The 57,671-nt window shown below is 41.1% G+C and carries 55 protein-coding genes and 1 riboswitch; of the genes, 39 read left to right on the forward strand and 16 right to left on the reverse strand.

What is annotated here, in order from left to right; translation table 11 throughout:
* Positions 1-57: 57 nt before the first annotated feature.
* Complete coding sequence (locus JOD18_RS09935) at positions 58-363, reverse strand: helix-turn-helix domain-containing protein (protein WP_204668876.1); 306 nt, start codon at positions 361-363, stop codon at positions 58-60.
* A gap of 237 nt (positions 364-600) precedes the next feature.
* On the opposite strand from JOD18_RS09935, the gene JOD18_RS09940 reads away from it, so the two are divergent.
* The 15 genes from JOD18_RS09940 (at position 601) to JOD18_RS10010 (ending at position 18,628) form a co-directional block, all read left to right on the forward strand.
* A complete protein-coding gene (locus JOD18_RS09940) occupies positions 601-756 on the forward strand; it encodes a hypothetical protein (protein ID WP_204668877.1) in 156 nt (51 codons plus the stop codon).
* A gap of 278 nt (positions 757-1,034) precedes the next feature.
* On the forward strand, positions 1,035-2,603 hold the full coding sequence (gene nagZ, locus JOD18_RS09945) for a beta-N-acetylhexosaminidase (RefSeq protein WP_204668878.1): 1,569 nt from the start codon (positions 1,035-1,037) through the stop codon (positions 2,601-2,603).
* Between the two features lie 77 nt (positions 2,604-2,680).
* Positions 2,681-4,288 (forward strand): extracellular solute-binding protein, encoded by a 1,608-nt coding sequence (locus JOD18_RS09950; RefSeq protein ID WP_204668879.1) that lies wholly within the window; start codon positions 2,681-2,683, stop codon positions 4,286-4,288.
* A 17-nt stretch (positions 4,289-4,305) separates the two neighbouring features.
* On the forward strand, positions 4,306-5,928 hold the full coding sequence (locus JOD18_RS09955) for an extracellular solute-binding protein (protein WP_204668880.1): 1,623 nt from the start codon (positions 4,306-4,308) through the stop codon (positions 5,926-5,928).
* 115 nt (positions 5,929-6,043) lie between these two features.
* Positions 6,044-6,991, forward strand: coding sequence for an ABC transporter permease (locus tag JOD18_RS09960; RefSeq protein ID WP_204668881.1), 948 nt, complete (start codon positions 6,044-6,046; stop codon positions 6,989-6,991).
* A 14-nt stretch (positions 6,992-7,005) separates the two neighbouring features.
* A complete protein-coding gene (locus JOD18_RS09965) occupies positions 7,006-7,899 on the forward strand; it encodes a carbohydrate ABC transporter permease (protein WP_204668882.1) in 894 nt (297 codons plus the stop codon).
* Positions 7,900-7,918: 19 nt separating this feature from the next.
* A complete protein-coding gene (locus tag JOD18_RS09970; protein ID WP_204668883.1) occupies positions 7,919-8,536 on the forward strand; it encodes a YesL family protein in 618 nt (205 codons plus the stop codon).
* Between the two features lie 4 nt (positions 8,537-8,540).
* Positions 8,541-9,710 carry an exo-beta-N-acetylmuramidase NamZ family protein gene (locus JOD18_RS09975; RefSeq protein WP_239588046.1) on the forward strand — a complete coding sequence of 390 codons (1,170 nt, stop codon included), beginning with the start codon at positions 8,541-8,543 and terminating at the stop codon, positions 9,708-9,710.
* Between the two features lie 11 nt (positions 9,711-9,721).
* Positions 9,722-10,630 (forward strand): N-acetylmuramic acid 6-phosphate etherase, encoded by a 909-nt coding sequence (murQ, locus tag JOD18_RS09980; protein WP_204668884.1) that lies wholly within the window; start codon positions 9,722-9,724, stop codon positions 10,628-10,630.
* Entirely contained in the window at positions 10,587-12,764 is a 2,178-nt protein-coding gene (locus JOD18_RS09985; RefSeq protein WP_204668885.1) for a metallophosphoesterase, read from the forward strand. Before murQ ends, JOD18_RS09985 begins: the two co-directional genes overlap by 44 nt.
* 74 nt (positions 12,765-12,838) lie before the next feature.
* A complete protein-coding gene (locus JOD18_RS09990; RefSeq protein WP_204668886.1) occupies positions 12,839-13,735 on the forward strand; it encodes a MurR/RpiR family transcriptional regulator in 897 nt (298 codons plus the stop codon).
* A gap of 9 nt (positions 13,736-13,744) precedes the next feature.
* Positions 13,745-14,683, forward strand: a complete 939-nt coding sequence (locus JOD18_RS09995) for a BadF/BadG/BcrA/BcrD ATPase family protein (protein WP_204668887.1) — start codon at positions 13,745-13,747, stop codon at positions 14,681-14,683.
* 12 nt (positions 14,684-14,695) lie between these two features.
* Positions 14,696-15,655: a GNAT family N-acetyltransferase gene (locus tag JOD18_RS10000; RefSeq protein ID WP_204668888.1), complete on the forward strand. Its 960-nt coding sequence runs from the start codon at positions 14,696-14,698 to the stop codon at positions 15,653-15,655.
* Positions 15,656-15,683: 28 nt separating this feature from the next.
* Positions 15,684-16,844, forward strand: a complete 1,161-nt coding sequence (locus tag JOD18_RS10005; RefSeq protein ID WP_204668889.1) for an anhydro-N-acetylmuramic acid kinase — start codon at positions 15,684-15,686, stop codon at positions 16,842-16,844.
* 254 nt (positions 16,845-17,098) lie between these two features.
* Positions 17,099-18,628: an alkaline phosphatase gene (locus tag JOD18_RS10010; RefSeq protein WP_204668890.1), complete on the forward strand. Its 1,530-nt coding sequence runs from the start codon at positions 17,099-17,101 to the stop codon at positions 18,626-18,628.
* A 104-nt stretch (positions 18,629-18,732) separates the two neighbouring features.
* Here JOD18_RS10010 and mnhG read toward each other — a convergent pair whose 3' ends face one another.
* The 9 genes from mnhG to JOD18_RS10055 form a co-directional block, all read right to left on the reverse strand.
* The gene (mnhG, locus tag JOD18_RS10015; protein WP_204668984.1) at positions 18,733-19,071 is read right to left on the reverse strand and encodes a monovalent cation/H(+) antiporter subunit G; all 339 of its coding nucleotides are present in this window, start codon (positions 19,069-19,071) and stop codon (positions 18,733-18,735) included.
* Complete coding sequence (locus tag JOD18_RS10020) at positions 19,064-19,342, reverse strand: Na(+)/H(+) antiporter subunit F1 (protein WP_204668891.1); 279 nt, start codon at positions 19,340-19,342, stop codon at positions 19,064-19,066. Before JOD18_RS10020 ends, mnhG begins: the two co-directional genes overlap by 8 nt.
* A complete protein-coding gene (locus JOD18_RS10025; RefSeq protein WP_204668892.1) occupies positions 19,342-19,818 on the reverse strand; it encodes a Na+/H+ antiporter subunit E in 477 nt (158 codons plus the stop codon). Before JOD18_RS10025 ends, JOD18_RS10020 begins: the two co-directional genes overlap by 1 nt.
* A gap of 5 nt (positions 19,819-19,823) precedes the next feature.
* The gene (locus tag JOD18_RS10030; protein WP_204668893.1) at positions 19,824-21,308 is read right to left on the reverse strand and encodes a Na+/H+ antiporter subunit D; all 1,485 of its coding nucleotides are present in this window, start codon (positions 21,306-21,308) and stop codon (positions 19,824-19,826) included.
* A complete protein-coding gene (locus JOD18_RS10035) occupies positions 21,301-21,639 on the reverse strand; it encodes a Na(+)/H(+) antiporter subunit C (protein WP_204668894.1) in 339 nt (112 codons plus the stop codon). The genes JOD18_RS10030 and JOD18_RS10035 overlap by 8 nt, the downstream gene beginning before the upstream one ends.
* Positions 21,639-22,073: a Na(+)/H(+) antiporter subunit B gene (locus JOD18_RS10040; protein WP_204668895.1), complete on the reverse strand. Its 435-nt coding sequence runs from the start codon at positions 22,071-22,073 to the stop codon at positions 21,639-21,641. The genes JOD18_RS10035 and JOD18_RS10040 overlap by 1 nt, the downstream gene beginning before the upstream one ends.
* Positions 22,070-24,487, reverse strand: a complete 2,418-nt coding sequence (locus tag JOD18_RS10045; RefSeq protein WP_204668896.1) for a Na+/H+ antiporter subunit A — start codon at positions 24,485-24,487, stop codon at positions 22,070-22,072. The genes JOD18_RS10040 and JOD18_RS10045 overlap by 4 nt, the downstream gene beginning before the upstream one ends.
* A gap of 740 nt (positions 24,488-25,227) precedes the next feature.
* The gene (locus JOD18_RS10050) at positions 25,228-26,394 is read right to left on the reverse strand and encodes a DUF4317 domain-containing protein (protein ID WP_204668897.1); all 1,167 of its coding nucleotides are present in this window, start codon (positions 26,392-26,394) and stop codon (positions 25,228-25,230) included.
* Positions 26,395-27,176: 782 nt separating this feature from the next.
* A complete protein-coding gene (locus tag JOD18_RS10055) occupies positions 27,177-27,920 on the reverse strand; it encodes a DUF421 domain-containing protein (RefSeq protein ID WP_239588047.1) in 744 nt (247 codons plus the stop codon).
* A gap of 212 nt (positions 27,921-28,132) precedes the next feature.
* Here JOD18_RS10055 and JOD18_RS10060 point away from each other — a divergent pair, with 212 nt between their 5' ends.
* The 3 genes from JOD18_RS10060 (at position 28,133) to JOD18_RS10070 (ending at position 31,968) form a co-directional block, all read left to right on the forward strand.
* The gene (locus JOD18_RS10060; protein ID WP_204668898.1) at positions 28,133-28,849 is read left to right on the forward strand and encodes an EcsC family protein; all 717 of its coding nucleotides are present in this window, start codon (positions 28,133-28,135) and stop codon (positions 28,847-28,849) included.
* 269 nt (positions 28,850-29,118) lie between these two features.
* Positions 29,119-31,185 carry a cation:proton antiporter gene (locus JOD18_RS10065; protein WP_204668899.1) on the forward strand — a complete coding sequence of 689 codons (2,067 nt, stop codon included), beginning with the start codon at positions 29,119-29,121 and terminating at the stop codon, positions 31,183-31,185.
* Between the two features lie 537 nt (positions 31,186-31,722).
* Positions 31,723-31,968 carry a hypothetical protein gene (locus JOD18_RS10070; RefSeq protein WP_204668900.1) on the forward strand — a complete coding sequence of 82 codons (246 nt, stop codon included), beginning with the start codon at positions 31,723-31,725 and terminating at the stop codon, positions 31,966-31,968.
* A gap of 4 nt (positions 31,969-31,972) precedes the next feature.
* Here the strand turns inward: JOD18_RS10070 and JOD18_RS10075 are convergent, their stop codons facing one another.
* Together JOD18_RS10075 and JOD18_RS10080 are read right to left on the reverse strand one after the other, a co-directional pair.
* Positions 31,973-32,371: a helix-turn-helix domain-containing protein gene (locus JOD18_RS10075; RefSeq protein ID WP_204668901.1), complete on the reverse strand. Its 399-nt coding sequence runs from the start codon at positions 32,369-32,371 to the stop codon at positions 31,973-31,975.
* A gap of 380 nt (positions 32,372-32,751) precedes the next feature.
* On the reverse strand, positions 32,752-33,492 hold the full coding sequence (locus tag JOD18_RS10080; RefSeq protein WP_204668902.1) for an SIS domain-containing protein: 741 nt from the start codon (positions 33,490-33,492) through the stop codon (positions 32,752-32,754).
* Between the two features lie 289 nt (positions 33,493-33,781).
* Here JOD18_RS10080 and JOD18_RS10085 point away from each other — a divergent pair, with 289 nt between their 5' ends.
* The 18 genes from JOD18_RS10085 (at position 33,782) to JOD18_RS10170 (ending at position 49,235) form a co-directional block, all read left to right on the forward strand.
* Entirely contained in the window at positions 33,782-35,155 is a 1,374-nt protein-coding gene (locus JOD18_RS10085; RefSeq protein ID WP_204668903.1) for a PLP-dependent transferase, read from the forward strand.
* A 61-nt stretch (positions 35,156-35,216) separates the two neighbouring features.
* Positions 35,217-36,338 carry a sugar ABC transporter substrate-binding protein gene (locus tag JOD18_RS10090; protein WP_338029518.1) on the forward strand — a complete coding sequence of 374 codons (1,122 nt, stop codon included), beginning with the start codon at positions 35,217-35,219 and terminating at the stop codon, positions 36,336-36,338.
* A gap of 106 nt (positions 36,339-36,444) precedes the next feature.
* A complete protein-coding gene (locus tag JOD18_RS10095) occupies positions 36,445-37,962 on the forward strand; it encodes a sugar ABC transporter ATP-binding protein (RefSeq protein ID WP_239588048.1) in 1,518 nt (505 codons plus the stop codon).
* On the forward strand, positions 37,959-38,972 hold the full coding sequence (locus JOD18_RS10100; protein ID WP_204668904.1) for an ABC transporter permease: 1,014 nt from the start codon (positions 37,959-37,961) through the stop codon (positions 38,970-38,972). Before JOD18_RS10095 ends, JOD18_RS10100 begins: the two co-directional genes overlap by 4 nt.
* A gap of 79 nt (positions 38,973-39,051) precedes the next feature.
* Positions 39,052-40,269, forward strand: a complete 1,218-nt coding sequence (gene mtnK / locus JOD18_RS10105; protein WP_204668905.1) for an S-methyl-5-thioribose kinase — start codon at positions 39,052-39,054, stop codon at positions 40,267-40,269.
* Positions 40,270-40,283: 14 nt separating this feature from the next.
* The gene (mtnA, locus tag JOD18_RS10110) at positions 40,284-41,348 is read left to right on the forward strand and encodes an S-methyl-5-thioribose-1-phosphate isomerase (RefSeq protein ID WP_204668906.1); all 1,065 of its coding nucleotides are present in this window, start codon (positions 40,284-40,286) and stop codon (positions 41,346-41,348) included.
* 26 nt (positions 41,349-41,374) lie between these two features.
* The gene (locus JOD18_RS10115) at positions 41,375-42,172 is read left to right on the forward strand and encodes a class II aldolase/adducin family protein (RefSeq protein ID WP_204668907.1); all 798 of its coding nucleotides are present in this window, start codon (positions 41,375-41,377) and stop codon (positions 42,170-42,172) included.
* On the forward strand, positions 42,173-43,705 hold the full coding sequence (locus JOD18_RS10120) for an aldehyde dehydrogenase family protein (RefSeq protein WP_204668908.1): 1,533 nt from the start codon (positions 42,173-42,175) through the stop codon (positions 43,703-43,705).
* 9 nt (positions 43,706-43,714) lie between these two features.
* Positions 43,715-44,038: a BMC domain-containing protein gene (locus tag JOD18_RS10125; protein ID WP_204668909.1), complete on the forward strand. Its 324-nt coding sequence runs from the start codon at positions 43,715-43,717 to the stop codon at positions 44,036-44,038.
* Positions 44,039-44,056: 18 nt separating this feature from the next.
* Positions 44,057-44,344: a BMC domain-containing protein gene (locus JOD18_RS10130; RefSeq protein ID WP_204668910.1), complete on the forward strand. Its 288-nt coding sequence runs from the start codon at positions 44,057-44,059 to the stop codon at positions 44,342-44,344.
* Entirely contained in the window at positions 44,341-44,715 is a 375-nt protein-coding gene (locus JOD18_RS10135; protein ID WP_204668911.1) for a BMC domain-containing protein, read from the forward strand. The genes JOD18_RS10130 and JOD18_RS10135 overlap by 4 nt, the downstream gene beginning before the upstream one ends.
* On the forward strand, positions 44,708-44,977 hold the full coding sequence (locus JOD18_RS10140; protein WP_204668912.1) for a BMC domain-containing protein: 270 nt from the start codon (positions 44,708-44,710) through the stop codon (positions 44,975-44,977). The genes JOD18_RS10135 and JOD18_RS10140 overlap by 8 nt, the downstream gene beginning before the upstream one ends.
* Before the next feature lie 27 nt (positions 44,978-45,004).
* Positions 45,005-45,280, forward strand: coding sequence for a BMC domain-containing protein (locus JOD18_RS10145; protein ID WP_204668913.1), 276 nt, complete (start codon positions 45,005-45,007; stop codon positions 45,278-45,280).
* 15 nt (positions 45,281-45,295) lie between these two features.
* Positions 45,296-45,958, forward strand: a complete 663-nt coding sequence (gene pduL, locus JOD18_RS10150) for a phosphate propanoyltransferase (protein WP_420827795.1) — start codon at positions 45,296-45,298, stop codon at positions 45,956-45,958.
* Positions 45,959-45,982: 24 nt separating this feature from the next.
* Positions 45,983-46,246 carry a EutN/CcmL family microcompartment protein gene (locus JOD18_RS10155; RefSeq protein WP_204668914.1) on the forward strand — a complete coding sequence of 88 codons (264 nt, stop codon included), beginning with the start codon at positions 45,983-45,985 and terminating at the stop codon, positions 46,244-46,246.
* A 30-nt stretch (positions 46,247-46,276) separates the two neighbouring features.
* Positions 46,277-47,608: a CoA-disulfide reductase gene (locus JOD18_RS10160; RefSeq protein WP_204668915.1), complete on the forward strand. Its 1,332-nt coding sequence runs from the start codon at positions 46,277-46,279 to the stop codon at positions 47,606-47,608.
* Positions 47,609-47,682: 74 nt separating this feature from the next.
* Positions 47,683-48,516, forward strand: coding sequence for a CoA transferase subunit A (locus JOD18_RS10165; RefSeq protein ID WP_204668916.1), 834 nt, complete (start codon positions 47,683-47,685; stop codon positions 48,514-48,516).
* The gene (locus JOD18_RS10170; protein ID WP_204668917.1) at positions 48,510-49,235 is read left to right on the forward strand and encodes a CoA-transferase subunit beta; all 726 of its coding nucleotides are present in this window, start codon (positions 48,510-48,512) and stop codon (positions 49,233-49,235) included. Before JOD18_RS10165 ends, JOD18_RS10170 begins: the two co-directional genes overlap by 7 nt.
* A 105-nt stretch (positions 49,236-49,340) precedes the next feature.
* Here JOD18_RS10170 and JOD18_RS10175 read toward each other — a convergent pair whose 3' ends face one another.
* Both JOD18_RS10175 and JOD18_RS10180 read right to left on the reverse strand, forming a co-directional pair.
* Positions 49,341-50,498, reverse strand: a complete 1,158-nt coding sequence (locus tag JOD18_RS10175; RefSeq protein WP_204668918.1) for an MFS transporter — start codon at positions 50,496-50,498, stop codon at positions 49,341-49,343.
* A 200-nt stretch (positions 50,499-50,698) separates the two neighbouring features.
* Positions 50,699-51,409 (reverse strand): HAD family hydrolase, encoded by a 711-nt coding sequence (locus JOD18_RS10180; protein ID WP_204668919.1) that lies wholly within the window; start codon positions 51,407-51,409, stop codon positions 50,699-50,701.
* 202 nt (positions 51,410-51,611) lie between these two features.
* Positions 51,612-51,692, forward strand: a riboswitch (ZMP/ZTP riboswitch).
* 54 nt (positions 51,693-51,746) lie between these two features.
* Between JOD18_RS10180 and serC the strand changes: the two genes are divergently transcribed.
* Both serC and queF read left to right on the forward strand, forming a co-directional pair.
* Positions 51,747-52,826, forward strand: coding sequence for a 3-phosphoserine/phosphohydroxythreonine transaminase (serC, locus tag JOD18_RS10185; RefSeq protein WP_204668920.1), 1,080 nt, complete (start codon positions 51,747-51,749; stop codon positions 52,824-52,826).
* 149 nt (positions 52,827-52,975) lie between these two features.
* On the forward strand, positions 52,976-53,383 hold the full coding sequence (gene queF, locus JOD18_RS10190; protein WP_204668921.1) for a preQ(1) synthase: 408 nt from the start codon (positions 52,976-52,978) through the stop codon (positions 53,381-53,383).
* A 363-nt stretch (positions 53,384-53,746) separates the two neighbouring features.
* On the opposite strand, the gene JOD18_RS10195 is transcribed toward queF, so the two are convergent.
* The gene (locus tag JOD18_RS10195) at positions 53,747-54,217 is read right to left on the reverse strand and encodes a DinB family protein (protein ID WP_204668922.1); all 471 of its coding nucleotides are present in this window, start codon (positions 54,215-54,217) and stop codon (positions 53,747-53,749) included.
* Between the two features lie 274 nt (positions 54,218-54,491).
* Between JOD18_RS10195 and JOD18_RS10200 the strand changes: the two genes are divergently transcribed.
* Positions 54,492-55,688, forward strand: coding sequence for an IS110 family RNA-guided transposase (locus JOD18_RS10200; protein ID WP_204668989.1), 1,197 nt, complete (start codon positions 54,492-54,494; stop codon positions 55,686-55,688).
* A 261-nt stretch (positions 55,689-55,949) separates the two neighbouring features.
* On the opposite strand, the gene JOD18_RS10205 is transcribed toward JOD18_RS10200, so the two are convergent.
* Positions 55,950-57,299, reverse strand: a complete 1,350-nt coding sequence (locus JOD18_RS10205; RefSeq protein WP_204668923.1) for a hypothetical protein — start codon at positions 57,297-57,299, stop codon at positions 55,950-55,952.
* Positions 57,300-57,671 lie beyond the last annotated feature (372 nt).

A 57,671-nucleotide genomic window follows, 5' to 3' on the forward strand; every position in this document is an offset into this window, starting at 1 on the left:
CTGGATAATCCTTGGCATTCGCTTCAATAAAAGCAAATTGTATCTCCTTCTGTGCTCTCACTTCCTTTCCAGCTCCAAAAGCTTTTTTAATAATTCAATCTGAAGGGCTTGGTGTTCGATGATTTCGTCTTTGGTTAGCTCCTTCTTTTTTGCCTTTTTTTCCAGGTTCTCCTTTCGTCTTTTGCGGGCGGTCTGCCCTTTGCGCATCAACGCTTCATATCCGCCTTCTCGTACTTTTTGTACCCAACGCCTTGCCACTCTTTCATCACTGATAGGATAGGCTTGTACCAAGTCTCGAATGGCATGCCCTTCAAAGTATTTCTCCACTACTTGTTTCTTCATCTCATAACTGTAAGTTTTCATATGCTCCTCCTGTTGATTAATTTTTCTATTATAACGGACAGTTTCGAGGAGTGTCTACTTTACTAATACAATATCAAGGATCTAACGGACAGAAAAAATCCAAAAAGTCTTCTCCAGTCCATAAGAATCCGAAGGACAGCAGAAAAGGAATTTTAATGTGAAAAATGGAAGAGTTAGATAAGAGGGAAAAGGGAATAAGATGTAAGAGTTATCCTTTGTCTGAAAGGGGGAAAAGAAATGGAAACGAGAGATTCTGTTGTGAAGACTGGACTCGGATTTGGGGCTGTATTAGCCATAACCATTTCTTGGAGTGTCAATCAATCTATCTTATGGGCGATTATTCATGGTGTTTTCGGCTGGCTGTATGTCGCCTATTATGCTTTAACAAGATAAGATATCAGCTATTTTAGATTTTGCAGTTCATATTGACTCCTCATTTTTTATGGGGAGTTTTTTTGTGCTGCAGAGAACTGAATCCAAAATATTATTTCGAAAAAATTCAGATAGAGGATCTAGTTAAATCCATTATCACTAACTTCTTATTAACTCTTTTTAAAATAATAATTCAAAATAAAATAATATTTTTTGAATTATTATTTTATTTTGTAATAGAATATGTTAACATGTCATTACAAGAAAGCGTTACCAGTAAAGTGGAAGGAGGTAATGATGTGAGTGGTATCGATAAAAAAATAGGCAGACTAATGGTTATCGGTTTTCATGGGACAGAGGTTACTGATGAGGTGAAGCACCTTATTCATACGTATCATGTGGCAGGAATTATCTTATTCAGCCGTAATATCAATTATGCACAACAATTAAAAAAGCTAATTACAGCCTTGCAGCAAGAGGCGCAAATGGCAGGATATCAAAGACCGCTGTTGATTTGTTTGGATCAGGAAAATGGCATTGTCCGCAGACTGGGAGATGACACCACCATATTTCCGGGATCTATGGCTATTGCAGCAACAGAAGCACCTGATAATGCTTTCCAGATTAGCTATGCTACGGGTGAAGAGTTACGTGCGTTAGGGATTAATTGGAATCTTGCCCCCGTGCTGGATATTAATAATAACCAGCATAATCCGGTGATCGGAGTCCGGTCGTTTAGTGATTCTCCGGATCAAGTGTCTGCCTTTGGCCAACAGGCAATGAAGGGGATGCAAGCAGCAGGAATTATCCCTACATTAAAACACTTTCCAGGACATGGTGATACACAGATAGACTCCCATTTAGGAATGGCTACTCTGACACATAATATGGAGCGGTTGGAACAAATCGAATTAAAACCGTTTCGCACGTGTATCGAAGCAGGAGCCGAAGTAGTGATGACTGCTCATATTCATTTCTCTACAATGGAGCCGCAACAAGTGAGGCCGGCAACCGTATCGAAACGTGTATTAACAGATATATTGCGCAATCAATTAGGTTTTCAGGGTGTAATTACAACGGATTGTTTAGAAATGGAGGCTATATCAGACACAATAGGTACAGAAAATGGGGCGGTTCAAGCAGTTCAGGCAGGAGCTGATCTAGTGATGATTTCACATACGTACGAAAAACAAATAGGTGCGGCAGAAATGCTCCATCAAGCTGTAAAAACTGGTGAACTGTCACACCAAAGGATGGAACAGTCTGTTCAACGAGTGAATCGTCTGATAGATAAGTATACCGAACAAGCACAATCGCAAGCTTTTGATTCGGTGGGAAGCTCCTCTCATCAGCAATTGGCATATCAGGTATATCAGCAAAGCGTTACCATAATCAGAAATAACAAACAAACCATGCCATTTGCCAAATGGGACCCCAGAGTACTTGTAATAGAGGCTGTTGATGAAACTGGGACAAAAGCGGAGGATGAGACAACTGACAGAATACTAATACCTATAGTGCGTGAATTCCTGTCAAAGGCAGAGGCGGTTACATTACCAGGAAAGTTATCTCTCCCCCAAGTTAATCACATGATTAAGCAGGCAGAGGGTTATGATTATATCATTTTCGGCACGATGAATTTGACTCCAGATTCTAGATGGGGCGACCTCATCCAGGCCTGTCAAACGAAAAAGACAAAAGTAGTCGGCATTGCTATGAAAAATCCTTATGATGTACGATATTTCCCCACAGCAGATGCTTACCTCTGCACATATGAACCTACTTATCCGGCTATTCAAATCGCAGTTCAAGCAATTATTGGAGAAGTAGATGTAAAAGGAAAGCTGCCTGTGCACATTTCTACATAAAGAAGTTGTTCAAAAAAGGGGGTGTTAACAAGCAGCTACAATCAACATTTCAATTTTTAAAAGGGAGGGGTTAATTGATGAACAGGAAGCAGTTATATTTATTTTTTATCATGGTGGTCACGATTTTGCTAGTAGCGGCATGCAGCAATGATGATCAGGAAGTTGGCGGCAGTGAAGAGGCATTGGAAAATCTAAATGCGGAAGGCATGCCGATTGTTAATGAACCGATAACCATTGATGTATTTGCAGGGCAGGCTGCAACAACGGCAGAGAATTGGAACGATGTGCCATTATTAAACGAATATGAGGAAATGACGAATATCCAAATGAACTGGACCCAAGTTCCGATTGACGGCTTGGCGGAAAGGCGTAATTTGGTACTGGCAAGCGGAGATTTACCTGACCTATTTTATGGTGCTTATGTACCGAATTCTGATTTATACAGCTATGGCCAGCAGGGTGTTTTTATTCCCTTAAATGATTTAATTGACGAGTATGCACCGAATCTGAAGGCTTATTTAGAAGAATACCCTGAGATTACCAATACGATTACGTTTCCAGATGGAAATATTTATGCCATTCCAAGATTGAGAGATCCTGAGGCACTCACGTCATTAATGGATGACAAGCCATGGATTAATCAAGAGATTCTTGAAGAGACCGGGATGAGTAATCCGGAAACTACAGATGAGTTCTATGAATATTTGAAAGCGGCAAAAGAATTAAGTGTAGATGGCAATGATGTGATTCCATTTAGCAGTGTATCGATGGATCGTTTATACCATTGGATATCAGGGGCCTTTGGCTTATCTAATAAAGGGATTTTACATCCATTGATTGATGAAGATCCTGAGACACAGGAGATGCGCTTTTATCCGATAGCTGATGAATACAGAGAAATGCTGGAATACATGAATAAGCTTTACACAGAAGGATTAATTGAACAGAATATTTACTCGATTGAAGTAGATCAATTTTTGGCAAATGGGATGCAAGGCAGATATGCAGCAATGAACTTCTTTAATCCAATTGATTATTTTGGTGAAGAGGTAGGGGGACGCTATATTCCTGGTAATGTGTTAGAAGGTCCTCATGGTGATAAATTATTCAGTGCCATGTTACATCCAGTCAACAGTCTAGGCCATTTTTCTATTACTAGTGAGAACGAGAATCCTGAAGCAACGATTCGCTGGATTGATTACTTCTGGAGTGATGAAGGGAAGAAAATGTTCTTTATGGGACTAGAAGGTGAAACATATGAGGAGACAGAAGATGGCCCTGTATTGAAAGAAGTGATTACCAATAATCCGGACGGTCTTACCGTTCAAGAGGCCTTAGCACAATATATTATTAATCCTGGCGGTGGTCATCCAGTTATTGATGATCCAAGATTCTCTACAGCACCGGAGTTTCGGCCGGAGGACATAGAGAATGCGGAGAAAAATGCTCCGTACTTGATAGAAGACCCTTGGCCATTATTTGTCTACGAGGATGAAGAGCAGACAAGATTGGAAGTGCTCTCAACAGACTTGGCTAAGTATGTGAATGAGATGGAGGCACAATTTGTTACCGGAGAGACGGACTTCTCCCATTGGGATCAATATGTGGAAACGATTGAAGGGATGGGGCTGGAAGAATATTTAGAAATACAACAAAATGCTTTAGACCGTTATCTAGATAATTAAATAAAGGAGGGCTATATATGCCTGTGAAACGAATCGGCTTATTAGCGGTAATAGTGATGTTAGCTGGATGGCTGGCTGCTTGTAGCAATGATGACGAGGGAGAAGTCGGCGGCAGTGAAGAAGCTATTAGTAACCTCAATACAGAGGGGATGCCAATCGTAGATGAACCCATTCAGTTAGAAATTTTTGCTGGAAAGGCTGCAACGACAGCTGATGATTGGAATGATGTCTTGCTTTTAAACGAATATGAGGAAATGACCAATATTGATATCACTTGGAATCAGGTACCAGCAGATGGACTAGAGGAACGGAGGAATCTAGCTTTAGCCAGTGGTGATTTGCCAGATGCCTTTTATGCCGCTAACTTGACTATTTCTGATATCCAAACATACGGATCACAAGGAATCTTTATTCCTTTGAATGATTTAATTGAGGAATATGCCCCTAATATTGCACAGGTACTGGAAGAAAACCCTGATATCCAAAGCGGGATCACCTTTCCAGATGGTAATATTTATTCTATCCCAACGGTGTATGCCCCTGATTTTCAGTCCTTATTAATTGGTGCAAAGGGCTGGGTAAATGGAGATTGGCTGGAACAGCTAGGGATGGATAACCCAGAGACAACGGAAGAATTCTATGAATATTTAAAGGCTGTAAAAGAGACGGATCTAAATGGCAATGGAGAAAATGATGAGATTCCGCTTAGCAGTGTGGCCGAGATGGATCGAATTATTCATTGGATTTCAGGTGCTTTTGGTGTACAGAACAAAGGACAGCAGCACGCCATGATTGACGAAGACCCTGATACAGGTGATTTGCGCTTTTTCCCAACATCGGATGCCTATCGTAACATGCTGGAGTATTTAAACCAACTCTATGACGAGGGACTTATTGAGCAGAGCATTTATACGCTGGAGGTGGATCAGCACTTGGCCAATGCTGCTAATAACCTCTATGGAGCGGTTCAATTCTTTAATCCGGTAGAGTTGTATGGAGAAGAAATTGGTGGCCAATTTATCCCGGGTAATGCTTTGGAAGGGCCGGACGGTACCAAAATGTATACCGGAATTGCCTCACCTGTTCGTTCTCTAGGTAACTTCGTGATTACCAGTGAGAATGAAAATCCAGAGGCAACCTTACGTTGGATTGACTATTTCTGGAGTGATGAAGGGGCGAAGATGTTCTTTATGGGTATTGAAGGTGTCACTTATGAAGAAACAGAGGATGGCCCGCAATTATTAGAGGAGATTACAAATGACCCGGATGGTCTGACTTTAACCCAGGCATTGGCAAAATATATTATTAATCCTGGAGGTAATCATCCAGTTATGATAACAGATGACTACTTTACTGGTTCTGAGAACTCGCCGTTAGATAAAGAGGCAGCAGAACATATCGATCCCTATTTGATTGAAGAAATCTGGCCGAGTTTCACTTATACAGAAGAGGAAAGTGCTGATATCACCATATTGGAGGCAGATTTAGATAAATATATTAGTGAAATGCAAGCTGCTTTTATCACAGGTGAACAGGATTTTGATCAATGGGACAGTTATGTGGAAACGGTGGAGAATATGAAGCTTGATGAATACATGGAGATCCAGCAAGCCGCATATGAACGTTATCAGGAAAGTTAATCCTTCCAGCATGGTTTGAAGCGCCTGCCTGTTCTGCTTCGATAATTCGAAGAGGAGCAGGCACTGGCCGCTTGGATCATGGAGCAGTGAATGTGCGTAAATAGGAGGTTGGAACATGAGAACAGCAAGGGCAGAAGCTCATGTAGCAGAGAAGACAAGAGGGTATCGAATCAAGAAAAACTTTCAACGGAATTGGCAGCTATATGTATTATTAGTACCGGCTATTGCTTATTTTATTATCCTTCATTATATTCCAATGTATGGTGTGCAGATTGCCTTTAAGAATTTTATTGCTACACAAGGGATATGGGGAAGCCCGTGGACAGGATTTGACCATTTTACAAGGTTTTTCGAATCCTACTACTTTTGGAGACTATTAAAAAACACGATTATTTTAAGTGCTTATCAACTCGTTTTATTCCCGCTGCCGATCATACTGGCTTTATCGCTGCATGAAGTGAAAAAGACAATGTTTAAAAGGTGGGCACAGACACTAACTTATGCCCCGCACTTTATTTCTGTAGTGGTAGTGGTTGGTATGATTGTTATTTTTTTAGATCCGACAACCGGATTAGTGAACCGTGTTATTGTTGCTTTGGGTGGAGAGGCTATTCCATTTCTTACAAGTCCTGACTGGTTTAGACATATCTTTACTTGGTCCGGTGTATGGCAGACATTAGGCTGGAGTTCGATTATTTATCTGGCAGCTTTGTCTGGGGTAAATCCAGAATTGCATGAAGCGGCAAAGGTAGATGGTGCCACCCGCATTCAGCGTATTCTTCATATCAATATCCCGAGTATTCTGCCAACGATTGTTGTGTTGTTTATTTTGAATATCGGCAGCTTTATGACGGTTGGTTTTGAGAAGGTGCTCTTAATGCAGAATGATTTGAATGTATCGACCTCTGATGTTATCCAAACCTTTGTCTATCAAACGGGTTTGTTAGAAGGTCAATACAGTTTTGCAGCAGCCATTGGGCTTTTCGATTCGGTTATCAATATTACATTACTAGTAGTCTTTAACTATCTTGCTAGAAAATTGACAGATTCCAGTCTGTGGTAAGGGAGTGATACAACATGAAGAGGTTTAGTCTCTCGGATAGAATGTTTGATACATTCAACACCATCTTTCTTGTGATTATTTTAATATTAATTGTTTATCCGCTGATTTTTGTCTTAAGTGCCTCTATCAGCGATCCAACCGCCGTCAGTTCTGGACGAATGTGGCTTTGGCCGGTGGAAATTACATTTAGGGGGTATGAACGGGTATTCTCTGAATCATCGATATGGAGGGGATACGGGAACACCATTCTCTATACATTAGCGGGTACGCTTATCCATTTACTGGTATTATTGCCTTGTGCCTATGCCTTATCTCGTAAAGAATTAATGGCCAAAAAATTCATCTTGTGGTTTATTCTCTTTACTATGTTATTTAACGGGGGGCTGATTCCAACTTATTTAATTGTCCAATCGTTAGGAATGCTGAATACGATGTGGGCGATTGTGATTCCAAATGTAGTTGGCGCTTGGTCGATTCTGGTGGCAAGGACATTTTTTCACCAAAGTATCCCTGATCAGCTGGTCGAGGCATCCAAGATAGATGGGGCTTCTGACTTCTATATCTTTATTCGAGTGGTACTGCCCTTATCCTTACCGATTGTTGCGGTAATGGCGCTGTTCCATGCCGTAGGTTTATGGAATCAGTATTTTAACGCCTTGATTTATTTATCAGACCGTGATAAGTTTCCGTTGCAATTGATTCTGCGGGAGATTTTAGTCGTCAATCAGATGCAATTAAATGATCCAGCTGCAGGCGGCGGGGGAGAGTCATTAGTAGATCAGGTGCAGACGGCCGGTTTGATCAAATATGCCGTCATTATTGTTTCATCCCTGCCATTATTAATTGTCTACCCATTTATTCAGCGCTTCTTTGTGCAGGGGGTATTAATAGGATCGATTAAGGAATAAACAAAAAGGAGGCAGCGTGATGAGCAGCTTTATAGCGGGTTATTATCAAGTTTCTGTATGGATTACGCGCTTTGCCTATTTAAACCTACTATGGTTTGTGTTCTCTGTGGCCGGTCTAGTCTTATTTGGTTTCTTACCTGCAACGGCCGCTATGTTCGCGGTAGTGCGCAAATGGATTAACAAAGAGCATGAGGTTCCGATTTTCCAAACTTTTTGGCAATCGTACCGTAAGGAATTTATCAAAATCAATCTGATTGGTTATGTTATTTTTGCTGTAGGCTATTTTTTGACAATTGAATTTCAAATACTTAGGGCCCAAGAACATATCGGTTATATCATTGCCAGCTTTGGTGTCCTTGGTCTGTTCTTGATTTACCTTATTATTCTGCTTTATTTATTTCCGATTTTCGTTCATTTTAAATTGCGGCCATTAGAATATATTAAATGGGCTTTCCTCATTGGAATCGGACACCCTATTCTTACGATATTTCTATTGGGGGTGATGATAGGTATTCTTTATCTTGCCTATACGGTATTTCCAGCGTTACTATTCTTCTTTGGCGGCAGTATATCAGCCTATATCTTAATGTGGGGCGCTTCGCAGACGTTTACTAAATTTGAGCGTGCAGGAGCATAATTAAATGGTGAAGGAAGGTAATGGTATGCAGCTAGGGTTAGAAGTGTTTATCTATCGTGATTTTAAAAAGTATCAGGGAAAACGAATCGGGCTTGTTACTAATATGACGGGCGTCAACCAGCAATTGGTGCCAGCCGTTGACTTGTTTTTTGAGCATCCAGATATTAATCTTGTTGCCTTGTTCGGACCGGAGCATGGGATTAGAGGAGACGCAAAAGAAGGGGAAAAGGTAACCGCCTTTGTGGACCCAGATACAAACTTGCCTGTATACAGCTTATACGGAGAGACAAGGAAGCCTGCAAAAGAAATGATCGAGCTGGTTGATGTAATGGTCTTGGATTTGCAGGATATCGGCTCTAGGTACTATACGTATATCTATACAATGGCTAACGTGATGAAAGCTTGTCATGAATACAACAAGGAATTGGTAGTATTAGACCGTCCTAATCCAATCTCAGGGATGAAAGTGGAGGGTAATCTGGTGGAGGAAGCATTTCGATCCTTTATTGGTCTGCTGCCGATCCCGAATCGACACGGTATGACAATAGGAGAATTAGCATCTTTGTTTAAAGGAGAGTTTGGTTATCATTGTGAGTTGACCGTAATCCCAATGCAAGGCTGGGAACGGTGGATGTATCAGGAAGATACTGGATTACTGTGGGTGCCGCCATCACCGAATACAACTACTCAGGATATGATGATCTTATACTCTGGCACCTGTTTGATCGAAGGCACGAATTTATCAGAGGGAAGAGGGACAACGAGGCCCTTTGAATGGATTGGCGCCCCTTTTATTAATGGACAGCAGCTGGCCAGAAAGTTTAACGAACGGAATCTGCCAGGAATTATTGCCAGACCTGTGACATTCTCACCTACCTATCAGAAATATGCAGGCGAAACTTGTCAAGGTGTGCAGTTACATGTAAAAGACAGGGAGAGCTTGAATGCTTTATATGCTACAATACTATTAGTAAAGGATATTCTCGAGATGTATCCGGATAAATTGAAATTTATCCAATATAGTGACCGCTATACCTTTGATTTATTGACAGGTACAGACAAGCTCCGGAAAGATTTATTAAATAATCGGGATATGGAGGATTTTTTCACATCTTGTTATCAGCAATCTCTGGATTTTGACAGGCGGAGAAAGAACTATCTTTTATATAAGTAGGTGACGAGCAGATGGAAATTTTGACGACATTAACGACAGAACAGCGCAATAAACATACGATGGAAATCGATAATATGAGTACGTATGAGATACTGAAAGTAATGAATCAAGAAGATATGGAGGTCGCACAAAGCGTGGCAGCTGTACTTCCAGAGGTTGCTGAGGCAGTTGAGGCGATCTATCATTCCTTTATTCAAGGCGGACGGTTATTTTATGTTGGTGCAGGTACTAGCGGCCGAATTGGTATTCTGGATGCAGTCGAATGCCCGCCGACTTTCAGTACACCGCCAGAGATGGTGCAAGGAATGATAGCAGGCGGGAATGCCGCGATTATGAAGGCGGTGGAAGGGGCTGAAGATGATCCGCTCTTAGGCGCCGCTGACTTGGAACAGCGAGAATTAACAGAAATAGATGTCGTAGTAGGTATTGCGGCCAGCGGACGAACACCGTATGTGACAGGAGCACTGCAATATGCACAAAGTATAGGAGCTGAGACGATCAGCTTGAGCAGCAACAAACAGTCTAAGATCAGTCAATATGCCGCTATTAAGATAGATGTAGTGACAGGGCCAGAAGTATTAACAGGTTCTACGCGGTTAAAGGCTGCGACAGCACACAAAATGATTTTGAATATGCTGACGACTACAGCCATGATTAAGGCTGGGAAAGTCTATGAAAATTTGATGGTAGATGTCAAAGTAAGTAACTATAAATTAAAAGAACGAGCTAAACATATTATTGCAACTGTTACAGGAGCTTCTATAGAAGAGGCGGCAAAAGCACTGGAAGCGGCGGATTTAGGGGTGAAACCAGCAATTGTCATGATCAAGACAGGTGTAACCTATGAAAAGGCACAGCAATTGCTGAAGCAAGCTAATGGATTTGTTCGTCAAGCAATCGATCAAGTCCAGTCCGGTTAGACTATATAAGACTGGAGGGTTTGGTGATCCAGCCATGGAGATTCAGGAGTTGTTAATTGATGATTTTGAAGAGGACAGGATAGATAAGTATGGGACAGATCACACGTATGTTACCAGTTATCAGCTAGAGATTAGCAAGCATGCACAAGCAGGCAGGTGCAGCCTGAAGGTGCAATATGATTTTGGCGGATGGATAGATGGAAATGGCGCTATCTATATTTGCTTTAAACAGGCGCCAGCTTCTTATCGAAGGCCGGAAAGGCTGGGGCTTTGGGTGAGAGGAGATGGGCACTCACCTTGGCTGCGTGCGACTTTAATTGATGGAGAGGGAATGAAGAAGGTTGTCAACCTGACAAAAGCAGGGATTGACTGGGTAGGCTGGAAATATGTCGAAGCTCCTTTACCCTCCACATGGCCGTTACCTATCCGGTTAGATCGAATCTATGCAGTGGAAACAGACAAGACGAAGAGAAAAGACGCCATTTTTCAAGGCAGCTTCTATTTGGATAATATCCGCTATGTGTATCAGGATGAACGTGATCTTGTCGGGCCTTCCTTCTCACAGTCTTTTCCAGAACATTCGTACAGTGTCATGTATGCGAATTCTTTTCTCTTCTCCACAAAGGTAGAGGATACGCAATCTGGGGTAAATCCGGCCACTATTCGAGTTTTGATCAATCAGCAACAGGTAGCGCATGATTTTTGTGCAGAAAAGGGTTTGATCACTTATCGTGTGACAGGGGCAGCAGAGGGGCAGCTGCATATTGAAGTAACAGCGGAAGATTATGCTGGCAATCCTGCCATGCCCGCTTTAGAACGGATCATAAAGATTGACCTCAGCCCTGATACGGAGCCACCTGTGTTGTCAGCACTTAGCCTTCGTGACCAGCTTACAGTCTATACAAATCAGCCGAGAATCAGCTTTCGACTGATCGATGAGCAGAGCGGTATAAACGAACAAGATATTATCATCTGTCTGAATCATACTAGGTTATTAGTAAACTATGATCCTGATTCTGGATGGTGTTATAGTTATCCAAGCCAGCCTGTAACAGAAGGGGAGCAGATATTAACGATTGAGGCACAAGACTGTGCCGGTAACCAGATGGAGCCGATCCAGCTGACATTTTACTATCAGAACTTATCCTTGCCTCGTCATCGAGTGAAGGTAGCAATTCTGCCAGACACACATACAGCAGAAGCCTTTGCCTTTATTTTTGAACAGGTTCTGCGGTATGAACCAGCCTTCGTGTTACATATGGGGGATATGGTTGATCAGGCTGCTTCCGAGGAGTTTACACTATTCCAACAGGTGAGGATAAGGGCTTCGTCATTACCCTTCTTGGCTGTTGCAGGCAACCATGAGGCGTTTCAAGGCAATCTGGATTTATTCCACTGGCATTTTGGTCCAGCCGCTTATCATTTGGAACTCAACCACGCCTTGCTCATTGTATTAAACTCGGCACATCAGCAAAGTTTGAGCCGGTCAGAGGCTGGCCAGTTTGATTATTTGCAAGAAGTATTACGTACAAATACGAAGTCTTGCCTGATTATTGCCACACATGTCCCTATTCAAGATACATTAGGCACAGCCCATGAAATGGATCCAGCCGATGCGGCATATCTGCATCATATGTTAAGCTCCTATCACCAACAGCACCCACAGGTTGATATCAAGGTTCTGTTTGGTCATTTACATGTATTCCGAAGCTGGCGGCAAGATGGTATTCATTATGTCGTGACTGGAAATGGTGCACGAAAAGGGTATACTAGTCATGACAACGGTAATATGTTAGGTTTTAGCTGTCTTGAAATAACAGAGATGGGGTTAGACCTGCAATTTATACCACTGGTAACAGGAGTCCAGCTAGAAAAGGATTTGCAGGAATCCATTGCCATCCCTAGAGGTGAAACATATCCCCTGACTGTTCATGGTCTGTTTCAGCATGTTTCTCCTGCTTATTCGGTGGAACTAACCAGTTATTCTGCGATTCCGCTGACTTGGTCTTCCAGTAATCCGGACATTGCGGGTATATCGTCTGGCGGAGTAGTGACGGCACACAGACAAGGTCGTGTTATCATTACCGTTTGTATAAATAAGGTAACAGATCAGATCGTAGTAGAGGTGACATAAGTGCAAACGAATCATATGAACAGAACATGAGCGGTAAAGGCTTGTCATAATAGGATTAGAAGGGAGTATCATACATGGCTTTTATGACTGGTGGATTAATACGAGTAAGTGAAATGATGCCGTTATTACCACCCTCCGAAAAGAAAATCGCTGCCTATATCATGGAACATCCTGAAGAAATTATATCACTTACGGCGAGTGAATTAGGGAAGCGCAGTTTGACCAGCAGTGCAGCAGTGGTTCGTTTATGTAAATCATTGGGGTTAAACGGCCTGCAGGAGTTAAAAATGAGAATTGCAGGTGATCTTCAAAAAACGACAGAATCAGGTTTTCGTGATATTGCTCCAAATGAATCTCCGGCAACGATAATCGATAAAATGACGAGCAACAGCATTCAAACTATTCGGGAAACAGCAGAACTATTAAATATTGATGCCTTACAGAAGGCAGTAGATCTATTAAAACATGCACGCAGAATCCACTTTATTGGTGTAGGGGCTTCGAGCATTATTGCCCAAGATGCGGAACAAAAATTCTTACGGATTAATAAGACGGCATATGCCTTTGAAGATATGCATATGGCAGCCACACTTATTGCCAATGCTGCCTCTAGTGATGTGGTGATCGGAATATCTTTTTCCGGGGAAACGCCTGAGGTAGCGAGTCTGATGCAATTAGCAAATCAAAATGGTGTGCCGACCATTAGCTTAACGAAATATGGAAAATGGGCCGTGACCGAAGCGGCCGATATAAACTTATACACATCTTCCACAACAGAACCTACTTTTCGAAGTGGTGCGACATCCTCCAGAATGGCACAATTGCAAGTGATCGATATTCTTTTTATGTGTGTTGCTTCCTCGCAGTATGAGGATACTGTCCAATATTTAGATGCCACAAGAGAGGCGGTAGGCGAACTCAAGCTGCAACGGGAAAAGAAACAAGCCTATCAAAAACGAAAGACTAAGTGAGGGAAGGATATGTCATATGTGATCGGTATCGATGGAGGCGGAACGAAGACTGTGGCTGTTCTTGCAGATAGTAGGGGGCAGGAAGTTGCTAGAGCGGTCGGTGGTGCCTCTAACCCTAATATCGTATCAGCTCCAGAGTTGAGCAGGACTTTTCAAACATTATTCAATCAACTGCAACAGGCTCATCCAACAGCCTATCAACAGGCTGCTGCCTTGTTTGCTGGGATGTCTGGGGCTGGACATCTGGAGACACAGCAGAAAATCAAAGATATCCTAATAGCAATCGTGCCAGGTGCTATGCAGGTTAGCGTGGACAATGATGCGCTTATCGCTCTATATGCAGGAACAAAAGGCAGTCCAGGTATTGTCCAAATTTCAGGCACTGGTTCCATTACTTATGGCATCAACCATCATGGTGATCGCCAAAGGATAGGTGGCTGGGGTCATCTAATCGGAGAGCGGGGCAGTGGTTACTGTCTTGGGCATGAAGCATTACAAGCTGTTTTTGCTATGCAAGATCAAACAGGTCCAGCTACAAAACTGAAGGAATTATGTCTGCAACATTTTCAAAAAAAAGAACTGCCAGACTTAGTACCTGTTATTTATCATGCCTCCAATCCAAAGGAAGTGATTGCTTCTTTGGCCAAAAAGGTGTTCCAAGCAGCAGAGGCGGGCGATGCCGCAGCACAGGAAATTGTGGATAGAAATGGAGCATACATAGGTAGAAATATTATACAATTAGTACAGCAATTATTTGCAGAACAAGCGGATGATACGGAGATTCCTGTAGTGCTGGCAGGCAGTATTTTTCAGCGGTTCGATTTGTTGGAAGCGTCCATGCGGCGAATGATCATGGCAGATAAGCGGAATGTACAATTAATCATTCCCGATGTTGCTCCAGTGCATGGTGCTGTGATGGCGGCTGTTAGACAGTCACAAATGGGATAGAGGGGGTAAACGATGAGATTGGTAGCAATAGAACAAGAGAGAATACCAGATATGGCGGCACTTTGGAATAATAATTTAAGCGCTTTCCCTATGCGGCAATCCTTATTGCGCCAAAATAGCTTCGACGATGAGAATATTTGTTATCAAGCTTCAAGGCTGGCAGTTGATCAAGAGAATCAGGTGATCGGGATGCTGATAGCGAAGCGGTGGCAGGAAGATCTGGATGTTGCGATGCCAAAGGAAGCAGGCTGGATTCAAGTGTTGTTGGTCGATCAGCAGTATCGCAGGCAAGGGATCGGCCGTCAGTTATTGCAGCATGCCGAGAATACCTTTTGCTCTATTGGCATACAGCAAATAGTGTTAGGCAGAGATCCATATCATTATTTTCCGGGTATTCCTGCTGAAGATAGCGAGTCATGTCTCTGGTTTGAGAAACAAGGCTATTTAAACCAAGGTGAGGATTATGACCTGCTTCATTCCTATGAGGAGAGTCCGCCGGAAATAACAAGTTTTGAAAAGGAACGAGGCGATGTCTCTTTTCAAACACTGCAATTAGCAGGTAAAGAAGCCTTCTTGGCCTTCCTACACCGTTGTTTTCCAGGCCGTTGGGAATATGAAGCAATGCATTATTTTCAAAAAGGAGGCAAAGGCCGAGAGTTCATAGTGTTGAAAAAGGCAGACAAAATTATTGGTTTTTGCCGTATCAATGATGCGCATTCTCCCTATATTGCTCAGAATGTATACTGGGCACCCTTGTTTGAACAGGAACTGGGCGGAATTGGCCCTTTAGGAGTAGATGCAGAGGAACGAGGCCAAGGTTTAGGCTTAGCGATCGTGGAGGCTGGAATCCATATCTTGCGGGAACGAGGGATTCGTCATATTGTGATTGATTGGACGGGGTTGGTGACATTTTATCAAAAACTAGGTTATCAGCCATGGAAGAAATATATTTCTTATAAAAAAGAATATTAAATGACTGAAACCAAAGGAGTTTATTAGAATGACGAACCATGTAAGCTATGCCATCGGTTTAATGTCAGGGACATCTTTAGACGGGATTGACGCAGCCTTAATCAAGGTGACAGACCATGCTGGACAGCTACAAGTAGTACAGTTGGGTTATCTGTCGATTGATTATACTGCGGAAATGCAAGAAGAACTCTTCCTGCTATGTCAGCCAGAAACAGCTACAGTAGAGCGGATATCAAGAATGAATATGTATTTGGGAGAATTGTTCGCAGAAGCCGCGATTCAGCTGATCCAGTCAGTGGCTATGAAGCGAGAGGAGATTGCTTTGATTGGCAGCCACGGTCAGACGATATATCATGAACCGGTTGTGGAGGAAGACGGTGCTGTTTACCAAGTACCTTCCACTTTACAAATTGGAGATATTAGTGTGATAGCAGAGCGGACAGGAATAACAACGGTCGGCGATTTTCGGACGAGAGATATGGCTGCCGGCGGACAAGGGGCTCCATTGGTTCCTTATGTAGATTATCTGTTATATGCCAGCAAAGAAGTAACAAAGGTTTTGTTGAATATCGGAGGGATTGCTAATATTACGCTGCTGCCAAAAGGGGGAGCGGAAGACCAGGTACTGGCTTATGATACAGGACCGGGAAATATGTTGATTGATGCCTTTGTTAAACGGCTGACAGAATATACACAAACCTATGATAAAGACGGCCAGCTTGCTGCCAAAGGACAGATTAATTATCCTTGGCTGTCCAAGTTACTGCAGCACAGCTATTTTCAACAATCGATACCGAAGACGACGGGAAGAGAGATGTTTGGAGAGGCCTATGCAGAAAGACTATGGAATGATGGGAAGCAACAAGGGATAAAGGAAGCGGATCGATTAATGACGATTACAGAGCTAACAGCAGTCACGATTATGAAGGCGATTCAATCACATGGAGAGATCGATGAAATTATTGTCAGTGGCGGAGGTGCTCATAATCAGACATTAATGAAGCGGCTAGTCTATCATGCAGAAGGCACCCAGTTGCAGCCTGCCTATGATGAACAGGTAAATCCAGACTCGAAGGAAGCCGTAGCTTTTGCTGTCTTAGGATATCAATGTCTCCAGCAACGACATAACACAATTCCTGGCGCAACAGGTGCCAATCATGCGGTAGTAATGGGAAAAGTGGCATGGTGATATAACATTATCATGATTGGAGGATAAGTGGGTTAGTGAAGCAGGTAGGCTAGCAGGAAATGACGGACAAAAAGCGCCAGGAGCGCCAAGTTTTGTCCGTCATAACGGAAATGATGGACAAAAAAAGCCCATCTGCATGACTAAAGTCTTGAGTAGTAATAAAGAAAATTACATACTATTTACATTCTATTTATCCTCAGTTAAAGTTTTCCACCTACAATGGGGTTAGATTAAATCTCAAGGAGGATGATGGAATGATAAAAAAGCTTGGAGTGATTGCGTTAAGTGCAAGTCTGTTTTTTTCAGGAGTTAGCACGATAGCGGCCAGTGCAGATGGAAATAGTCAAGTGAATAACATTGATGATAATGGGGGGAAAGCGAGAAATATCATTTATATGATTCCGGACGGTTTTAATGCTGATTATGCAACGAATTATCGGCATTTTAAGGGAGAGGATGCAGCCTGGGATGATCATTTGAAAGGGATGTATACTACATATTCTGCTGATTCTAATATTACCGACTCTGCAGCTGCAGGTACGGCAATGTCAACAGGTGTAAAAACTAATAATGGCATGATTGGATTGGATCCAGAAGGTAATCCGCAGCAGACAATTCTAGAAGCTTCGCAGGATAAGGATATGTCAACAGGACTTGTTGCTACTTCCACTATTACCCATGCAACTCCAGCAGCATTTGGAGCTCATGTAGATGATCGGAACAAGGAACCAGAGATTGCCCAGCAATTAATAGACAACGAGATTGATGTTTTACTAGGAGGCGGGAAAAATAATTTCCTTCCAGAATCAGAAGGTGGGAATCAAGCAGAAGCAAATGTACTCCAGCAGGCAGAAGAGCAAGGATATCAGCTCATCGAAAATCGCAATCAATTACTTGAGGCAGATATCGATCTAGACAGCGAAAAATTACTAGGCTTGTTCGCCGATGAGGCTATGTCACCTGAATTACACCGCAATACAGATGAAGAACCAAGTCTTGCAGAAATGACACAAACGGCTATTGATACACTAAAAAAAGATGAAGATGGCTTTTTCCTTATGGTAGAAGGAAGTCAGATTGACTGGGCAGGACACGATAATGATGCAGCATGGGCGATGACAGATGTAGGCGCCTTTGAAGAAGCAGTACAAGCAGCAGTTGATTTCGCTGAAGAAGACGGTAATACATTAGTTGTTATTGGTGGAGATCATGAAACAGGTGGTATGACTGTAGGTGCCAATGGTTCAGGAACGGCCAACCCAGAGCTGCTTCAAAGTGTAACGGCAATCGGTGCGAATATCGCAGAAGAGTTAAATGAAGATCGATCCAACGCTAATGAAGTCGTAAGTAAATATACGGAGATGGAATTGTCAGAAGAAGAAATTCAATCGATTCAGGAAGCGGAAGATCCTAAGATGGCTATCAATACAGTAATCAGTTCGAAGGCCAATGTTGGATGGACAAGCACGAATCATACAGGAGTGGATATTCCTGTCTACGCATATGGTCCAGGAGCTGACCAATTTTCAGGCTCCCTTGATAATACCGATTTACCTAAAATCATCGCCGAAGCTGCAGGAATTGAATTTGGCGGAGGAGCAATCAGCAAAAATCAGTCAGAAGAACAAGGTCAGTCAAAAGAAATGATGTATACAGTAAAGTCTGGAGATACGCTATTTGAAATTGGGCTGCAATATAATTACTTATGGACGACACTGCAGGAAATCAATCAATTTCCAAATCCGGATTTGATTTATCCTGGAGACGAAGTGTATTTCAAATAAGTAGCTAGACTGAATATACACGGAGATTACTAGACTCCTATCAAAACCCCTGTGAATAGCCGAGTATTTGATAAAACTCGGATTCACAGGGGTTTTTCCTTTTATTATTGCTGTTTATCGTACATTTTTTTTAAATCATCGACAACTGTATTTTTGGCTAGTTTCACCCCATTGCGATAGGCAGAACGCGCCAAGAACAGACTAGCTACAGGAGCTGTAAGGAATAAGAACAGAATCGCTAGCAGAATTTTTGCGTTCAAATCTCCTTGTGACAGAAAATGGATAAAGACAGCTAACATAATAAAGATCACGCCTAAGGTGGCACTTTTTCCAGAGGCGTGCGCCCGGCTGTATACATCTTTGAGCCGCAAGATGCCAATCGCACTGACAACGGCGAAGAAGACACCGATAATAACAAATGCTAAGACCACTATATCAATCATCACGTTCAATGACTACACCTCTTTCTAGGAATTTCGAGAGAGTCAAGGTTCCGACAAAGCCGAGGATTGTTAGGACTAATACGATATCAGAAAATACTGTAGTATTCTGTAAAATCATAAAAATTCCGATTATGCCGGCAAGTAATACACCAATCGCATCTAGGGCAAGAATTTTATCCTGAATAGAAGGACCAAGCAATAATCGAATAAACAGCAGCAGAAGTCCAAATGATAATACACATAAGGCAATAATCAGCACTGTATCAAACATTACTTTGTCACCTCCATAATCGCCTTTTCGAAGGATTCCTGAATATCCCTAATCATCGCTTGTTTATCAGGTACGTCAATCGCATGTACATAGATTGTTTTACTGTCTGACGAGAAATCCATTGAAATAGTTCCCGGTGTCAGCGTGATCAAGGCTGCCAAGATAGAAATTTCAAAATCAGATTCTAACTTGGTTTTTACAGCAACAATACCAGGCTGATGGTTTTGTTTAGGGTTTAACACAACCTTGACCACATCGATATTAGCCTTAATCAGCTCTATAAAGAATAAGCAGATTAATTTGATCGCGGCCCACACTCTGTTTATGTAGAAATCAAACATCAGGAAGCGGCGAATAATAAACAAGATGATAATCCCAATAATATACCCGGCAAAAAAAGTGGCAAAGGTATATTCATTATGCAGAAACATCCACAGTACGGCAATTAAGACATTTATCAGCATTTGAAAAGCCATAATAACTACTCCTTAAGTACAGAATCGATATAGTTAGCGGGATCCATAATATCTTCTGCCACCTCTAGTGAGTAGGTAAAGATCGGTTCCGCTGCAAAACCTAAAATAATGGCTAACGCCACTAGTGGAAAGATAGGAAGCAACAGTTTCCTCACTGGAACACTGGCTTGCTCCTTGGTATGCTTTTGCTTACCCCAGAAGGCGTAGCTGAATATTTTTATCATCGAGAACAGAGTCAGTAAACCGACTAATAAGGCGACTCCGGCAATGACATATTGTCCTTCCTCAAAACCAGATAATATAATCGGAAATTTACTAAAGAATCCACTCAATGGCGGAATTCCTGCTAATGAAACAGCCGTAATAAAGAAAAACCATGCCAGCCAAGGATGAGTTCCCAGCAGTCCGCCCATTTTCTTAAGATCAGTTGTTCCTGTAATGCGTTCTGTCACCCCGGCGAATAAGAACAGCGCTGTTTTTACAATCATATGATGGGCGATATAATAAATGGCGCCTGCAACAGCCAGCGGAGTAAAAATACCGAGTCCCATCACCATATAACCAACCTGACTAATAATATGGTAAGAAAGAATTCGTTTGAAATCAAATTGTGAGACTGCACCTAATACCCCAAATAGCATGGTAAAACCGGCAATGGTTACAATCAGTTCCTTATGTGTAAAGCCGATATCATGGTTAAACATAAGCGTAAAGGTGCGAATAATGGCATAGATACCGACCTTGGTCAACAGACCGCCAAAAAGGGCTGCAATTGCCGCCGGCGGACCAAAGTAAGATCGAGGCAGCCAAAAATATAACGGAAATAAGGCACCTTTAGAAGCAAAGACCACAAATAATAGCATCGCAACAAAGTTAAGGGCACCTGCTTGATCCAGTTCTGCCACCCGTTCTGCAATATGAGCCATATTCATGGTGCCAGTAATGGCATAAATCCAGGCGATGGCCGCAATAAACAGAGCAGAAGCAAAGATGTTAATAATGACATATTTAAATGATTCTCTCAGCTGATAACCTGTGCCGCCATGGACAATTAACCCATAAGAAGCAATCAGCATTACTTCAAAGAAGACAAATAAATTAAATAAGTCGCCGGTAAGAAAGGCGCCGTTTACACCAATCATTAAGAATAGGTATAAAGGGTAGAAGAATTGCTTTTCCCGTGTCTCAGCCACTGTCTGAAAGGCAAAGAACAGACAGATTGTACCTACTAAATTGGATAGGAGCAGCATAAAGGTAGAAAGTAAATCAGCTACAATTACAATACCAAAAGGTGCCTCCCAGTTCCCAACTTCTAACACAATCGTTCCGTGCAGATAGACGATGACAGCCAGATAGATGGAAAGAGTCAACAGGAATGACATAGTGATACCACTAAGTATTCGCTGTGCTGTTATCCTTTTTGCAAGTAAAATCAATATCGCTCCGATTATAAATGGAATGACAATCGGTAAAATAATTAGATTATTCATCAGCAGAACCCCTTAAATCTTCTAAATCATCTGTCTTGTGCACTTTATAGGTGCGGTAAGCCATTACTAAGAGCAAGGATGTAACGGCAAAACTAATCACAATTGCCGTTAAGATCAATGCATGCGGCAATGGGTCAGTATAGGCATCAGCGGCAAAACTTAAGATGGGAGCGTCCCCTCTTTGCAAGCCAGGCATTGTAAGCAGCAGCAGATGAACACCATGTGATAATAATAAGGTCGCCACTGCTACCCGAAGCAGATTACGAGACATCATCAAGTAAATGCTCACCATAAAAATAATCCCAATCATAATCGCCATCAATACTTCCATTATTTATCATCCTCTGCGATCGTTAAAATAATTGTTAGTGCACTGCCAACCACGACGAAGTATACACCTAAATCAAAGGGCAGGGCAGTTGTTAACTCTACTTCGCCAAGAATCGGTATGGTAAAATAATCAAAAAATTGTTTTAGATAAGGATATCCGAACAGCATCGATACTACCCCGGTCAGACTGGCAAAAAGTAATCCGATTCCGATTATTTTGACGAAATCAATCGGAATCGCCTTTTTGATTGTCTTCATATCAAAGGCTACATATAGAATCAATATGGCACTGGAAGTCATCAGTCCACCAATAAACCCACCGCCCGGGTTGTTATGCCCAGCCAGTAATAGATAGATAGAGAAGGACAGAACAACTAAGATAATCAACCGTGCTAAGGTTTGCAGCATCATGTCATTTGGTTTTATTGGCTTCATACATCCTCCCTCCCTTTGAACCGTAACTTAATCAAACTAATTACTGACAGTGTGGCAATTGCGACCACAAGGGCTTCTAACATTGTATCCAGTCCACGGAAATCAACTAAGATCACATTGACGACATTATACCCTCCTGCCTCTTCTTTAGAGTTTTCGATGAAAAACTCTGCGATAGAAGGGAAGTTCGCTTCTTGTCCTAATGAAAAAGCACTAAGTGAAATAATGGTCATCATCAGGCCGAATCCGCCCGCAATCAGTAATTTAACTAGTTTTATTCCAATGGCTGTCTTTTCCTTTTGGAGCTTTGGTAGATGATAGAAAACCAACATGAACAGAATAACGGTTACCGTTTCAACAAGTAACTGAGTTAAAGCCAAATCAGGAGCCCGGAAGATTACGAAAAACAAGGCTACTATAAAGCCGGTTACCCCGGTAACTACAATAACAGCCACACGATTCTGCAAGAACGGTATGACAACCACCGAACTAATGAATACGATAAAGATCAGCCACATAAAAGGCGGAATCGGTGATAAATCGAGTGAGCCAATGTCCGGCAGGTTGTAGCGGTACATTGTATAACCCATCAGCAGGATAATAAAAGCACACATATAAATAAAATAATCACGCAGTCTCCCTGTCATTTGTATACGAGTCAACCATTGAGAGCCTTTAATCAATCCGTCATAACCATAGTCATAGCCATAATTGAACAAGTCTCTTTCCCCGCGGTAAAAGGCAGAGTTTTCCCATTTCCTAAAGGTGAGGAAGAGCAGCACGCCTAAGATAATCACGCCAATTGTCATCCATAACTCTGGCTGAAATCCATGCCAATGATAGATATGCACATCAAACTGCTCGCCAGCGGCTAAGATACCCGGCAGAATCGCAGAAATGGCTGGTGCAATAATCGAATAGGCAAGAATACCAGGGAATAACCCGATGATGATCACAAGCAAACCTAATACAACTGGGCTGATTAACATCCCGACAGGTGCCTCATGGACATGTTTTACCTTCAATTTGCTGATATCAAATTTGCCGGTAAAGGTACGGAAGAACATAATCAGACAGTATAAGAAGGTAAATACACTAGCCACCCAGGCGACGATCGGAATAATCAATCCAAATGTTTCTAGGTGAAAGATGCCGTAATCCAGCACATTTAACATCCCGGTAAAGAATAACTCCTTACTGAGAAAGCCATTAAACGGCGGCAGTCCAGCCATTGAGGCAAGACCGACAAGGGAGATCGTGGCAGTCACTGGCATTATTGTCATCAAACCACCCAACTTACGGATATCTCTCGTCCCAGTTTCATGGTCAATAATGCCAACTGCCATAAACAGGCTGCCTTTAAAGGTGGCATGGTTGATTAAATGAAAGACGGCAGCTAAGATCGCCGTTTTATATAAGGCATTATCGCCATCTTGAAAATAAAAGGCAGCAGAACCAACACCAAGCAGACTCATAATTAATCCTAGCTGACTAACAGTCGAGAAGGCGAGTATACCCTTTAAATCCTTTTGTCGAACGGCAGAGACAGAGCCCCATAAAAGAGTGGTGAGACCAGCAATGGTAATGATCCAGAACCATTCCGGTGTGCCGCCAAATACGCCTGTTAACCGAGCCACTAAATAGATCCCGGCCTTTACCATGGTAGCTGAATGCAGGTAGGCACTAACAGGTGTCGGAGCTTCCATCGCATCTGGCAGCCAAATGTGGAATGGAAACTGGGCTGATTTTGTAAAGGCTCCTAATAATACTAAGATCATCGCAGGCAGGAATAGCCCGCTTGTTATAATGAGGTCGGCATTGGCAACTAATTCGCGGATGCTGAAGGTGCCGGTGATCACGTATAACAGTGAAAATCCACCTAGCATAGAGAGCCCGCCAAATACAGTAATATACATTGATTTTTGGGCACCATAAATAGATTTTTCGCGGCTGTACCAATAACTGATTAACAGGGAAGAGGCAATACTGGTCACTTCCCAGAATACATAGACTACGATCAGGTTATCAGATAATACAACGCCAAGCATCGCTCCCATAAACATCAAGAGATACACATAGAAGTTATGTAATCTTTCTTTCCCTTTTGCCAGATAATAGATCGAGTATAGGACAACTAACGCCCCAATTCCGGTAATCAATAAAACAAACAGCAAGCTTAAGCCATCCAGATAAACACTAAAATTAATACCAAGCGAAGGCACCCAAGGCAGCACCTCGAGAATGGTTTCACCAGAAGAGGTGACAGGCAGAAAAGTTAAGAAATAAATAAATAGTGCGAAAGGAAGGAGTAAAACAAACCATCCTGTATGTATTCTTTTCATATATTTATATAGAAATGGGATAAGTATAGCTACAAGAAATGGTGATAGTACAGCCCAATGCAGCAAAGACAAATTAATTCCTCCTTTACATATAAAACAGCCGAAATTTACGCTCATAAAGACCAGCTAGTTTACAGTATAACGGATTGAAAAGGTAAATGCATGTAAAAAAAAGGATAATCGTCTTTTTGTCACTTCTTATATTAAATAGGTAGAAACCACTCGAAATCAGATCAAAAAAATTATAAGAAATTTTAAATAAGGGGTAAATATCCAAATGGGTGACTGGAAATGATGGATAACAATTTGCTTTTGAATATGTCATTATATTAGAGTTATTCTTCTATATTCGACACTTTTTACGAAAAACAAGTCGAATTGGTTATCCGTTTGTCGCTTATTGTATGACATTTCTTGTTTGTCCATGTGGGGTATCCGCTCCAAAGTGCGTTTCAGAGGCGCTGATGATCAGCAAACGTATTCGTATCTGCTTTATACGGTAAAAAAATCGACTGAGGTAAAACAAAAACGTTAGAGCAAGAAACGAATCGTCTTTTTTCCTTTACTAGGTGAAATAGCGTGAAAAGTTGTGGAGCAAAGAAAAAGGGACCGGTCCAATTATAGATCTGTCCCTTGCTTCTTGTTCCGCAAACACGCTCCACCACTGCACCTCTCAATGACAGCCTTTATTTACTAAAAATCCGAACCAAAGGCTCTATTGTTTGAAGGCTTACTTGGCAACTAAACTTTTGTCCCGGCATCGGAAAGTAGGTAGGTGACACTGGGGAAGTTTATCACCAAAAACACTTGCTTTATTTAAATGCCTCTGGAATCAGTGTAAATCCATCAATCACGGTATCTTCTTCGACCTCAATCATCAGATAACGTCTCCCGTCCATTTGTACTTGCCGAACATGACGTAAGTCTTCCGGGCTGACAGAAATATTAGCTACCTTGGTATTGATCTTAATGGATTTGGAGTTAAACTTTGGCACAATATTCCGTGCCTTTAATTCGTAATTGGTATCGTCGATGACATTTTTAAACGCCGTTTCTACTTTTTCTGTGCTGAGATCTTCTATTCCGCTGGATGTTAGTATTCGTTCAACGTCTTTATAATCTATCGTCGGTACGTCTTCCTCCTCGGTATCTTCTGCCACACGGTGAATTTCTTCATAGACATTGGCCAGGGTGGAAGAGTTTAATTGGTGTCCAACGGCATCACGCACCACCTCTTCAAAAGCAATCTTATCATCCTTAGCTGTCATGGTCTCCTCGGCATTCAGTACTTCCTCGATAAACATCTCGTCTGGTTCATTCGCCTTACCGGCAACATATAATACACGATTGACATCTTGTGCATTGTCGGTAATACATGGAAAAAGGAATCCGCCCATCGGCGCCTGCAAGTTAATAATCGGATCCACCATTACATTGTACTTAAATTGTTTTTGAATATAGTCAAATTGTAATTCCTTTTTAGGATCTTGTGTTTTATTGATACTGCATAGGATAAATGGGTGATGGTAAACCGAATCATAATGACTGCCTTCGTCACCATCTTGATGTTTTCTCATTGGTTTGACATATTCGCCATGAATAAACGTGATAACCACATCCATCTCATATTGCCTGTCTTGCAGTATTTTCTCTACCATAAGAAGCATTTGCTGCTGCCATTCTTCATTTGTTGCTGCTAATAATCCTTTATGTAAAATAAGCTGTGAAGAATCTTCCACATCTGACTGGAATTTCAATTCAAATAACTTTTCATCCAGCTGGCCGGTTAATAATTTTTTGAAATTGATCATAAATAATTCCTTTTCATCCTGATCAAGCATTTCAAACGGCTGGCTCTGTTGATGATAGATATCACTGGATTCCTTCATAATGTATACGTTAAAAATTTCGTGAACCTTCATTTTATCATTATCTACTTTGAATTGCTTCCGGATCGTAGCAATATCTTGTTTATTCATTCCTGCATCGCTCCTGTATAGTTAATTGCGGTGTCAGCCGACCATAAGACGGCTCATACTAATTGTCGTTATCCACCGATAAAGGATGAAGCTACTGTCGATGGAAGTCTTGCGTTATCACTATCCACTATATCATGTTTCGCAAAATGATTTAAGCTATCCAAAGTATAATCGTTATTCTTTTTCAACAAAAAAAACCATGGCTCTTAGCCATGGATTCGGTGTACACTTTAGTTAGCTTTTAATTTTTTGCAAAATACTTACTTTGCCGCTACCTTGGCATGATGAGCAAGCAATCTCTCCCTCGCCATCACAAGATTCACATTTGTGTATGCCGTAATCCAACCCTTCTCCTGAACAACTCGGACAGCGTATTAAACCTTCCCCATTACAATCTTTACACTTCACGGTAGTTCCTCCTTTATAAATTTTGGCTTAGGAAACGTTGACAAAGGTGTGCTGCAACGCTACTTACTACGAAGGTAAAATAACGTTGCAACGAAGTTTGGAAGATGAGGTACACCTTCCCACTTGCTATATTATGAAGGGGTTAGTAATACATACCACCATTTCTGAAAAAGTAATCCTATTTTATTTAAGTGTAATCAAATTGTAATAATAGAGGTTGTTTGAAACTAACAAGTCCTGCAGACATCGCTGTCCATGAAAACTTTGATTGCCCTCCTTGTTTAGCGTGAAAATGAACCAACTGCAACCGCTGGGAAAGGTTTCGTATAAAAATCCCAATAAAAATGCCGCAGCGAATTTCTGCATTTTCTTAGCTAACCATTCAAAGGAGGGGTGTCAGGGGGGACAGTCTGATAAAGTGAAACATACAGCTCGTTTGCCATATTAACTGAGGCAAAAAAGACTTCCCTGCTGTCTGTGATGCCATGTTTAGCTAGTTCAGCTGTCAACCATTGCTGATTCAAGTTTCTAGCTTCCAGTCCTTTTGTATGGATAGCCCCCTCCAGGATGACTGGAAAAGTTAAAGGAGGAGGTGATGGCGGAATTTGTAATTTATCAAGGGTGACCAGCTGTTTTTCTGGTTTTTTCAATACGCTTAATGCCCCATTTCCTTCAATAATAGCGATATGTACCTCTTGGATATCAAATATGCCCTTGTCACGCAGCATTTGTAACAGGTTATCAATCGAAAAACCAATCTTTTTCAATGGCTGATGCAGAATCATTCCCTCATATATGACAGTAGTCGGAGTAAAATTGATAAATTTATTTATTTTTCGATGAGAAAGCTTTACATGTGATACAATTTTCTGTAAAAGAGCAATCAAAATAATCGCTACAACAGTCGGGCCATGGCTGATATCAGGGTTGCCAATATCGGCACCGACAACAGAAGCTAGGGTAATGATTACCAGGAAGTCGAAGATAGGTACTTCCCCCATGGCACGGCGGCCCATAAATAAAGCAACTGCAAGAAATAAAGGGAGCAGAGTAACTACTCTCAGGACAACAATCAAATAATCGTTCAGAAACGAAATCGCAGTCACCTCCATATGCATTTATTTTCCTTATTTTTCACAAAATGAATGAAAATATGTATTTTCTTAGTATAAATACGATGAAAGTGAAGCATAAAAGAGAGTTGGATCGTATATAAAAGGAAACTTGTCGGGGAGCCCAGCGCTGCTTATTTTCTGCCAAAATTTTAAAAACGCTGGGGTATTACCTCGGGATGAATTATAATTTAACGATTTAACACTGGAGGAATAATATGAATGCGTATGAACAACAAGCTTACCAAGAATTATTAGATTGGGAACTGGATATTTTAAAAAAACAAAGCATGTTTCAGAAATTGTCCAAACGTACACAGGATAAAATAAATCAGCATATTCCTGAAAAAGCACATCAAATCATCACCGAATCGATTAAACAAATGGTAAAAACCACGCTCGTTGGTTCTGAAATGACGACCAGCAAAGCAAGTCCTGTCTTCGAATCACTTGAAGAACAAGAAAAACGTGTACAAGAGAAGCTGGAAAACTATCGCAAAACAGCGATGGTCGAAGGAGCAGGCACCGGAGCAGGCGGTTTTTTCTTAGCACTTGCTGACTTTCCTTTACTGTTGTCAATCAAGATCAAGTTCCTCTTTGAAGCAGCAACCATCTATGGATTTGATACATCTAATTATGAAGAGCGCCTGTATATTTTGCATGTGTTTCAATTAGCCTTCTCCAGTGATGATAAGCGAAGAGAGGTTTACTATTTTATTAAACATTGGGAAGAGGAGCGAGAACGGTTGACAGATATGGATTGGCGCTCGTTCCAACAAGATTATCGCGATTATATCGATTTAGTGAAGATGCTCCAGCTAATACCAGGATTTGGTGCCATTGTAGGGGCATATGCCAATTATAATTTATTGGACCAATTGGGGAAGACGGCAAAGAACTGTTATCGAATGAGGTTACTGGAACAGGTGGAGTAAATTTTTCGTGCGAAGAAAGACATTTTGTGGTATATTTTTTGAGGATTTATCTTTTTTAATTAGAAAACTTAGCAGTTAGATAACTTTATATGGCACATACTGTTATCGTAAAGGGCAAACTTGTCCAGCAGTCATGCCTGTTGGCCGTGAGATTTGCGTCGATCAAACAGCGAAATAAACTTTCTTTGGGTGCAAGCTTCGCCATGTTTTCTTATGAATGGGGAGATAGTGCCTGATTCAACAACTACGAAGATTGGTAGGTACAACGTATGACTTTTCCCATAACAGAGCCGGTTATCATATTTGCACTGGCGATGGTGATTTTCTTTCTAACACCGCTTCTCATGCAAAAAATACGAATACCTGGCATTATCGGACCGATCTTAGCAGGAGTTATTGTAGGTCCAAACGGTTTTCACTTGCTTGAGCGGGACCAGACAATTGAATTACTAGGAGCAGTTGGTCTCCTATTTATTATTTTTATTGCCGGATTAGAGTTGGATATTGACGGCTTTAAGAAATACCGTAAACGAAGCTTGGTGTTTGGTTCTATAAGCTTCTTCATTCCATTTATTCTGGGGATGAGTATTACCTTATTGTTGGATTTCTCCATGTCTGCGGCTATTTTAGTTGGATCTATTTTAGGCTCTCATACCTTATTAGCTTACCCCATTGTCAGCCGGCTGGGGATTGCCAAGAACAAGGCAGTAACAACGGCGGTTGGAGGGACCCTGTTAACCGATTCCTTCGCCATGTTTATTCTGGCAATTATAGCTGGTATTACGACTGGACAAGTAAATGCCCAGTTTTGGATACAGTTAATCGTATCTACGATCATTTTTGTCTTTATTATGTTAAAAGTAGTACCCCTGCTTTCTAAGTGGTTTTTCCGCCATTTTGGAACAGAAGGTGTCACGAATTTCACCTTTGTCATGGTGATCTTATTTGGAGCGGGATTTTTAGCGATCCTTGCTGGGTTACAGCCAATTATCGGGGCATTCTTAGCCGGACTGGCATTGAATCGCTATGTCCTTAAACACAGTGCCCTGATGAACCGAATTCGTTTTGTTGGCAACGGTTTGTTTATTCCCTTTTTTCTTTTATCTGTCGGGATGTTAATGGATGTGAAAATATTATTCACTGATCCAGAGGTTTGGATGCTAACAGGAGCTATTGTTGTTGCTGTTATGGTTGGTAAAGCCTTGGCACCGATTATTGTCAGCAAGCTTTATCATTATGACAAAACAGAGAGAAATATCATGATTGGATTAACGGTTCCTCAAGCAGCTGGCACGCTAGCGGCAACACTGGTCGGGTATGATATTGGCTTATTAGATCAAGCCTTTGTTAATGCGGTTATTATTAAAATCCTAATCACGTGTATTGCTGGGCCTTACTTAGTGGAAAAATTCGCTAGAAGACAAGCTTTAACAGAGGAAAATATTCCACAGTCACAAGGCAATGCACCGGAACGGATCATGATTCCGATTGCTAATCCCAACACGATGGAATCGTTGATTGATGTAGCAAATTCGATCAAACGAGAGCACACCAATGATCAGCCGATCTATCCATTAAGTGTGGTCCGGGAAGAGGCAGAAGGAACAAAAGAACAGGTTGCCCAAGCTGAACGAATGCTGGGGCGTGCCCATTTATATGCTGCCGGTGCTGAGATTCCGATTCGTATCTTGACGAAGGTAGATAAAGATATTATTCACGGTATTTCTAGGGCTATTATTGAGGAGCGCATTAATACGGTTGTAATAGGCTGGAATGCACAACGAAATCAGAACACAAGAATAGGTCCGATTCTGGATCGTTTGGTTGATGAAACTAACTTATCGGTGTTGATTACTAGAGTGGATATTCCGCTAGAAACAGTGAAGCGCATCGTGCTCATTCTTCCATTTGGTATTGATCATAAACCTGGATTCTATGAAGCTATTGAACGTATGAAGATACTTACCAGCCGCTTGAATGCAAATTTAATGGTAGTGGTAGTTAAGGGAATGCAAGAGCATTACGAAGCCTACTTTAAGAAAATTCGCCCGAATCCAGATACGGTATTTTATCGTGTGGAGAACTGGCATGAATTACGGAGCCAGCATACCGATAAACTATTAAAGGATGATATAGTAATATTATTGAGTGCGAGAAAAGGAACGATTGGCTGGCATCCACAACTGGACAAAATGCCGGAGTATTTAGCTCAGATTCATCCAGAAGGATTTATTATCTATTATCCAACCGAAGAAAAAGAAGTTGATTTACGGGGTTCCAAAGGTTTGGATGTGCCGAAAGAAGTTTTAATGGCAAGTGACTATGATAAGGAATAATCGATAAGTTTATGGGTAAAATCGTCACCGGATGATTTTACCCATTATTTTTCTAGACAAGGTATAGAAAAAGGAAGATTATATTACGGACGCAGAAATAGAAATAGATACCGGTAATGATTAGAAAATCACAATTACAGTCAGTAATTCCCCCAGAAACAGCATGGCTCAAGTGTACTCATCAAGGTAGTAGTTGCCTTGACATGCGTAAATAATGTGTGTATCTGTCGGATAAATGACTAACAAGTGAAGTAATCATCTTTGCCTTCACGGCTATTCTTTTGAATATGCTTAATTGTATAAAGCTTGTTATTTTCCATAGGGTATGATATATTTATAGGAACAAATGTTCTGTTTGGTTAACAGGATCTACAACTTCGGTCTTTCATCATTCTGTCTTTTCCTAAGTAAGTCATTACATATTTCAGGGAAATTATCACCTCTCCAACACTTCCATACCATTCAGCTTAGTGCTAGACAAACCTTTCCATTTACTTTTGCAAAAGATAATAAAATTCATCAATAGGAGTGGTACCATTGATTAAACCATTAACTAGCTATACGATTGTTGATCAGCTTCATTCCAAGCAAGTCCTAGTTGATATCGAGCTGCAATTATTGCAAACAATCCATTTTTTGTTGGATGACGAAGTCTATACCAAGCGCGATGCAGCAATAGATTTATTGAGTGTGCTAGCCTTAGTAGAAATGCAGGAGACTAGTATTAGTCTGAAGCATATTAAAGAGGAATTAAGCAGTAAAAAAACCCAGACTGCGAAATAATTAATTATTCCGATTCTGAGTTTTTTTCTAAATTTATCTCATTTTTGATAAAAAGCCAAAGTCTGTTTAGCCGGCTTACTTGTTCAGTTGGTGCAGTACGCATATCATCTAGCAGCTGCAGTTTTTTTAATAATAACACTGTTTCCAAGTCTTCGTGAGATAGTGCTATCTCATTAGACAGTTTAAAGGGATGCTTTTTCGTATCAATAATACCTAATAAATAATCAACGGACACATCAAATATATCGGCCATTTTTTTGATAGAGTCCAAGGAAGGTTCATTTCTGCCCTGCTCATAATATCCGTAAGCACTAGTTGAGATATTTAATTTTTTAGCCATGTCTTCTTGTTTGATGCCATGCTCTTCTCTAAGATATCGAAGCCTGTTTTGAAATATTACCATTCTATTCTCCCTTTCTAGGGTGCATTATACAATGAATTGTGTCTAGGGAAATAAAATACAATGAAAAGTGGGTATATTTATTTATAAACAATTATTACTTGTTTATACTGAATCTATTCCATTTTATCTATGGATGATTAATATTTTGCTAAATAAAGGAGGTGCAGACCATAAACCCTTTACATTTTGATTCACAGACACCTTACTTTGTTGGAGATCCATTAGAAGATACGATCAATTTGTTAAAACCAATCCATTAAATCAATTACACAGTCGTGTGTCGGCTAGGTGCTAAGCAGTAAATTTCTATATAGGCCTTCAGATTGTTTGAGGATTTTTCACAGGCATAAAAAAGGAGAGTACGTACTCCCCTTAATTTTCTAAAAACGATAGTGAATCGTATCTTTGTATTTTTCATATAATGCAAGATTCTTCTCATCTCCCCCATCTATATTAGCACTGTAGAAGATGGGAGGAGTATCTATACCATGCTGTACAAGGCGCTCCACCGTTTCGGCTACAATTGTATTGACAATAGCAGCTCCGATTACGGTAGATGAGGGTGCTACTTTCTGATTTAAACCGTCTATGGTACAAGCTGCATCACCTACATCCCCATGATTGTCAATTACTATATCACTGCATTGATAGAGATTTTTACCAGATGGATGCCGGGAAGTAATCTGTTTGGAATAGTTTAAGTTAGTTATGCAAATAACATGAACACCTAGTTCTTGAGCGGCTATTGCCAAGTCAATAGTAACTGAATTTCGGCCAGACACAGAGTGAAGAATCAGCACGTCTCCTTTTTTCATTGGGGTCTTCTCTGCCAGTAGTGTGCCATATCCAGCTAAACGCTCCATTTTACTAGTATAGCTGATAGGTTCTACGTCTAACTGCAGATCTTTGGCAAAAATAGGATTGATGCTGATTAGTCCACCTGCTCGATAATATAATTCTTGAGCAATAATACCCGCATGACTAGCGCCAAAGGCAAAGATAGATTTCTTTGCTAAGATAGCATCAGTTAATAAAGCTACTGCCTGCTCTATTTTCTCCTTTTCCTGTTTTTCCACTATGTCGAATAGTTGTCGAATTTTTTCAAAATACTGATAGGGCATGAAAAAACCTCCTCATTTTGATATAAATACATAGACTAATCAGCAGTGATGTTAGTATGTATTTGTTTTCTATTATATAAAAATACGGTTAGAGAAAGAAGTTATTTACCATTGTGCTAACCTCCTGTGATGAATGGCTGATTAAATTAATACTTCATTTTCTCTTATAAACAAACACAATAAATAATTCTACGGAAAATTCTAAAAATCGATAGTAGAATAGTAGTGTTTCATAGTATAATGGAGAGTACTGGACATATCATATGTTATTTTGGAGGTTCGATCATACATGGATAAACATCTAGAAACATTATTATTACATGGAGGGCAAGTACCTGATCCGGCAACCGGTTCTCGTGCGGTTCCTATCTATCAAACAACTTCTTACGTCTTTGAAGATACAGAACATGCAGAAAAGCTTTTTTCACTGCAAGAAGAGGGCAATATATATAGTCGAATGATGAATCCGACAGTAGACGTTTTTGAGAAAAGAATGGCCTTATTGGAAAATGGCGTAGCCGGAGTCGCTACTGCTTCAGGTATGGCAGGAATCGCACTTTCTATATTAAATATCGCCTCTGCCGGAGATGAAATCGTAGCTGCCACAAATATCTACGGAGGAACGTATAACTTATTTTCCATTACATTACCTCGATATGGTATCAATGTTCGTTTTGTTGATCCAACCGATCCTGATAATTTTCGTCGGGCAATTAATCACAAAACAAAGGCTGTCTTTGCTGAAACAATCGGAAATCCGGGTTTACATGTGTTAGATATACCAGCTGTGGCGAAGATTGCTCACGAATCGTCTGTTCCGCTAATTATTGATAATACGTTTGCCACTCCTTATGTATGCCGTCCTATTGAACAAGGCGCAGATATTGTTGTACATTCTGCAACAAAATGGATTGGCGGACATGGGACATCAATTGGAGGCATTGTAGTAGATGGCGGGAAGTTTGATTGGAACCAGCCAAAGTTTTCTGGTTTTACCGAGCCCGATCGAAGCTATAATGGTCTCGTGTATGCGAAAGACTTTGGAGATATTGCTTTTGCGACAAAATTGCGTGTGCAATTACTACGTGACTTAGGTGCTTGTTTAAGTCCGTTTAATGCATTTCAACTGTTACAAGGTCTTGAAACATTAAACTTACGTGTACAGCGCCATAACGATAATGCCATGGAGCTGGCAACTCGTTTAGTGCAACACCCTGCTGTAAGCTGGGTCACTTACCCAGGGCTTGCCAGCCACCCTTCTCATTCATATGCCAAAGAACACCTGGAGCATGGATTTGGTTCCATGGTTGTATTCGGCATTAAAGGGGGCAGAGAAGCAGGCAGTAAACTAATTAATAATATGAAACTCTGGTCACATTTGGCAAATGTAGGGGATGCGAAGAGTTTGATTATCCATCCGGCTACAACTACTCATTTGCAACTGACTAAGGAAGAGTTAGAAGAAACAGGTGTGAGTGAAGATTTGGTACGTCTTTCTGTTGGTTTGGAGAATATCGATGATTTATTTAGTGACTTGGATGAATCGCTTCAAAAGGCAACAGACTCGTCTTATTCCGATTCAGCGAGCCAGTCGACGACAGAAGAGATGGTAGAACGCTTAACAGCAGAAGTGATTAAACAACTGCAGAGCAAACGTATTTAGGACGGATAAGGCATATCAAAGAGATATGTTTATCATATAAAAATATAGGGGGTTAATTAGGGTGAAAAAGAGAAATTGGTTTTTATTAGTTGTTGCTGCAAGTATTTTGCTTTTGTTGGCAGCTTGTGGCCAAGATGAGGGAACGGAGGGTTCCGCAGATAATACGGAAGCATCTTCAGGCGAGACAAACTTAGAAGGTGTACCTGAGGCATTCCAGGCGGATGATCCACTAAAGATTATGATTATCCGTAAAATTGGCGGGGATGATCATACACAACAATTCTTAGCAGGTGCTCAGCAAGAAGCTCAAGCACTTGGTATGGAAGTAGATACGTATACGGCAAATGGTGACACTGCTAATTTCCATGATACGTTATCGATGGCAATCAACCAAGGGTATGATGGATTAGTGATCTCGCATGGTGATGATGACCGAACTGTAGAATTAATTGAACAAGCAAGAAACAACGATATAGAAGTAGTTGCTTTTGATACGAATGAAGGTGCCTTGGAAGTGGATGGTGTAACACTTACATCGCAAAATGATGAGGAGTTGGCCAAGTTAGCCTTAGAGAAATTGGTAGAGGAGCACCCGGAAAGCAATATTGGCTATCTTTGGGTAGATGGATTCCCACCAATGGTGAAGCGTAATGCAGTCTATGAAGAGGTATTGGCTGATAATCCAGGTATCGAGGAAGTGAAGCGTTTTGGTGATGCACAAGATCCGCAAACGAAATCACAAGAGGCAGTAGGAGCTTGGTTAACAGAGTTGCCTGAAGGTGAATTAGACGCTATTTTTGCAACATGGGATGCGTTTGCTGTTGGTGCCGCTCGTGCTTTGAAAGAAGCTGGCAGAGAAGATATTGATATTTATGGTATTGATGTGTCTAATGCCGATCTTCAGTTAATGCAAGAAGAAGGCAGTCCATGGAAATACACGGCAGCCGTTGATCCAAAAGTAATTGGTTCGGTGAATGTCCGATTACTTGCGAAGAAATTTGCTGGTGAAGAAACACCAGAAACAGCTACATTGGATGCCTTTATGATTTCTCAAGAAGAGCTTAATGCATCTGAGGCAGACGTGAATATGGAAACATTAGCAGACGTAGTAGATGGCTGGGGTGAATCAGACCAATTCCTAGAAGATTGGATGACAACCTTAAAAGACAGTAATTCTAACTAAAAAATAGGGATGGGAGGGTAGTCATGGAGACTAGCTTCCTGTCCTGCTAATTTCTTTAAACATCTTACAGGCGGCAGCGGTATGAAAAAAGATAGAGAGGTATGTGATGACATTGGCAGAAACAGCACTTCAAATGCATAATATAACGATTGATTTCCCTGGAGTACGGGCATTGGATAATGCTCAATTTGCTATGGACACTGGAAGGGTGCATGCCTTAATCGGTGCAAATGGAGCAGGGAAATCTACATTGATGAAGGTTCTGTCTGGTGCGTATTCACATTATACGGGAGAGATTCTTCTGGATGGACAGCCTGTAGATATTCGTTCACCACAAAAGTCAAAGGGATTGGGCATTCAAATTGTCTATCAAGAGGTGGATACAGCATTAATCCCCTATTTAACGGTTGGTGAGAATATTATGCTGAATCATATGGTGAATGAAATGGGCAGGAAGCAGTTAATTCGTTATTCTGCTATTCATCAACAGGCGAAGAAACTTTTAGACAGGCTGAATATTCAAGTTTCATCTCGCAGTTTAGTCAGTTCCTTAACATTGGCAGAAAAACAAATGGTGTTAATTGCAAGAGCTATCTCAACCGATTGCCGTTTTTTGATTCTTGATGAACCGACTGCACCACTCAGTATGACGGAAACAGAAAGATTGTTCGACATTGTTCGTCAATTGCGAGATAATAATGTAGGGGTTATTTTTATTTCACACCGCCTTCAGGAATTATTTGAAATTTGTGATGATATTACCGTTATGCGTAATGGCCGGTTTATTAGCCAGAATAATATTTCGGAAGTTACTATCAATGATATTGTAGAAAAAATGCTCGGAAAACAATTAGACGAACAGTTCCCTGTCATTGATAGAGAAATCCACCAAACCATTTTTGAAGTGGAACATTTGTGTGATGATGAAAAGGTAGAAGACGTCACTTTTCATGTTCACGCAGGTGAAGTTATTGGTTTGGCAGGCCTAGTAGGAGCTGGAAAGACAGAGATTTGTAAGGCACTTTTTGGACAGGCAAACCATGTGCGAGGAAAAGTAAAGCTGCACGGAAAGCCCTTGAACATACGTACACCGCATCAAGCAGTGAAATCAGGGTTGGCCTTAGTTCCGGAAGAGCGCCGGAAAGAGGGCATTCTCGTTGACGAGAATGTTAGAACAAATTTAACGGCGGCGAATCTAGGTTCTTTTGTGCGGGTCTTATCCTTTTTAGATTTTAAGAAGGAGAAAGAAGCCTCGCATAAGGTGGTAAAAGACTTAGATGTGAAAACACCATCCATCGAAACAAAGCTTGCATATCTTTCAGGTGGTAATCAACAAAAAATAGCGATTGGGAAATGGCTGATTGCTGATGCAGATGTCTACATCTTTGATGAACCTACAAAAGGAGTAGATGTCGGATCGAAAAAAGATATTTTTACACTTATATTAGAATTGGCCAAAAGGGGGAAGGCGATAATCTATGCCTCCAGTGAATTAGCAGAGATTATCGGAATCACAGATCGCACCTACTTAATATATGACGGAAAGGTTGTCAAAGAAGTGGAAACGAGAAAAACGACAGAGGAAGAACTATTATTCTATTCGACAGGGGGAAGGGATTCATGAGTGCCAATTTAGACAGCTCAAACCAGCCATCTTCTCCAAAAGGGTCGAAGGTAAGCTTTGATTTTTTCCAATTCCTATATAAATATGGAACAATTCTGACGATCATTGTTTTGATTATTGTATTTTCGATTGCGAATCCATCCTTTTTACAATGGAGTAATGTGGAGAATATTTTGCGCTCAATATCGATTGTAACTATTATTGCCGTTGGTTTAACGATCTCCTTATCGGTTAATGGTTTTGACCTGTCGATAGGATCAGTAGCTTCCCTAGCCAATGCTGTGGTTATTTCGATGTTTGTTTGGTATTCGCAAAATACGTTTGTTGCTATTATTTCAGCACTCTTGGCAGCTGCCTTAGTCGGTTTGTTGAACTCTTTTCTGATTGTGAAAATGAAGATTCCCGACATGCTGCTGACTCTGGCCATGATGTTTGTCATCCAGGGAGTGGCATTGACATATACACGAAGTGCAACCATTTCTCCGAATATGATCATGCCTGACGGGAGTTACTCAGAAGGAACCATTTCTAAGGTTTTTTCTCTGTTAGGACAGGCACCTTATATCATCATTATTATGTTTGTAGTCGTGATAATCGCACATATTTTCCTCACCTATACTAAACATGGCCGCTATATGTACGTGATTGGCGGGAATGAGGAAGCAGCTAGATTATCTGGTATTCCTGTTAATAAATATAAGGTGCTTGCTTATGTCTTATCTGCCTTATTAGCGGCTTTGGGTGGTATTATCCTTGCTTCTCGGGTTATGCAGGCAGAGATCAATGCAGGTAGTGATTACCTTATGGATGCCGTGGCGGCAGCTTTTATCGGTCTGTCAGTGATGGGGGCTGGTAAGCCAAATGCGTTTGGAACATTTGTAGGGGCAGTGTTAATTGGTATTTTAGCTAATGGCTTGGTGATGATGTCTGTGCCGTATTATGCCATGGATATCGTCAAAGGCGGCGTCTTTGCATTAGCATTAGCTATTACCTACTACAAAATGAAATAGTACCAATCATATAGCAGTTTAACGCATAGATAAAAGCCCAAATATATTTTTACACAAGTCGAAATAGGAGGTAAGTAAAATGACAGATTTTTCAACCGAATATTTTACCATGAATGAAGAGCAAGCAAAGGAATATGCAATAAAGAGACTCAATTATTTTCAGCCGGATGCCGAATTATCATGTAAAGAAATAGGGGATGGCAACCTTAACTATGTCTTCCGGATTGTAGATCATAAACATAAGGATTCTATTATTTTAAAACAGGCAGGACCGGTGGCAAGAATCTCTGATGAATTTAAGGTTTCGCCAGATCGCAATCGGATTGAAAGTGATATTTTAAAAATTCAATATCAGTATGTACCAGAACATACGCCAAAGACTTATCAATATGATCCAATTATGAACTGCTTTGCCATGGAAGACCTCTCTGATCATGAAATTATGAGGAATGCCTTAGTTAAGCATCAAGTATTTCCGGACTTTGCCGATCATATTACAACCTTTATGGCCAATACTTTATTGTTAACTTCTGATGTAGTGATGAATCATAAGGAAAAGAAGGAATTGGTGAAAACTTTTATTAATCCGGAATTGTGTGAAATTAGTGAGGATCTAGTTTATACAGAACCATTCTACGATTGTGAACGCAATGAAGTATTTCCTGCTACTAGACCGTTTATTGAGAAAGAAATCTGGCAGGATGAGCAGCTCCAATTGGAAACTGCCAAATTAAAGTTTGATTTTATGACAAAGGCACAATCACTGATCCATGGGGACTTACATACAGGGTCGATCTTTATTAAAGAAGACAGTACCAAAGTCATTGATCCTGAGTTTGCCTTTTATGGCCCGGCTGGCTATGATATCGGCAATCTGATTGCCAACTTAATCTTTGCTTATGCCAATGGGAAAGCAGAGATTGAGGATGAAAAAGAGCGCCATGTATTTACAAATTATCTACTGACAACTATCAAGGACGTGATTGATTTATTTAAAGAAAAATTCAATCGCATCTGGAGTCAGTCTGAAATAGAACAGGTTGCTACCTATAAAGGTTTTCAAGCAGCTTATTTAGACAGTATTTTAGCAGACACGGCAGCTGTTGCAGGTTTGGAGTTATGCCGCCGAATTATCGGGCTGGCTCAAGTCATTGATATTACATCCATTGAGGATGAAGCAGCCCGGCAGCAAGCAGAAGAGAGGTGTCTCCGAGCTGCTAAACAATTTATTTTACAACGAGAAACTTTCAAGGATGGCGAAGATTTTGTCGCATTAGTGAAATCGTCATTTCAATAAAGGAGCTGAGCCAAATGACAGAACATGTGACGATAATTGAATCCGTGAAGCTGGATGATGCCAACGATGCGATTACTTTACTAGATCAAACCCAATTGCCAAATAAGAAAGAATATTTACAGCTGCAAACAGTTGACGATGTTTGGGATGCTATTTATGAGTTGAAAGTACGAGGAGCACCTGCGATTGGAATTGCAGCTGCTTATGGCATATATATTGTAACGAAGAAAAGTCAAGCAGCAGATTATGATGCTTTTTATCAAGAATTCCAGCAAGCAAAGGAAAAACTGGCCTCTTCACGTCCGACGGCAGTTAATCTGTTCTGGGCGCTTGACCGAATGGAGAAGAAGCTGGAAGAAGTAAAAGGGATGTCTATTGATCAAATCAAGCAGGCATTAAAAGAAGAAGCCGATTTGATTAAGAAAGAAGATCAAGAGGTATGTGAAGCAATAGGCCGCCATGCCTTGACTTTATTGGAACCTGAGGCTGGCATCCTAACCCACTGTAATGCTGGAACAATTGCTACGGCGAAATACGGGACTGCATTAGCACCTTTGTATTTAGGCCAAGAACAAGGCTATAATTTCAAAGTATATGCGGATGAGACAAGACCTTTATTGCAAGGGGCGCGATTAACCGCTTGGGAATTAGACCAGGCAGGTATTGATGTGACCTTGATTTGCGATAATATGGCGTCGATTGTCATGAGTCAGGGAAAAGTCCAAGCCGTCTTGGTTGGTTGTGACCGAGTCGCTGCCAATGGTGACGCCGCTAATAAGATTGGGACGTCAGGTGTTGCCATTTTGGCGAAGCATTATGGTATACCTTTCTATGTCTGTGCACCAATGTCGACCATTGATTTGCAAACAAAGACGGGAGCCGATATTGAAATCGAACTCCGTCCGGAAGAGGAAATCAAGACGAAATGGTACAGCGAACCAATGGCACCAGAAGGGGTAAAAACATACAACCCTGCCTTTGATGTGACAGATCATTCGCTTATTACAGCTATTATTACAGAACGAGGCATTGTCAAGCCGTCATACGAAGAGAATTTGGCTCAACTATTTGAAGATTAACATCGACGAGAAGGAGGGACAACGTTTTGTATCAAAAAAAGTACTATAGTGATTTTGAGGCAAAGAAATTAATTTGTGAAATAGGTAAACGTGTCTACCAAAAAAACTTTGTTGCAGCCAATGATGGAAATATTTCCGTCCGTGTTGGGTCGAATACGATTTGGACTACACCGACAGGAGTCAGTAAAGGATTTATGACACCAGATATGATGGTGAAGATGGACTTAGACGGTAAGGTTATTGCGGGTAAAAACAAACCTTCTTCAGAAGTTAAAATGCATCTGCGTGTTTACCGAGAAAGTCCGGAAACAAATGCAGTTGTACATGCCCACCCTCCGATTGCTACATCTTATGCAATTGCTGGAATTAACCTGGAGAAACCAGTTTCGCCAGAGGCGGTAGTCCTGCTGGGAAGAGTACCTGTGGCTCCATATGCCACACCAAGTACAGAAGAGGTGCCAGATTCTATTACACCATTTATCAAAGATCACCATGCTGTTTTATTAGCTAATCATGGGGCGTTAACATGGGGCCGCGATTTAATAGAAGCCTATTATCGTATGGAATCGTTAGAACATTATGCATTGATGCTCACGTATTCTACCAATATATTAAACAAGGCTAATGAGTTAAACTGTAATCAAATTTCAGATTTAGTAGATATGCGGAACAAGATGGGAATTAAGACCGGCGGAGTACCGCCATGTGATATTTCCAATCAGCCGGCACCAGCGACAGCATCAAAGGAAGCTATTATTCAAGAAATTGTCGAGAAGGTAACGAAACGAGTACTGGACCATTTACAGCAAGGGGGAAGAGTCTAGATGGAACTAAATGAACAGGATATTCAGCGGATTGTGGATGCAGTAGTGAAAAATGTCGAATCAGCAGTCAACAGTAAGCCGTTACCATCACAGCCTGCACCAATGAAGCTAAAGCAGTTCTCCATGGCATCTGAGCCAGCTGCTAGTAACTTTACTAGTCCTTCCTATACCCACCTTCCTGCCGGTGTATTCGAGCGAGTAAATGAGGCAGTGGAAGCGGCGGGGCAAGCACAAAAACAGTGGGTGAAGGATTATAAAATAGAAGACCGTAACCGTGTGATCGAGGCCATACGAGAAGCTGTTACAGCTAAGGCAGCTTATTTTGCAGAAGCAACTTTAAAGGAAACGAAGATCGGCAATCGTGCAGATAAAGAGCAAAAGCTTATATTAGCAGCAGAAAAAACACCTGGTACAGAGATTTTGACAACGGAGACTTTCAGTGGAGATAATGGTCTAACCTTTGTCGAACAGACGCCTTATGGTGTAATTGGTGCAGTAACGCCGGTAACTAATCCATTAGATACAATCGTCAATAATGGAATCTCCATGTTAGCAGCAGGAAACGCCGTTGTGTTTAATGTTCACCCTTCTGCTAAGAACATATCACAGGAAATGATTGCCTTATTGAATGACACAGTTGTTCAAGCTGGAGGTCCAGCTCACTTGCTGACGATGGTCAAAGAACCAACCATTGAAACTGTACAAGAAATTGCCAATCACCAACAGGTTCGTTTATTAGTCGGTACAGGCGGTCCGGGCATGGTGAAAAATTTATTAAAGTCAGGCAAAAAGGCAGTAGGTGCCGGTGCTGGAAATCCGCCGGTAATAGTAGATGAAACGGCTGACCTTAAGCAAGCAGCTAAATCTATTATTGAAGGAGCTTCATTTGACAATAATATTCTCTGTATTGGTGAAAAAGAAGTATTTGTGGTAGAAAGCGTCGCCGATGATCTTTTGTTTGAGTTGATGGCAGAAGGTGCACATATGTTGTCACCGCAGCAATTGGATGACGTGATGAAATTCACTTTGAAGGAGAATACGCAGGGTATTCCAGGAGGTTGTTCTTACTTGTCAAGAAGCTACCTTGTTTCTAAGGAATGGGTTGGGAAAGATGCCTCCGCAATCTTAGCTAACATAGGTATTCGTAATGTGCAGACACCGCTACTTTTGTGTGAGACAGATGCCGATCATCCATTTGTTCAATTGGAACAATTGATGCCTATCCTGCCGGTTGTTCGTGTGCAATCCATTGACGAGGCAATCGAGAAGGCAGTTCAAGCAGAACATAACAATCGCCATACAGCTGTGATTCACTCCAATCACATTGGAAATGTAACGGCATTTGCCCAAGCAGTCGGTACAACTATTTTTGTGAACAATGCTTCTTCGCTAGCTGGTGTTGGTTTTCATGGAGAAGGATTTGCGACAATGACCATTGCAGGGCCGACAGGAGAAGGTATTACATCGGCCAGAACATATACAAGGCAGCGTCGAACAGTTATCGCTAATGGCGGTTTGAATATTAGAGGGTAGGTGAACGCCATGACACAAGCAGTTGGACTTCTGGAAGTACTGGGCTATAGTGTAGCATTAAGTGCCATGGATCAGGCTTGTAAGGCGGCCAATGTGGAAATAGCCGCTATGGATTGCAGCAATCCGGCAACTGGAGATAAGGCCTCTATTCCGGTGGTTGTACAAGTGAAATTTACAGGCAGTGTCTCTGATGTACAAGTAGCTTTAGAGACTGCAAGAGAGCATGCACAGCAGTTTATTGATGATCATGAGATTATCACACGCTTAATCAGTCAGCAGGCACCAGGTTTGGAAAAATTGTTAATGGTAGGTAAGGTCAAAAGGCCAAAATAACGGCAAGGGGAATAGGCAATGAAACAGTCATTAGGGATGGTCGAGGTTGTAGGAATAACAACAGCAACAGCTGCAATTGATGCGATGTGCAAGAATGCATTTGTAAAAGTAGCTGCCATCGAACAATCCGGTGCTGGCTGGTTGACGATTATCATAGAAGGCGATTTGGCTTCTGTTCAAGCGGCATTGGAAGTCGGGGCGGATGCAGCTTCTTATCATGGACAAGTAATTGCTGTGAAGAGTATCCCGCGACCAGATCCAGGTTTATATGATACACTAGTAAAAGGGGCAGGTGAGAATTCATGAAGCATTACGAAGCAATTGGTGTGATAGAAACACAGTATTTTGCAGTGGCAATGGAAATGCTGGACCAAGCAGTGAAAACATCAGATGTTGAATTCTTATCCAGCCAGAATAGTTTAGGCGGAAAACTTGTTTCTATTATAGTAGGCGGTTCAATTGCTGATGTGCAATTGGCAGTGGAGCAAGCCAAACAAGTCAATAACCACAAACAAGGACAACCTTTAAAGAATGCCGTGGTTATTACCAACCCACATCCGGAAATTTTGAAGTATGTGGTGCCTGAACCAAAGCCAAAACCAAGGAAACGCGTCAATAAGAAAACAACTAATACAAGAAATAACATAGAAAACAAGGAGGAAACAAAAGATGAGTGATTCTTTAGGAGTAATCGAGACAAGAGGTTTAACAGCAGCAATTGAGGCAGCAGATGCCATGTTAAAGGCAGCAAATGTCGAAATAGTCGGCAGTGAAAAAATTGGATCAGGCTTAGTGTCTGTTATTATCAAAGGTGATGTAGGCGCGGTAAAAGCAGCGACAGAAGTTGGTGCAGAAGCAGCAGGTCGTGTAGGCGAAGTAGTGGCAGTCCATGTGATTCCAAGACCACACAGTGATGTAAATAAATTATTACAACTATAATCTGAATTTTACCAAGGAGGAACTAACATGAGCGATTCATTAGGTGTAATTGAAACAAGAGGTTTAACAGCGGCAATTGAGGCAGCAGATGCCATGCTTAAGGCGGCAAACGTGGAGGTAGTCGGCAGTGAGAAGATTGGTTCAGGCTTAGTGTCTGTTATTATCAAAGGTGATGTAGGCGCAGTGAAAGCAGCGACAGAAGTTGGTGCAGAAGCAGCAGGCCGTGTAGGTGAAGTAGTAGCAGTCCATGTGATCCCAAGACCACATAGCGACGTGTCCAAAATCTTACCAGCGTTTCAATAAAAGGTGGTCAGTTAGATGACAGGGAAGAAGGAAGAACTCTACCATGTCATTATGGAAGCAGTAATGACGGAATTACAACAACGTGAGATAGCAGTCACTTCAGATTCAGCACAAAAGGTGCCAGTAAGTGTGTCCGCTCGCCATGTTCATCTGGAACAGCGTCATGCCGATCTTTTATTTGGCAAGGGCTATACATTTACGAAACACCGAGATATTTCTCAGCCTGGCCAATACTCCTGTCAAGAACAAGTGACTATTGTTGGACCGAAGCAGCGCTTAGAGCGTGTACGGATTGTGGCACCTTTAAGGCAGCAGACACAAGTAGAAATTTCGAAAACAGATGCCATTAAGCTAGGGGTCAACCCGCCTGTTCGTCATTCAGGTGATCTCAAGGATTCAGCGCCGGTAACGATTATTGGACCTAAAGGAAGCATCGAACTGGAAGAAGGCTGTATTATCGCCGACCGTCATATCCATATGTCTCCTGAAGATGCCCGTCTATATGGTGTTGCTAATCATCAAAAGGTAAAAATCGAAATCGACGGTGAAAAAGGCGGCATGATGTATGGAGTGACTGTAAGGGTTAGTGATCGTTATGTCTTAGATATGCATATCGATACAGATGATGCCAATGCGTTTGGAATCAAGGGTGGGGAATATTTGACTTTAATCAAGTAAACCCTTATCCCAATAGTGGGGGTTATGAATGTGGTAATCGGAAAAGTGATTAATAGAGTGGTTTCCACAAGAAAGTATGACAGCTTACAGGGCTATAAACTGCTTGTGATAGAGCCATATGATCAACCAGGAAAAGAAAGATTTGTAGCAGCAGATATGATTGGTGCAGGTGAAGGAGAGTATGTACTTGTTAGCTTTGGAAGTGCTGCTCAACATGGTTTAACGAGAGAAGCCCCCATTGATGCGGTTATCATTGGGATTTTGGATCAAGAACCAGAGGCTAGATAAGCTAGCAGGAATGAATAGGAGACGTGCGTCATGAAGTTAATTGTAATCGGAGGAGTCGCGGCTGGTATGTCCGCGGCCTCTAAATTAAAAAGGGTAAATCCAACAGCAGAAGTAGTAGTATATGAACAAGGTGCATTTGTCTCATATGGCGCCTGTGGGCTGCCGTACTATGTTTCAGGTGAAAATGAGGATTATACCAAGATGATTGCACGCACGAAAGAGCAATTTCATGAACAGGGTATTCGTGTCTGTACCGAGCATCAAGTCATCAAGCTTTCACCAGAACGAAAACAAGTGATGGTTAGAAATCTTCAAACTGGTCAGCTGTTTTTGGATACGTATGATAAACTCATGATTGCAACGGGTACTACTCCGATTCTGCCGCCATTAGAAGGACTGTCCTTAAACAATATCCATGTTCTAAAGACATTAGAAGATGGGATTACCTTAAGGGAAAAGGTTGTACAGCCAGAGCATCAGCGAGTAGTTATTGTTGGCGCTGGTTATATTGGTATGGAGTTGGCAGAAGCCATGCACCAATTAGGCAAGCAAGTCCGGATTATCGAACAAATGGACCGAATTTTACTGCCGTTTGATCAAGAGATAACGGACATTGCAAGCAATCATTTAAAAGAAAAACAGCTTTCCCTGCATTTGAATGAGTCTGTCAAAAGTTTTCAAGGAAACGGTCAGGTGGAACAGGTAACAACTAGCAAAGGAAGCTATCCAGCCGACTTAGTGGTGATGTCTATCGGTGTTCGCCCAGCGACTGAATTTTTGCAGGGCACAGGTATTCAATTAGCCAAAAACGGGGCTATTGTTGTTGATCGTGAAATGCGCACAAGTGTAGAAGATATCTATGCAGCAGGTGATTGTGCTGAAGTCTATCACTATGTGAAACAGGAAAATACGTATTTGCCCTTAGGTACGAATGCCAATAAATGCGGCCGTATAGCAGGGGAGAATATAGCAGGTGCCCATCAGAAGTATATTGGGACATTGGGAAGTGCTGCCTTAAAGCTGATTGATTTAGAATTAGCCAGAACTGGTCTTTCCGAACAAGAGGCCAAAGATTTGGCGATCCCATATCAGGTAAGCTTTGTACAAGCAGCTAATCATCCTGGTTATTATCCTAATCAAACACCAATTTGGATTAAACTGATTTGTGAGCAAGGCACTAAACGTGTTCTAGGTGCGCAGGCAATAGGCAATCAAGGGGTTGTCTTGCGTATTGATATGTTTGCTATCGCTATTCAGAACCAAATGCCAGCAGATCAGCTTGGTATGACAGATTTATGTTATGCCCCGCCTTTTGCAGGTGTGTGGGATGCTGTCCATATTGCAAGTAATGCGATCAAGTAAGACTACTTCTATCAGCATCCCAATCAAATGGGGTGCTTTTTGAGAACAAGGAACAAAGGCAGGAGGTGATTCACGTGACAAAAGTAAAAGCTTTGAATGAAGTTGCAGCATCTGTGGAAGATGGTGCGACACTTGCCTTAGGTGGAAATGTGCTGCATCGAGCACCAATGGCATTTGTGCGAGAACTTGCACGCCAAGAAAAAAGAAAATTACGAGTAGTAAAAACAGCTGGAGCACATGATATCGATCTACTTTGTGCCGTTGGAGCTGTTGATCAGGTTGATGCAGGGTTCGTTAGTTATGAAACGGTATATGGCTTGCCGCCTCACTACCGAAAGGCTGTACAAACCGGGGTAGTGAAGGCCAATGAACATGCCTGTTACACCGTTATTAGCGCCTTAAGGGCAGCAAAGACCAATGTCCCATTCATGCCAGTCAGCGGCTTGAAATATGGAGATTTAATTGAGAAAAACGACTATTTTGTAGTGGTGGAGGATCCATTTACGGGAGAGCCGGTAACATTAGTCCGTGCGATTGTACCAGATGTAGCGGTTATCCATGTTCAGGAATGTGATAAAAATGGAAATGCAATCATCCATGGTCCGAAATTTGAGGATGTGTTAATGTCACGTGCTGCCAACCGTGTAATTATTACAACGGAACAGGTGGTATCCGATTTTACGATTAAACAGCAAAAGGAACGGATTGATATACCAGGCTTTTTAGTAGAGGCTGTAGTGAAAGTGCCTAAAGGTGCAGCACCTGCCGCTTGTTACCCAGCCTATGATGTAGATGACCGGGCCTTAAGGGAGTTTTTACAGTTGAAGGAAGCGGATCAAATTAGCCACTTTATTCATCGATATGATCAACAAGACCATCGTGAGGTCAGGGGGGAGCGCAAATGGTAAATCAGAAATATCGGCTTAGTGATTTAATGACTTGTGTAATTGCTGATATGTTAGAAGATGGTGAAACCGTGTTCCATGGTGTGTCCTCTCAATTACCAATGGTTGCTATGCATTTGGCAAGGCATATGCATGCCCCTCATTTAGTGCATCTCAATATTCCAGGAGGCGTAAATCCAAGCTCGATCAAAAAAGCTGCCTTTTCATCAGCAGGTCCAGATTTAGTGGAAAGCAGTGAAGCTTATTTTCAATTAGACGAAGTTTTCGATTTATCCATGCGTGGAAAACTGGATGTAGCTTTTTTAGGCGGGATTCAATTTGATATGCATGGAAATGTTAATGCCTCTGTGATTGGTGATTACCATCGGCCTAAGGTGCGTTTACCAGGTGGAGCAGGCAGTGCAGTGCTTATACCGACAGCAAAAAAGGCCATTATTTGGCGGACCAAACATGATATACGCACATTTGTAAAACAAGTCGATTTTGTCACAACGAGAGGTAATCTGTGGAAGATTGTAACGCCATTATGCGTGTTTATTTTTCGGAATAATAGACTAGAATTGGATTCGGTCCATCCTCATACTACCATAGAGGAAGTCCAAGAACATACGGGATTCCCGCTTATTTATGATGAGGTTCGATATACCAAAGCGCCAACCACCAAACAAATGCAGTTATTAAGACAGCTGGATCCACATGATTATCGTTCTGCTGAATTTTAGCGAAAAGGTATGAAATTAATTATTTCCTGGGGAATAATGGGGGATGCAAAAAAACACAAAGGATCCTTTGTGTTTTTTTTGTAACCATCTATCTTATATACAACTTTACAATACTGGCTTCATTTGTTTGCTGTAAATATAGTAAACTATTAAGGCAAACAAAGATAAGATAACGCCAGACACATAAGGCAAGACAATGGTCACCCCATATAACAAACCTCCCAAAGGCGGCCCAATGATCCGTCCTAATGAATCAAAAGAGGATAACAAGCCGGTTGTTTGCCCATAACCTGATTTGACGGTTTTGGTTAGAAGGGAGGAAACACTTGGGCGAATTAAGCCATTACCTAACCCGAAAATGGTGAGGAAGATGGCTGCCGTAAGAAAGTTTTGGACAAGCAAGATTAAGGCAAAGCCAACCGCAGAAACGATAATACCGATTTGGATTACTTTTCCTTCCCCCAAACTTTTTGTCATCCGCCCGACAAGACCGCCTTGTACGATGGCTCCGGCTAATCCCATAATCATAAAGATATACCCAAGTTCAATTGTACCTAACCCGGCTCGTTCATAAGCAAAATAAGCAAAGGTTGCCTCTAATCCAGCTAGAGAAATCGATACAAACCATTGCAGAATATATAGATTAGCAATAGGACTCTTTAAGCCGTCTAAGATAGAACCGCGCTTTTTGCCGCTGGTATGGCTGGTTTCTGTCAGGGATTCCTTTAGTACAAATAGTACAAGGAAAAAGGTTAACAAAGAAGAAATACCAGACAAAAAGAAAGGCAATGCTAAGTTAGTAGCAGAGAAGACTCCACCAATGGCTGGTCCGAATATAAACCCAAGTCCAACAGCAGCACCAATAATTCCCATACCTTTCCCGCGGTCTTCTTCGCTTGTAATATCGGCTACATAGGCAGTAACTGTCGGCATATTAGCTGCAGATAACATGCCGCCAATAATCCTTGCTGCAAACAGCATCCATAACTGTGAGGCCAGCCCTAATAAGAAAAAGGAAATAGCCAACCCGGCAATTCCGATAAGCAGCACAGGTTTACGGCCAATTTTATCAGAAATACGTCCCCACATAGGTGCGAATAGGAATTGCATAACAGAATAGGTTGCCATTAATAAACCTAATTGAAAAGGTGTAGCACCAAGTTCTTCGGCATAAAACGGCAATACAGGGATGATAATCCCGAATCCGACCATAACGAAGAACATAACAGCAAATAAAATAGCAAGTACTTTTTTTGATTTCAACGATCTCACTCCAGAAAATGAAAGCAATCTATTACAGATGTTTCCATGTTAGATTTGTCTCGGTGCAGTCATCTGTATAATTCCCACCTCAAAAACAGAATGATTTAAATGAGAAATTACGGACGTTAACACCCCGTTTGATGCAACTAATATTTAATGGGGGATGAAGAAAACCCCTTACATGATGACGACCTGCTTATTTACAGGTTCATTCTTTCATTCAACATATCGAACAGTTCATCCACTTGATCAAGTGTGTAGTCAGCAGTTACTTGGGTACTTGCTGCCTCACGGTGACGATGATTAAGCCAGATGACCTGCCATCCAGCTTGTTTTGCCCCTATCACATCATGTTCAAAGGAATCACCAATATACAAGGTAGAAGTTCTCTCTAAATCTAACTGTTGCTCTACAAACTGAAAGACTTCCAGATCCGGTTTCGAATAGCCAATTTGTTCGGAAACAAAAATATGGTCAGCTGGAATCCATCTCGTCAAGCCAAGTTGTGTAACTTTCATCATTTGATGATCATATTCGCCATTAGTTAACACGGCTAATTGAACAGGACTTGCATGCAATTGATGAAGCAGTTGTTTCATAGCAGGAAATAGTTCAATCTTTCGTTGTTCTTGCACATAGAATTGTTGAAAAGCGATTGCCTGTTGCTCATCTATGGTTATGAAAAAGTCGGCACATGCCTTGCGAATTCGATAAGTCTGCAACTCTAATGCCGTTATTTCACCACTCATATGCTTTTCAAACACTTCATCACTATATTCCCTGCTCCTTTTGTAGAGGGCAAGTATCTGCTCTTCACTAAAAGAAGAAGCAATATGTTGTTTTACAGTGCGGCGAAAAGGCTGCAGCTGGTCGTATAATGTATCATCTACATCGAAAATAATCGTTTGCATCTTTGTTCCGTCCTAATTATCAGATTTTGTTTTTATTTTTAAAAACCATCCTCTATTTTATCACATTTTCATAAGGGAAGCTGTTACGATTTTCGTACTAATTTTTGGTTGTTCTATTTGACACAGTCGATAAATTAACAAAAATACCACAATTTTCGATTGAAAAATGGTCAGAAACTTGTTATAATTTTCACAAAGTTAATTGGCTATGTGTAACTGGCGAGGGTGCGGATAACCGCAGGGGAGCACATATGATAGCTAGCCGCTCGCCTGGGCGAAGGTAAGGAGACAGTTCCTTACCTCTTTGTGTTTAAAAATAGAAGGAGTGTGGTTAAAAATGGATCGTGTATATAATTTCTCTGCCGGCCCATCTATGTTGCCCTTGGCAGTCTTAGAGAAGGCTCAAACAGAACTAACCAATTACAAGGGTTCTGGTATGTCTGTTATGGAAATAAGCCATCGTTCAGGCTTATTTACTGATATTATTACAGAGGCTGAGAACCTTTTAAGAGAACTGATGCAAATCCCAGATAATTATAAGGTGTTATTTGTTCAAGGAGGTGCCTCTCAACAATTTGCAGCCATTCCTTTAAATCTACACAAAAATGGTAAAGCAGATTACGTTAATACAGGTTCATGGTCTAAAAAAGCAATAAAAGAGGCCAAAAAATATCTAGAAGTGAATGAAATCGCCTCTTCAGCGGATCAAAATTTTACCTATATTCCAGCTATTACACCAGATATGATAGATCCAGAGGCGGATTATGTGCATATTACGACAAATAATACAATTGAAGGTACCGCCTTCCGTGATATCCCTGATACAGGCAGTGTACCACTAGTGGCAGATATGTCTTCCAATATTCTTTCAGAAGAGATAGAAGTTTCTAAGTTTGGTTTAATTTATGCAGGGGCACAAAAGAATATTGGTCCGGCCGGACTAACTGTAGTGATTATCCGTGATGATTTAATTGGGCATGCCAGCCGAGCGTGTCCGACCATGTTGGATTACCAAACACATAGTGAGAGCGGCTCACTATATAATACACCATCAACATATGCTATTTATATCGCGAAGTTAGTATTTGAATGGCTGAAAGAATTAGGCGGAATTAAGCAGCTGCAAACGCGTAATGAAAAAAAGGCCGCAACACTGTATGACTATATTGCGCAGTCTGATTTTTACGATTCTCCTGTAGAGGAAACAAGCCGTTCTATTATGAATATCCCATTTGTTATTCCCAATCATGACCTAGATGCAGAATTTGTAAAAGAAGCCAAGGAAGCTGGTTTGGAAACATTAAAAGGCCACCGCTCTGTTGGAGGAATGCGTGCCAGCATTTATAATGCCATGCCGCTTGATGGTGTAGAGGCACTAGTGTCCTTTATGGATCGTTTTGCCCAAAAGCATTCATAAAACATCTATTAGCCCTGCTTCAAAGCTGAAGCAGGGATTTATAATCGATAGAATGGTTGACTATGTTTGAATCTGATATAATTAGTGGAGGGTAAGAAAAAAGCAGTTCGCAACCATCCTGCTTTAACAAAACTAGGAGGAACAAGTATATGTCAGAAAATTATTATTTACCACGCTCTGGGCCAATGCCGAGACCAAACAGTGTAGAAGAGGCAAGAGAAGTATTGAAACAAGAGGCTTTTGATGCACCAAATGTACAGAATATTACCTTTCGAGCATTAGAGTTTACGGCAGTTTGTCCTAAAACAGGTCAGCCGGACTTTGGTAAGGTGGAAATTAATTATACGCCGCGCCATAAGTGTATCGAATCCAAATCGATGAAATTCTACTTATGGTCTTTCCGTGATCATGGGGCTTTCTGTGAATCATTAGCTGCACAAATCGCTGATGATATCGTATGGGCGATAGATCCAGCTTCTGTGAAAGTCACCGTTTATCAAACACCGAGAGGTGGAATCGAGTTAACAACAGAAGCGGTAAGAGAATATAGTGAATAATAACAAATAGACTGTTGTTCAGGCAGCCTTTGTCAGGGGTTTTGAAAAACAGACTAAATGATATCTAGAAGGTGATTCCCGTAACAGGGAGTCATCTTTTTTTTGCAAAAAGTATATAACTAATCCAACTAAATCTTATATGTCATTCGTTACCCTAATTTTAGTTATTTTATCGACAAAACTAATTAATTTAAGTTAATTTATTAATGTGGTAACGCTTTCAAAAAAATGAGCAATTACAGAACAAAATAGCAATATTATCTTAAAAAAAGATTAGCAGAGGTTTATTATTCTGCTAATCTTCTTTTCGCACGGACTAAATGGTTTTCCACTGAATCCGGCCTTTCCCATGAGTCTGCTGATCTATGACTGTTGTTCTTTCGTCGGTCCCATAATACCTGGGACAGGCAGACCTGCTTGACGAAGCAGTACGGTCATTTGTCCGCGGTGGTGTGTTTGATGATCAATAAGGATGCGCAGTATTGCACCACGAGGGGTTTTTCCACCATTTCCGTCTACTTCTTCCAGCAAGGCTTCATCTGACAGGTTGTTCTCTGCTGCTTGTTTCACGTCAGCGACTATTTCTTGATAGGCTTTTACACTATCTTCCACATGATTTGGTTCAGAGGCAAGCGTTGCCTTTACATCTAGTCCAGCCAGACCGGCGAAGAAAGCTGGTGAAGTTGCCAAATGAAAACTGAGCCACCTTAGTGTGCTGTGGCCTTCTACAATGGCTTGACCTGATTTTTCATCAGTCACAGCTTGCAGTACTTCCTCTGTTCCTTTTGCAGCGTGTTCCCAATCGTTAATAAAATCCTGAACAGTACGATACATGATACATCTCTCCTCGTATATTATTATTAACTAGTTTTTTTACTAGTTTTAAATCTTTATACCATTCAAGGTATAATGTATTTAATCAGATAGAGGTTGTCGTTTCTCTCCTTGAAGCCTTGTCTTCGTTAAAAAGATTGACACCTCTTTCTTTATAGAACTATTCGAATGAGCTGGATGACACATTCGTTGTCGTATATCGAACGAGGTTGGATATCTATAAGGATAAGAGGATTCCTCCATCTGAAAAATGATGTTTTAGGTGGTGCTTATTTTGTTTTATCTCGGTATTGATGTTGGTAAACGAAATCACGAAGCCGGATTAATTAATGACAAGGGTGAATCTATAGGAAAAAGCTTGAAATTTGCTAATTCAAAAGCTGGTAGTGAAAAGCTTCTAACATTTATCAACCAATTCCATTTAACACCAGATAATTCTGTTGTCGGACTTGAAGCTACTGGTCATTATTGGCTTTCTATTTTTTCATTTCTTCATAAATTAGGATTTAAAACAACCGTCTTCAATCCACTTCAGTCAGATGCATTGCGTCATTTTTATATTCGTAAAACAAAGAACGATACAAAGGACGCCTATTTAATTGCCCAAGTGATTCGCATGGATTCACCTGATGAAACGCCTTTTATGGAAGAAGATTTACTTCGGTTACGGAATCTTGAGCGGTTACGCTATTCCTTTGTAGATCAAAGCTCAGATTTAAAACGAAAAATTATTTCATTATTAGATCAGGTTTTTCCTGAATATGAACAGGTCTTTTCAGACATATTCGGGAAATCTTCTACTGAGATATTACTGCATTCACCTCTTCCAGAGGACCTGATTGAAATAGAGACAGAAAAACTTGCCTCTTTATTAAACCATCTCAGTAAGGGGCGACTTGGTGAATCACGGGCGCATGACAAAGCCACTCTACTTAAGGATAATGCTTCAAACACTTTTGGTATTTCTATTGGAACAGATGTGTTTAAACTACAGATTCAACTCTTATTGGAGCAAATTTCTTTAATTGAGCAACATTTAAATCAAATAGAGACAGTCATGATTGAGATTTCTAATCGTCAGGAACATTTTTTAACTACAATCACTGGTATTAGTGATGTAACTGCCTGTGTCATACTAGGTGAAGTTGGATCTATTCAACGATTTGATCGCCCTGAACAACTTGTTGCTTTCGCTGGTTTAGATGCCTCTGTTCATCAATCTGGTGATTTTAACAGCAGTAGAACGAGACTTTCTAAACGAGGTTCCCCTTATCTTAGACGTGCGATTTGGCAGGCCGCTTTTGTCGCTAGCTTTCATGATCCCGCGCTTTCTTTGCATTATCAAAGATTAAGACAACGCGGCAAACCACATGGAACAGCTGTAGGAGCAGTGGCTCGTAAATTAACGCATATCATTTTTGCGATACTTAGGGATAACAAACCTTATGAGCCTAGACCAAATATCTATTAAGCGATACTTTTTTTAAAAGGAGTGAATGGAAGGCTTATTTAGCATGCTTAAATTTAGTTAGAAGGTTTCCTTCGTAATCGTTAAATTACATCATTTTTTCCTCTTGACTTTTTATAGCTGGTCTTTTTAAAAGTGATAGTCTAACTTTATCAAATAAATGAAACTATTTCATGTGAGAAGTTTGGGGAAGATTACAGGCATAGAAAAAAGATGGACTCCGCACGAAGTGGGGTCCATCTCTGTATATGAAATCCTGGCATTTTAAATCAAGAAATAAGCAAATACAATCCCAACAATACTAAAGACGAAGGAATAGATCAGATTATAGTAGGTAATATAATAAGGGCTTTGCTTCAGGCTCATCGATGTAATGGTCACGACCAATCCATATGTACCGATTGGGACAGTAGCGACTCCGGCTATAATCAGGCTGACAGCCAAGCTTAATGGACCGAGAATATCGATCAACATGCCGCCAATGCCGCTTAAAATACCTAATGTGGCAAGCGGGTGCACCCCAAACATACTTAATACTACAAATAAAAGCTGAATGATAATTAAGACAAACAGCGGCTTATCTGCCAGGCTCAAAATCGGCTGCTGCAGCATGGTTAAAACCGGGGAGGCATTCAAGGCATTGGTAAATAACGCCAAGGTCACAAATAATACGATAAAGTTATGCATCGTATTCAAGCTGTTTTTAAAACGATTCCAGCCAATAATGCGAAAACTTCGCCATCTGCCAATTGCTATACTCCATAAACAAGCAAATGGAAGCACAATCAAAATAACCGTGAGAATAAACTCCAAGTCAAAAAGATTACCAATCAAAATAACCAAAAATAAAAAGGAAGATAGAGCAATAATTAATTGCAAAATTTTTGATCGATTTTGACCGTTTTGCTTATGTTCAGTCTCAGGAACTGCCGGATAAGGATAACGTTTAAAATACCACCTTCCCCACAGGCTGTCCAAGGCATACATCAAAATGGTAATGGCAATCATCCAAGGAAGCAGCTCGGCAAATTTCACCCCAGTCGTAACAATTACCATGGCAACCAGTACTTCTAACGGACTCCAAGGCAAGGCGAAGGAATATCCGCGTAAGGTAGTCATCATAATAAACTTGCTGGCGACTTTTTGCTTAATGGGTTTCAAATTATCTACCAATACATCTTGAGCAATGGTAGCGGCTGATACATTCAGAAAAGCAGTCAAAGACATCATTGCTGTGGTACTGCGTTGATACAGCTGGCCTAAGTGCCGAATATTCCCCCGCAGCAAATGCTGTAATAATTTATCAAAGCGCCCGGCAGCTACCGCACTGTTCATCCAAGGCAGCATAGCAAGCAAGGTTAGCAGCGAGAGATTATCACCCATCAATGGAATAATATCTAAGATGGATAGGCTGGTAGAAGGAATTAATAGGACGCCGATCAAAAAAAAGCAAGCACCTAATATTTGAAACAGCTTAGTGGCCTGCCGGAAGCTGATTAATAACATGACAATAGAAAGTATACCTAATGAATATGACAGAATAGGATTTGGGAAGAATGAAGCATAAATATGAATAGCAAAAATAGCTGCAAATAATATGTATACATGTCTCACTTGTATGCCTCCTTTCAAACTATATTCTACTATTCCTTTATCAAGGTGTGAAGTATTAGGGCAGTAATTTGACTTTCCTCTAATACATTCAAATAAAGTTAAATGACTGATTTTGATTGATTTTGATTTTTTGTGATTGACATTGATTATTTTCCATTATATACTATGTGTAAGCGATTAATAACTATAAGTGTGTGTTCAAAAGGCCGATAAAAAGGACCATCATCGGTTAAGTTCGCAACATCGTGTTGCAACACCGATACTAGTACATCCTGTACGTCGAAAGTTCAAGGGGCAGTTTGGAGTAACGGAACGTATGCTTTTAAATACGTGAGTAACGGAAAAGCAAGTCAACGCAGAAATTCGATGCGT

This window comes from Gracilibacillus alcaliphilus, from assembly GCF_016909015.1.
GTDB lineage: Bacteria > Bacillota > Bacilli > Bacillales > Amphibacillaceae > Gracilibacillus > Gracilibacillus alcaliphilus.

Coding starts and splice junctions, on each gene's coding strand:
- JOD18_RS09935 (WP_204668876.1), bottom strand. CDS start 363: ATGAAAACTTACAGTTATGAGATGAAGAAACAAGTAGTGGAGAAATAC.
- JOD18_RS09940 (WP_204668877.1), top strand. CDS start 601: ATGGAAACGAGAGATTCTGTTGTGAAGACTGGACTCGGATTTGGGGCT.
- JOD18_RS09950 (WP_204668879.1), top strand. CDS start 2,681: ATGAACAGGAAGCAGTTATATTTATTTTTTATCATGGTGGTCACGATT.
- JOD18_RS09955 (WP_204668880.1), top strand. CDS start 4,306: ATGCCTGTGAAACGAATCGGCTTATTAGCGGTAATAGTGATGTTAGCT.
- JOD18_RS09960 (WP_204668881.1), top strand. CDS start 6,044: ATGAGAACAGCAAGGGCAGAAGCTCATGTAGCAGAGAAGACAAGAGGG.
- JOD18_RS09965 (WP_204668882.1), top strand. CDS start 7,006: ATGAAGAGGTTTAGTCTCTCGGATAGAATGTTTGATACATTCAACACC.
- JOD18_RS09970 (WP_204668883.1), top strand. CDS start 7,919: ATGAGCAGCTTTATAGCGGGTTATTATCAAGTTTCTGTATGGATTACG.
- JOD18_RS09975 (WP_239588046.1), top strand. CDS start 8,541: ATGGTGAAGGAAGGTAATGGTATGCAGCTAGGGTTAGAAGTGTTTATC.
- murQ (WP_204668884.1), top strand. CDS start 9,722: ATGGAAATTTTGACGACATTAACGACAGAACAGCGCAATAAACATACG.
- JOD18_RS09985 (WP_204668885.1), top strand. CDS start 10,587: ATGGATTTGTTCGTCAAGCAATCGATCAAGTCCAGTCCGGTTAGACTA.
- JOD18_RS09990 (WP_204668886.1), top strand. CDS start 12,839: ATGGCTTTTATGACTGGTGGATTAATACGAGTAAGTGAAATGATGCCG.
- JOD18_RS09995 (WP_204668887.1), top strand. CDS start 13,745: ATGTCATATGTGATCGGTATCGATGGAGGCGGAACGAAGACTGTGGCT.
- JOD18_RS10000 (WP_204668888.1), top strand. CDS start 14,696: ATGAGATTGGTAGCAATAGAACAAGAGAGAATACCAGATATGGCGGCA.
- JOD18_RS10005 (WP_204668889.1), top strand. CDS start 15,684: ATGACGAACCATGTAAGCTATGCCATCGGTTTAATGTCAGGGACATCT.
- JOD18_RS10010 (WP_204668890.1), top strand. CDS start 17,099: ATGATAAAAAAGCTTGGAGTGATTGCGTTAAGTGCAAGTCTGTTTTTT.
- mnhG (WP_204668984.1), bottom strand. CDS start 19,071: ATGATTGATATAGTGGTCTTAGCATTTGTTATTATCGGTGTCTTCTTC.
- JOD18_RS10020 (WP_204668891.1), bottom strand. CDS start 19,342: ATGTTTGATACAGTGCTGATTATTGCCTTATGTGTATTATCATTTGGA.
- JOD18_RS10025 (WP_204668892.1), bottom strand. CDS start 19,818: ATGGCTTTTCAAATGCTGATAAATGTCTTAATTGCCGTACTGTGGATG.
- JOD18_RS10030 (WP_204668893.1), bottom strand. CDS start 21,308: ATGAATAATCTAATTATTTTACCGATTGTCATTCCATTTATAATCGGA.
- JOD18_RS10035 (WP_204668894.1), bottom strand. CDS start 21,639: ATGGAAGTATTGATGGCGATTATGATTGGGATTATTTTTATGGTGAGC.
- JOD18_RS10040 (WP_204668895.1), bottom strand. CDS start 22,073: ATGAAGCCAATAAAACCAAATGACATGATGCTGCAAACCTTAGCACGG.
- JOD18_RS10050 (WP_204668897.1), bottom strand. CDS start 26,394: ATGAATAAACAAGATATTGCTACGATCCGGAAGCAATTCAAAGTAGAT.
- JOD18_RS10055 (WP_239588047.1), bottom strand. CDS start 27,920: ATGCATATGGAGGTGACTGCGATTTCGTTTCTGAACGATTATTTGATT.
- JOD18_RS10060 (WP_204668898.1), top strand. CDS start 28,133: ATGAATGCGTATGAACAACAAGCTTACCAAGAATTATTAGATTGGGAA.
- JOD18_RS10065 (WP_204668899.1), top strand. CDS start 29,119: ATGACTTTTCCCATAACAGAGCCGGTTATCATATTTGCACTGGCGATG.
- JOD18_RS10075 (WP_204668901.1), bottom strand. CDS start 32,371: ATGGTAATATTTCAAAACAGGCTTCGATATCTTAGAGAAGAGCATGGC.
- JOD18_RS10080 (WP_204668902.1), bottom strand. CDS start 33,492: ATGCCCTATCAGTATTTTGAAAAAATTCGACAACTATTCGACATAGTG.
- JOD18_RS10085 (WP_204668903.1), top strand. CDS start 33,782: ATGGATAAACATCTAGAAACATTATTATTACATGGAGGGCAAGTACCT.
- JOD18_RS10095 (WP_239588048.1), top strand. CDS start 36,445: ATGACATTGGCAGAAACAGCACTTCAAATGCATAATATAACGATTGAT.
- JOD18_RS10100 (WP_204668904.1), top strand. CDS start 37,959: ATGAGTGCCAATTTAGACAGCTCAAACCAGCCATCTTCTCCAAAAGGG.
- mtnK (WP_204668905.1), top strand. CDS start 39,052: ATGACAGATTTTTCAACCGAATATTTTACCATGAATGAAGAGCAAGCA.
- mtnA (WP_204668906.1), top strand. CDS start 40,284: ATGACAGAACATGTGACGATAATTGAATCCGTGAAGCTGGATGATGCC.
- JOD18_RS10120 (WP_204668908.1), top strand. CDS start 42,173: ATGGAACTAAATGAACAGGATATTCAGCGGATTGTGGATGCAGTAGTG.
- JOD18_RS10125 (WP_204668909.1), top strand. CDS start 43,715: ATGACACAAGCAGTTGGACTTCTGGAAGTACTGGGCTATAGTGTAGCA.
- JOD18_RS10130 (WP_204668910.1), top strand. CDS start 44,057: ATGAAACAGTCATTAGGGATGGTCGAGGTTGTAGGAATAACAACAGCA.
- JOD18_RS10135 (WP_204668911.1), top strand. CDS start 44,341: ATGAAGCATTACGAAGCAATTGGTGTGATAGAAACACAGTATTTTGCA.
- JOD18_RS10140 (WP_204668912.1), top strand. CDS start 44,708: ATGAGTGATTCTTTAGGAGTAATCGAGACAAGAGGTTTAACAGCAGCA.
- JOD18_RS10145 (WP_204668913.1), top strand. CDS start 45,005: ATGAGCGATTCATTAGGTGTAATTGAAACAAGAGGTTTAACAGCGGCA.
- pduL (WP_420827795.1), top strand. CDS start 45,296: ATGACAGGGAAGAAGGAAGAACTCTACCATGTCATTATGGAAGCAGTA.
- JOD18_RS10155 (WP_204668914.1), top strand. CDS start 45,983: ATGAATGTGGTAATCGGAAAAGTGATTAATAGAGTGGTTTCCACAAGA.
- JOD18_RS10160 (WP_204668915.1), top strand. CDS start 46,277: ATGAAGTTAATTGTAATCGGAGGAGTCGCGGCTGGTATGTCCGCGGCC.
- JOD18_RS10170 (WP_204668917.1), top strand. CDS start 48,510: ATGGTAAATCAGAAATATCGGCTTAGTGATTTAATGACTTGTGTAATT.
- JOD18_RS10180 (WP_204668919.1), bottom strand. CDS start 51,409: ATGCAAACGATTATTTTCGATGTAGATGATACATTATACGACCAGCTG.
- serC (WP_204668920.1), top strand. CDS start 51,747: ATGGATCGTGTATATAATTTCTCTGCCGGCCCATCTATGTTGCCCTTG.
- queF (WP_204668921.1), top strand. CDS start 52,976: ATGTCAGAAAATTATTATTTACCACGCTCTGGGCCAATGCCGAGACCA.
- JOD18_RS10195 (WP_204668922.1), bottom strand. CDS start 54,217: ATGTATCGTACTGTTCAGGATTTTATTAACGATTGGGAACACGCTGCA.